This window comes from Roseobacter cerffii, from assembly GCF_054226325.1.
Window position 1 is genome coordinate 2,975,113 of the sequence record NZ_CM135757.1, and the last position, 57,671, is coordinate 3,032,783.

General features: G+C 58.7%; 44 protein-coding genes, 1 tRNA gene and 1 pseudogene (2 of these 46 only partly in view). 17 read left to right on the forward strand and 29 right to left on the reverse strand.

Annotated elements, in window-relative coordinates; all coding sequences use genetic code 11:
- Nucleotides 1–118, reverse strand: the 5' end (the start) of a protein-coding gene (locus ACVC7O_RS14470; protein ID WP_458322821.1) for a flavodoxin domain-containing protein. The gene continues 428 nt to the left of window position 1, outside the view; 118 of the gene's 546 nt are visible here — the first part of the coding sequence; it begins with the start codon at nucleotides 116–118; the stop codon falls past the left edge of the window.
- A gap of 377 nt (nucleotides 119–495) precedes the next feature.
- Between ACVC7O_RS14470 and ACVC7O_RS14475 the strand changes: the two genes are divergently transcribed.
- Both ACVC7O_RS14475 and ACVC7O_RS14480 read left to right on the forward strand, forming a co-directional pair.
- Nucleotides 496–699, forward strand: coding sequence for a hypothetical protein (locus ACVC7O_RS14475; protein ID WP_458322822.1), 204 nt, complete (start codon nucleotides 496–498; stop codon nucleotides 697–699).
- A 192-nt stretch (nucleotides 700–891) separates the two neighbouring features.
- Nucleotides 892–1,914, forward strand: a complete 1,023-nt coding sequence (locus tag ACVC7O_RS14480; RefSeq protein ID WP_458322823.1) for a tetratricopeptide repeat protein — start codon at nucleotides 892–894, stop codon at nucleotides 1,912–1,914.
- Nucleotides 1,915–1,925: 11 nt separating this feature from the next.
- Here ACVC7O_RS14480 and ACVC7O_RS14485 read toward each other — a convergent pair whose 3' ends face one another.
- The 3 genes from ACVC7O_RS14485 to ACVC7O_RS14495 form a co-directional block, all read right to left on the reverse strand.
- Nucleotides 1,926–2,882, reverse strand: coding sequence for a DUF2235 domain-containing protein (locus tag ACVC7O_RS14485; protein WP_458322824.1), 957 nt, complete (start codon nucleotides 2,880–2,882; stop codon nucleotides 1,926–1,928).
- A 103-nt stretch (nucleotides 2,883–2,985) separates the two neighbouring features.
- On the reverse strand, nucleotides 2,986–5,283 hold the full coding sequence (locus ACVC7O_RS14490; RefSeq protein WP_458322825.1) for a xanthine dehydrogenase family protein molybdopterin-binding subunit: 2,298 nt from the start codon (nucleotides 5,281–5,283) through the stop codon (nucleotides 2,986–2,988).
- A gap of 177 nt (nucleotides 5,284–5,460) precedes the next feature.
- Nucleotides 5,461–6,078 (reverse strand): VPLPA-CTERM sorting domain-containing protein, encoded by a 618-nt coding sequence (locus ACVC7O_RS14495; protein ID WP_458322826.1) that lies wholly within the window; start codon nucleotides 6,076–6,078, stop codon nucleotides 5,461–5,463.
- A 210-nt stretch (nucleotides 6,079–6,288) separates the two neighbouring features.
- Between ACVC7O_RS14495 and ACVC7O_RS14500 the strand changes: the two genes are divergently transcribed.
- Nucleotides 6,289–9,351, forward strand: a complete 3,063-nt coding sequence (locus ACVC7O_RS14500; protein WP_458322827.1) for a valine--tRNA ligase — start codon at nucleotides 6,289–6,291, stop codon at nucleotides 9,349–9,351.
- Between the two features lie 9 nt (nucleotides 9,352–9,360).
- Entirely contained in the window at nucleotides 9,361–9,690 is a 330-nt protein-coding gene (locus ACVC7O_RS14505; RefSeq protein ID WP_458322828.1) for a DnaJ family domain-containing protein, read from the forward strand.
- Between the two features lie 7 nt (nucleotides 9,691–9,697).
- Here the strand turns inward: ACVC7O_RS14505 and ACVC7O_RS14510 are convergent, their stop codons facing one another.
- On the reverse strand, nucleotides 9,698–10,486 hold the full coding sequence (locus ACVC7O_RS14510; RefSeq protein ID WP_458322829.1) for a crotonase/enoyl-CoA hydratase family protein: 789 nt from the start codon (nucleotides 10,484–10,486) through the stop codon (nucleotides 9,698–9,700).
- A 113-nt stretch (nucleotides 10,487–10,599) separates the two neighbouring features.
- Here ACVC7O_RS14510 and ACVC7O_RS14515 point away from each other — a divergent pair, with 113 nt between their 5' ends.
- Together ACVC7O_RS14515 and ACVC7O_RS14520 are read left to right on the forward strand one after the other, a co-directional pair.
- The gene (locus ACVC7O_RS14515; RefSeq protein WP_458322830.1) at nucleotides 10,600–11,706 is read left to right on the forward strand and encodes a pyridoxal phosphate-dependent aminotransferase; all 1,107 of its coding nucleotides are present in this window, start codon (nucleotides 10,600–10,602) and stop codon (nucleotides 11,704–11,706) included.
- Between the two features lie 55 nt (nucleotides 11,707–11,761).
- Complete coding sequence (locus ACVC7O_RS14520; RefSeq protein ID WP_458322831.1) at nucleotides 11,762–11,977, forward strand: hypothetical protein; 216 nt, start codon at nucleotides 11,762–11,764, stop codon at nucleotides 11,975–11,977.
- Here the strand turns inward: ACVC7O_RS14520 and ACVC7O_RS14525 are convergent.
- Together ACVC7O_RS14525 and ACVC7O_RS14530 are read right to left on the reverse strand one after the other, a co-directional pair.
- Nucleotides 11,967–13,181, reverse strand: coding sequence for a pyridoxal-phosphate-dependent aminotransferase family protein (locus ACVC7O_RS14525; RefSeq protein ID WP_458322832.1), 1,215 nt, complete (start codon nucleotides 13,179–13,181; stop codon nucleotides 11,967–11,969). The genes ACVC7O_RS14520 and ACVC7O_RS14525 overlap by 11 nt on opposite strands.
- An 87-nt stretch (nucleotides 13,182–13,268) precedes the next feature.
- Nucleotides 13,269–13,943 carry a TIGR04283 family arsenosugar biosynthesis glycosyltransferase gene (locus ACVC7O_RS14530; RefSeq protein ID WP_458322833.1) on the reverse strand — a complete coding sequence of 225 codons (675 nt, stop codon included), beginning with the start codon at nucleotides 13,941–13,943 and terminating at the stop codon, nucleotides 13,269–13,271.
- An 81-nt stretch (nucleotides 13,944–14,024) separates the two neighbouring features.
- Here ACVC7O_RS14530 and ygfZ point away from each other — a divergent pair, with 81 nt between their 5' ends.
- The gene (gene ygfZ / locus ACVC7O_RS14535) at nucleotides 14,025–14,765 is read left to right on the forward strand and encodes a CAF17-like 4Fe-4S cluster assembly/insertion protein YgfZ (protein ID WP_458322834.1); all 741 of its coding nucleotides are present in this window, start codon (nucleotides 14,025–14,027) and stop codon (nucleotides 14,763–14,765) included.
- A gap of 12 nt (nucleotides 14,766–14,777) precedes the next feature.
- Here ygfZ and efp read toward each other — a convergent pair whose 3' ends face one another.
- Nucleotides 14,778–15,341, reverse strand: coding sequence for an elongation factor P (gene efp, locus ACVC7O_RS14540; RefSeq protein ID WP_458322835.1), 564 nt, complete (start codon nucleotides 15,339–15,341; stop codon nucleotides 14,778–14,780).
- A 220-nt stretch (nucleotides 15,342–15,561) separates the two neighbouring features.
- On the opposite strand from efp, the gene ACVC7O_RS14545 reads away from it, so the two are divergent.
- A complete protein-coding gene (locus ACVC7O_RS14545) occupies nucleotides 15,562–15,882 on the forward strand; it encodes a DUF6280 family protein (protein ID WP_089420757.1) in 321 nt (106 codons plus the stop codon).
- A 54-nt stretch (nucleotides 15,883–15,936) separates the two neighbouring features.
- On the opposite strand, the gene ACVC7O_RS14550 is transcribed toward ACVC7O_RS14545, so the two are convergent.
- Nucleotides 15,937–16,515, reverse strand: a complete 579-nt coding sequence (locus ACVC7O_RS14550; RefSeq protein ID WP_458322836.1) for a cobalamin biosynthesis protein CobQ — start codon at nucleotides 16,513–16,515, stop codon at nucleotides 15,937–15,939.
- Between the two features lie 64 nt (nucleotides 16,516–16,579).
- Between ACVC7O_RS14550 and ACVC7O_RS14555 the strand changes: the two genes are divergently transcribed.
- Complete coding sequence (locus ACVC7O_RS14555) at nucleotides 16,580–18,049, forward strand: cobyric acid synthase (RefSeq protein WP_458322837.1); 1,470 nt, start codon at nucleotides 16,580–16,582, stop codon at nucleotides 18,047–18,049.
- A 33-nt stretch (nucleotides 18,050–18,082) separates the two neighbouring features.
- On the opposite strand, the gene ACVC7O_RS14560 is transcribed toward ACVC7O_RS14555, so the two are convergent.
- The 3 genes from ACVC7O_RS14560 to ACVC7O_RS14570 form a co-directional block, all read right to left on the reverse strand.
- Entirely contained in the window at nucleotides 18,083–18,709 is a 627-nt protein-coding gene (locus tag ACVC7O_RS14560; protein WP_458322838.1) for a hypothetical protein, read from the reverse strand.
- Nucleotides 18,710–18,778: 69 nt separating this feature from the next.
- Nucleotides 18,779–20,221, reverse strand: a complete 1,443-nt coding sequence (locus tag ACVC7O_RS14565; protein ID WP_458322839.1) for a TolC family outer membrane protein — start codon at nucleotides 20,219–20,221, stop codon at nucleotides 18,779–18,781.
- Nucleotides 20,222–20,267: 46 nt separating this feature from the next.
- On the reverse strand, nucleotides 20,268–20,921 hold the full coding sequence (locus tag ACVC7O_RS14570) for a protein-L-isoaspartate O-methyltransferase family protein (RefSeq protein WP_458322840.1): 654 nt from the start codon (nucleotides 20,919–20,921) through the stop codon (nucleotides 20,268–20,270).
- A gap of 146 nt (nucleotides 20,922–21,067) precedes the next feature.
- On the opposite strand from ACVC7O_RS14570, the gene ACVC7O_RS14575 reads away from it, so the two are divergent.
- Nucleotides 21,068–21,141: transfer RNA gene (locus tag ACVC7O_RS14575), tRNA-Cys, on the forward strand.
- A 15-nt stretch (nucleotides 21,142–21,156) separates the two neighbouring features.
- On the opposite strand, the gene ACVC7O_RS14580 is transcribed toward ACVC7O_RS14575, so the two are convergent.
- Nucleotides 21,157–22,167 carry a tyrosine-type recombinase/integrase gene (locus ACVC7O_RS14580; protein ID WP_458326100.1) on the reverse strand — a complete coding sequence of 337 codons (1,011 nt, stop codon included), beginning with the start codon at nucleotides 22,165–22,167 and terminating at the stop codon, nucleotides 21,157–21,159.
- A gap of 359 nt (nucleotides 22,168–22,526) precedes the next feature.
- A complete protein-coding gene (locus tag ACVC7O_RS14585) occupies nucleotides 22,527–22,823 on the reverse strand; it encodes a hypothetical protein (RefSeq protein WP_458322841.1) in 297 nt (98 codons plus the stop codon).
- A gap of 45 nt (nucleotides 22,824–22,868) precedes the next feature.
- Here ACVC7O_RS14585 and ACVC7O_RS14590 point away from each other — a divergent pair, with 45 nt between their 5' ends.
- The 5 genes from ACVC7O_RS14590 (at nucleotide 22,869) to ACVC7O_RS14610 (ending at nucleotide 36,003) form a co-directional block, all read left to right on the forward strand.
- Complete coding sequence (locus ACVC7O_RS14590; RefSeq protein ID WP_458322842.1) at nucleotides 22,869–23,462, forward strand: helix-turn-helix domain-containing protein; 594 nt, start codon at nucleotides 22,869–22,871, stop codon at nucleotides 23,460–23,462.
- A 148-nt stretch (nucleotides 23,463–23,610) separates the two neighbouring features.
- Nucleotides 23,611–25,413 (forward strand): DNA cytosine methyltransferase, encoded by a 1,803-nt coding sequence (locus ACVC7O_RS14595; RefSeq protein WP_458322843.1) that lies wholly within the window; start codon nucleotides 23,611–23,613, stop codon nucleotides 25,411–25,413.
- Nucleotides 25,414–25,584: 171 nt separating this feature from the next.
- The gene (locus tag ACVC7O_RS14600; protein ID WP_458322844.1) at nucleotides 25,585–27,975 is read left to right on the forward strand and encodes a hypothetical protein; all 2,391 of its coding nucleotides are present in this window, start codon (nucleotides 25,585–25,587) and stop codon (nucleotides 27,973–27,975) included.
- Between the two features lie 584 nt (nucleotides 27,976–28,559).
- Complete coding sequence (locus tag ACVC7O_RS14605) at nucleotides 28,560–30,056, forward strand: hypothetical protein (protein ID WP_458322845.1); 1,497 nt, start codon at nucleotides 28,560–28,562, stop codon at nucleotides 30,054–30,056.
- Nucleotides 30,049–36,003 (forward strand): DEAD/DEAH box helicase, encoded by a 5,955-nt coding sequence (locus tag ACVC7O_RS14610; protein WP_458322846.1) that lies wholly within the window; start codon nucleotides 30,049–30,051, stop codon nucleotides 36,001–36,003. The genes ACVC7O_RS14605 and ACVC7O_RS14610 overlap by 8 nt, the downstream gene beginning before the upstream one ends.
- 88 nt (nucleotides 36,004–36,091) lie before the next feature.
- On the opposite strand, the gene ACVC7O_RS14615 is transcribed toward ACVC7O_RS14610, so the two are convergent.
- Complete coding sequence (locus ACVC7O_RS14615; RefSeq protein ID WP_458322847.1) at nucleotides 36,092–36,322, reverse strand: hypothetical protein; 231 nt, start codon at nucleotides 36,320–36,322, stop codon at nucleotides 36,092–36,094.
- A 70-nt stretch (nucleotides 36,323–36,392) separates the two neighbouring features.
- On the opposite strand from ACVC7O_RS14615, the gene ACVC7O_RS14620 reads away from it, so the two are divergent.
- On the forward strand, nucleotides 36,393–36,956 hold the full coding sequence (locus tag ACVC7O_RS14620; protein WP_458322848.1) for a metallophosphoesterase: 564 nt from the start codon (nucleotides 36,393–36,395) through the stop codon (nucleotides 36,954–36,956).
- Between the two features lie 15 nt (nucleotides 36,957–36,971).
- Here the strand turns inward: ACVC7O_RS14620 and ACVC7O_RS14625 are convergent, their stop codons facing one another.
- The 6 genes from ACVC7O_RS14625 to ACVC7O_RS14650 form a co-directional block, all read right to left on the reverse strand.
- The gene (locus ACVC7O_RS14625) at nucleotides 36,972–38,417 is read right to left on the reverse strand and encodes a relaxase/mobilization nuclease domain-containing protein (RefSeq protein WP_458322849.1); all 1,446 of its coding nucleotides are present in this window, start codon (nucleotides 38,415–38,417) and stop codon (nucleotides 36,972–36,974) included.
- 47 nt (nucleotides 38,418–38,464) lie between these two features.
- Nucleotides 38,465–38,827 (reverse strand): plasmid mobilization protein, encoded by a 363-nt coding sequence (locus ACVC7O_RS14630; protein WP_458322850.1) that lies wholly within the window; start codon nucleotides 38,825–38,827, stop codon nucleotides 38,465–38,467.
- Nucleotides 38,828–38,915: 88 nt separating this feature from the next.
- Nucleotides 38,916–40,394 (reverse strand): type IV secretion system DNA-binding domain-containing protein, encoded by a 1,479-nt coding sequence (locus ACVC7O_RS14635; RefSeq protein WP_458322851.1) that lies wholly within the window; start codon nucleotides 40,392–40,394, stop codon nucleotides 38,916–38,918.
- A 13-nt stretch (nucleotides 40,395–40,407) separates the two neighbouring features.
- On the reverse strand, nucleotides 40,408–41,118 hold the full coding sequence (locus ACVC7O_RS14640) for a helix-turn-helix domain-containing protein (RefSeq protein ID WP_458322852.1): 711 nt from the start codon (nucleotides 41,116–41,118) through the stop codon (nucleotides 40,408–40,410).
- A 1,007-nt stretch (nucleotides 41,119–42,125) separates the two neighbouring features.
- Nucleotides 42,126–42,890 (reverse strand): thermonuclease family protein, encoded by a 765-nt coding sequence (locus tag ACVC7O_RS14645; RefSeq protein WP_458322853.1) that lies wholly within the window; start codon nucleotides 42,888–42,890, stop codon nucleotides 42,126–42,128.
- 515 nt (nucleotides 42,891–43,405) lie between these two features.
- Entirely contained in the window at nucleotides 43,406–44,959 is a 1,554-nt protein-coding gene (locus tag ACVC7O_RS14650; protein ID WP_458322854.1) for a winged helix-turn-helix domain-containing tetratricopeptide repeat protein, read from the reverse strand.
- Nucleotides 44,960–45,426: 467 nt separating this feature from the next.
- Here ACVC7O_RS14650 and ACVC7O_RS14655 point away from each other — a divergent pair, with 467 nt between their 5' ends.
- Nucleotides 45,427–46,041, forward strand: a complete 615-nt coding sequence (locus tag ACVC7O_RS14655) for a response regulator (RefSeq protein ID WP_458326101.1) — start codon at nucleotides 45,427–45,429, stop codon at nucleotides 46,039–46,041.
- A gap of 27 nt (nucleotides 46,042–46,068) precedes the next feature.
- On the opposite strand, the gene ACVC7O_RS14660 is transcribed toward ACVC7O_RS14655, so the two are convergent.
- From ACVC7O_RS14660 to ACVC7O_RS14695, 8 genes and pseudogenes are all read right to left on the reverse strand, one after another.
- Nucleotides 46,069–48,774, reverse strand: coding sequence for a calcium-binding protein (locus tag ACVC7O_RS14660; protein ID WP_458322855.1), 2,706 nt, complete (start codon nucleotides 48,772–48,774; stop codon nucleotides 46,069–46,071).
- A gap of 49 nt (nucleotides 48,775–48,823) precedes the next feature.
- Nucleotides 48,824–50,224 (reverse strand): nucleotide sugar dehydrogenase, encoded by a 1,401-nt coding sequence (locus ACVC7O_RS14665; RefSeq protein WP_458322856.1) that lies wholly within the window; start codon nucleotides 50,222–50,224, stop codon nucleotides 48,824–48,826.
- Between the two features lie 247 nt (nucleotides 50,225–50,471).
- Nucleotides 50,472–52,064 carry a glycosyltransferase gene (locus ACVC7O_RS14670; protein ID WP_458322857.1) on the reverse strand — a complete coding sequence of 531 codons (1,593 nt, stop codon included), beginning with the start codon at nucleotides 52,062–52,064 and terminating at the stop codon, nucleotides 50,472–50,474.
- On the reverse strand, nucleotides 52,057–53,475 hold the full coding sequence (locus ACVC7O_RS14675; protein ID WP_458322858.1) for an HlyD family secretion protein: 1,419 nt from the start codon (nucleotides 53,473–53,475) through the stop codon (nucleotides 52,057–52,059). The genes ACVC7O_RS14670 and ACVC7O_RS14675 overlap by 8 nt, the downstream gene beginning before the upstream one ends.
- Before the next feature lie 106 nt (nucleotides 53,476–53,581).
- A complete protein-coding gene (locus ACVC7O_RS14680; protein WP_458322859.1) occupies nucleotides 53,582–56,143 on the reverse strand; it encodes an ATP-binding protein in 2,562 nt (853 codons plus the stop codon).
- A gap of 54 nt (nucleotides 56,144–56,197) precedes the next feature.
- Nucleotides 56,198–56,710: a molybdopterin-dependent oxidoreductase gene (locus ACVC7O_RS14685; RefSeq protein WP_458322860.1), complete on the reverse strand. Its 513-nt coding sequence runs from the start codon at nucleotides 56,708–56,710 to the stop codon at nucleotides 56,198–56,200.
- A gap of 441 nt (nucleotides 56,711–57,151) precedes the next feature.
- Nucleotides 57,152–57,469 (reverse strand): DUF1653 domain-containing protein, encoded by a 318-nt coding sequence (locus tag ACVC7O_RS14690; protein WP_458322861.1) that lies wholly within the window; start codon nucleotides 57,467–57,469, stop codon nucleotides 57,152–57,154.
- Between the two features lie 2 nt (nucleotides 57,470–57,471).
- Nucleotides 57,472–57,671: pseudogene (locus ACVC7O_RS14695) on the reverse strand (adenosylcobalamin-dependent ribonucleoside-diphosphate reductase); its annotated part runs 1,519 nt beyond the window's last position; the annotation flags it as partial.

The following is a 57,671-nucleotide window of genomic DNA, read 5'->3' on the forward strand; positions in this document are numbered from 1 at the left end:
TGTCGGCGGTGTCGAACATCTGAACCTCGGCACCCGCCGTGCGCGCCGCCTCCGCGACGAAATCGGCGATCTTGCGGGTCTGCCCTTCGAGGCTTGCATAGGCAATCAGAACGGTCATGTCGTCCTCCTGGAGGTGCGTTTGCCGCAGACATACTATGGTTCGGCACCCGCCGCCTTGTTCCAGATCATATGCGCCGCGCCCGGACTGTGATCGCGCCACGCGCAGCCCCCTGGCCCACAGATCAGCGAAATTGCACCAATGTACCATTTCACTGTTGAGCGACTCTCATCGGCCTGCTAAAGCGACGTTACGGAAACCCTGAACCCAAAAGGTCAGCTATGATGAAATGTCAGATCCCAACACTGCGCCTGGTAGGCGCGTTTGCGCGTTAACGCGGTCTGACAGGTTTCTAATCCGAAGGCCGCCTCATGATGCGGCCTTTTTTTATGCGTTCTCCTCATGCGGCGGCTTTCCATCATCCATGGAGAGCAAACATGCCAAGCTTATCACTTTACATCCCTTTCGGCCGGTCCAACGGGCTTCTGTTGCGGCTGGTCGCGATCCTCATCCAGCGGCCCCGGCGCACACGGTCGAACCTGCGCGGTCGGGTCGATCTGCCGGAGTATCTCAGACGGGACGTCGGTCTCTTGCCCGAGATCGAACGCCCGCCGCCCACACAGCATCGCTTCCCGTTCTGAGGGGCCCGCAGGCCCGGGGGTCGTCAACGACCCGCGGGCCTGCGGGCGCTCCGCGCAGCGGCGCTGACGCACCCGCGGCAGCTGTCCGTGATCAGCACAGCTGTGGCAGCCCGCCGCCTCTTTCATAGACAGAGCACACGCCATGGTTTAATCTGACCGCATTTATTTTCGAAATTCATTTGGCGCAGAACGATGTTTGACGTGATCCTTGAGTGGATCCGCAACCCGGACAACCGAGACCTTGCGGATTGGAGTCTAAAATTTCTGGGCGGTCTGGGCGCCGCACTCGCTGCTGTGTGGCTCTTCTTTCGCGGCCCGTCGAAACCACCGAAGGCCCGCGCGCCGGGTGCATCCTCTCAGCAGATCGCCAGTGGCAACCGGCTGTCTTATGTCACCGTCCGCCTGGTGCGCAACTCCACCTGGATCTTTCTGATCTTCGCGGGGTTCGCCGCCTTTGCCCTCCTGCAGGTGCGCGGGGCCGAAACGCCGCGCACCAGCCAAAGGGCTTGCGCGCCCGAGCTGACCCTGCCCGCTCATCCGGTTGAAGCGTCCGTCCTGCTGCACAACCGGGGCATCGACCACGCGGAACGGGGCGACTACCCCAAGGCGAAGGCTTGTTTCGAGGCGGCGTTGAGCTATCACGCCAACAGTGAGGAGCATTTGCGCAGCCTCTTCCGGCTGCACCGGGTCTGGAGCGAGGGCGACCGGGAAGAAATGTACCGCATCTCGGACCGCCGCATCGCATTGGCCAAATCGAAGCTTGCCGACATCTCCATCTCGCCAGCGGTGGCGCATCTTCCCTGCGAGGAGCGCAACAGGTTCACCGGCGAGGTGGTCTCCACCTCACCTTGGCATTCGAAGGCGCTGCTCTTTCATCAGGATGGAGACATTGCCGCCGCGCGCGCCACGCTACAGGATCTGATGGACAGCTACCCGCGAAAGAGCTGTGTTTACAACGGTGTGATCGGCAATGCGCATGTCACCGCTGCGCTGATCTTCTGCAATAGCGGTCAGCCGGACGCTGCCGCCGAGGCCTACCGCAAATCGCTCGCCACGCGCAGCTGGAGCAAGGCCCACCTGCAGGAGTTTCAGCAGATCATGGCAGACGCTGGCGTCTATAAGGGGGCGATCGACGGCGTCATTGGCGACACATCCGATGCAGCCCTCTCTGCCTGGGCCGAACTCGGCTGCCCCGGGGTCGCGTTTGACCCCTGATCCACCGCGCCTCAGACCGGACGGCGAAACCCCATCCAACTTGCGCGGCTCACCGGGCGGGCCGCAGCGCGCAGGGTCACGCTGTCATGCATCCGTTCCGACGGGTCGACCATCGGCGCCCGCGCCCGGCGGGTGATGAACCACTTGCCATTGCCTCGGAAGGTGCCCAGCATCGGCGCTGTCGCGTCCTGAAGGAACCGCCCGCTCCATCCGTCCGGCAGCGGCAGCCCGTTCATCTGCGCCCGCTCCAGCATCCAGACCAGCGGGATATTGGCCAGCGGGCGCGCCAGTTCATAGCCGCCAAGCTGCCCGCCCACATCCCCATGGGTGCCTGCGAACCACACCTGTTCGACCCGGCCCTCATAGCCTTCAGGCGAGGTCCAGAGCACCGGTGAATAAGCTGCCCGCGTCTCATCGAGCGCCAGCGCCTGGAACCCGGCCTTCACGTTGTGGCTGAGCGCATGGTTGTGAAACGCATGCCGTTTCTCGCTGAAGCGCCAGAGCACCGGCGCGTTGAAACCGAGCGATTTGACCGTGTCCCAGACGCCGATCATCTCGATCTCGACGTCGCGCAGGCAATAGGCCTCCGCGAACTCCTGCGCGCAGGGGCTCGCCGGGTCGCTCTCGTAATGCCGGTAGGCGTCGCGGATGTTGCGTTCGGTCGCATGCTCCGCCGTCAAGAGCCCAACCTGGTCGATGATGCCCGCCAGGCTGCGCACCGCATAAGCCCCGCGGGAATAGCCCATCAGGAAGATCTTGTCGCCCGGGCGGTAGCGCGAGGCGAGATAGCCGTACGCGCGGCGAATCTGCCGGTTGATCCCCCGCCCCATCAGCACATCCATCGCCGACTTCCAGCCACGCCATTGCAACCCGGGCTCGTAGTAGATCGACAGCGGGCTGCCCACTTCGCGGCAAAGATGATAGGCGCGGCCCGCGTTGGTCTCGCACCCGGGTTCGAGCGAGGACATCGTGCCATCGAGGATCACAACATGAATGACAGGGCCGCGGCGGGGGCCGAAATCGCTATCGGGCCGGCGCCAGAACCTGCTGCGCAGCCAGCCGAGCCATCTGTTATTCCGCCGCGATGGGCTCACCGTTCAACAACTCCCAAACCTTGTGCGGGGTGAAAGGCATATCCGCCTGCCGGACCCCGCGCTCCCAGAGCGCATCCTGAACCGCGTTTGCCACAGCGGCCAGCGCGCCGACGGTGCCAGCCTCGCCACACCCCTTCATACCCATGATATTCGCGGTGGACGGAACCGGTTCCGATGTAAAAGAAATATTGGGGACGTCGTCGGCGCGCGGCAAGGCATAGTCCATGAACGATGCCGTGAGCAATTGGCCCTCGTCATCGAAGACAACATGCTCGGTCAGCGCCTGACCAATGCCCTGAACCACCCCGCCATGCACCTGACCTTCGGCCAGCATCGGGTTGATAAGGTTGCCAAAATCATCGACGACGGTATAGCGGTCGACGGTTACGACACCAGTGTCCGGATCGACCACCACCTCTGAAACATGACAGCCGTTGGGGAAACTGCGCGCCTCCAGCGTCGCGCGCCCTTCATGGGCCAGAAGATCGTCGCGGCCCTTGTCGCGGGCCATCTCGGCCACCTCCAGCATCGTCGGCGTGAGGTTCGACCCCTCAGCGCGGAAGCGCTCGTCATCAAAGGCGATCTCCGAGGCGGGCACGCCCATCTCGTCGGCCAGAAAGTCGGTGAAGGCTTCGGTCATCTGCGCCACGGTGGCCAGTGTCGCGTTGTTCTGCACAGTAACCGAGCGCGAGCCACCGGTGCCGCCGCCCTGCGCGATCTGGTCGCTGTCGCCCTGGACAACGCTGATCTTATCCGCGGGAATGCCGGTCTGATCCGCCAGGAAGGACGCGAAGACCGTCTCGTGGCCCTGGCCTGTGGATTGTGTGCCCACGTAAATCGTCACCGTACCGTCCTCGTTAAATGCGACCTTCGCGCTTTCCGAAGGATCGCCCAAAATACTTTCGATATAGTAACACAAACCCACGCCGCGCAGTAGCCCCCGGGCCGCATCAGTCTGTTTCCGCGCGGCAAATCCGCTGAAATCCGCCTCGGCCAGCGCCCGGTCGAGCACCTTGTCGAAGTCACCCACATCATAGGTTTCGCCCGTCGAGGTCGCGTATGGGAACTGATCGGGCTTGATGAAATTGCGCCGCCGCAGCTCCACGGGATCCACGCCCAGCTCGCGCGCGGCGCGGTCGATCAGCCGCTCCAGCACATAGATCGCCTCGGGCCGCCCGGCCCCGCGATAGGCGTCCACATAGGTCGTGTTGGTATAGATACCTTCCACATGCAGCCAGGTGGTCTGCACATCATAGACGCCTATCAGCACCCGGCTGAAAAGCTGGCTCTGGATGAATTGCCCATAATGGCTGTTGTAGGCCCCCATGTTGCAACGGGTGTGCACGCGGTAGGCGGTGATGCGGTTGGTTTCGTCAAAGGCGAACTCGGCCGTGGAGGTCAGATCGCGGCCCGCGTTGTCGGTCAGCATCGCCTCCGTGCGCTCCGACATCCAGCGCACCGGACGGCCCGTGATCTGGGCTGCATGGGCGGCCAGCGCGTACTCGGGATAGGGAAAGCCCTTCATGCCGAACCCGCCGCCCACATCGGGCGTGGTCACGCGCACCTGCTCTTCGTCGAGCCCCAGCGCGCGGGCGATGAAGCTCTTCTGCTCCCAGACCCCCTGCCCGCCCAGAGAAACATGCACGCGATCCCCGTCCCACTCCGCGTAACAGCCGCGCGGCTCCAGCGAGCTGACGATGATCCGGTTGTCGCCCACCTCGAGGCTCACGGTCTTGGCCGCCGCCTGGAAGGCCGCCTCGGTGGCGGCCTCATCGCCCATGCCCCAGTCAAACGCGAGATTGTCCGGCGTGTCTTCATGCACCGCCGGGCCGCCTGCCGCGAGGTCCATCTTCGCGGGCAAATCCTCATACTCGAGCATGATGAGCTCGGCCGCATCGCGCGCCTGATCCAACGTCTCGGCCACGATAAAGGCCACCGGCTCGCCCACGAAGCGCAGCTTGTCCTTGGCCAGAAGCGGGCGCTTCGGCGCCGCACCGGGTGAACCGTCGCGGTTCTTGATCGTGGCGGCAAACATGTTGATCTGCAGGCCCGCAGCCTCCAGATCCGCGACGGTCAGCACCGCCTGCACGCCTTCGGCTTCGCGCGCGTCGCTGACATCCAGCCCGGTGAGGGTCGCATGGGCCACAGGCGCGCGGAACACGAAAGCCCGCAAGGCGTCCGCAGGTGCCACATCATCCACATACTGCCCATGCCCGGTCAGAAAGCGGACATCTTCCACACGTTTCACAGATTGCGATCGGCCGAACTTTTCCATGGGGAGACTCCTTTGGCAGCAATGCGTTAGGGCGGACACTAGCGGTGGAGGCGCGCTTGTCCAGTCACGCGTGACTGGACAAGCGCGCCCGCCCGGCCCCGCCCGCAGGCGCGGGGCCCATACGGAAAAACCCCGGTGCAGCGCACCGGGGTTTTACTTGAATAGCTTAAAGCGGGATCAGCTCTTGCGGCGACGCCGTGCCACGACCATCAGGCCAAGGCCACCGAGCAGCAGTGCACCACTTGCGGGGATCGGCACAACGCCCAGATTGCCCTCGGTGATGATCCGGATGTAGTCACCCGGCGAGGCTGCGAACCAGTCCACCAGGATGCGCTGATCGTTGTCCTCATCGATGCCAACCACATCGCCGTTCTCAAGGCCGCGCAGCGCGGGGCTCAGATAGTCGACCGTGCCAAGGCCGAGGTAGTCGCTCAGCGTCAGCGTACCCAGCGAGGTGATCACGCCGAGGATCTTGCCGTCGAAATCCACGTAACCGGTTTGCGACGCGCGCACCGGGTCGAAGAAGACGTAGTGGCTCGACACGGTTGTCCCGGCCGAAATCGTGCCACCGATATCTGTCTCCAGATCGCTGTCCAGCGTAAAGTTCTGAACCTCGTTGAAGGCAAACAGGTTGTCGGATTGCTGGTTGTTCTCGCCAATGGTCAGCCCTGACGGGTCAGCAATCTCTTCGAACACGCCTGCGCCCGAGGTCACCAAACCATCTACGACGGCTGCGGAAACACTCTGCGCAGCAGCAAATGCTGCAAAAGCACCTATCGCTAAAATCTTCCTCATTCGTCTCTTCCTTTTGTGCATGGCCGACGTCCGGCACGTCTGAACATGGACACCTTTGGTCACAGTTTCATAACGATTAACATAGTGAAATTCGTGTTAAGCGAGTATTTGCTAGAGGGTGCCCGGATATTAGGCGATTTCGCGCTCTTTCCCTTGCCGGTGACTTTGTTTAGAGCACTTCGTGTTCGAAGCCTTGACGGATGATCGCCCATGCCCATGGAAAAAACATTCGATGCCAGCGTTGCCGAGACGCGTCTCTACGAGGCGTGGGAAGAGGCAGGCGCGTTTGCTGCCGGGGCTAATGCCTCGCGCGCCGAGACCTTCTCGATCATGATCCCCCCGCCCAATGTGACGGGGGCGCTGCACATGGGCCATGCGTTCAACAATACGCTGCAGGATATCCTGATTCGCTGGCACCGGATGCGCGGGTTCGACACGCTCTGGCAGCCGGGCACGGACCACGCCGGCATTGCCACGCAGATGGTGGTCGAGCGCGAGCTGGCCAAGACCAACCGCCGCCGCACGGATTTCTCCCGCGATGAGTTTCTCGATCTGGTCTGGGATCAGAAGAAAAAGTCCCGCGGCAACATCCGGGGCCAGCTGGAACGGCTCGGCGCCTCCTGCGACTGGTCGCGCGAGGCCTTCACCATGTCGGGCGCGCCGGGCGATCCGGGCGACACACCGGGCGGGCAGAATTTCCATGATGCGGTGATCAAGGTTTTCGTCGACATGTACGAGAAGGGCCTGATCTATCGTGGCAAACGCCTGGTCAACTGGGACCCGCATTTCGAAACCGCGATCTCGGACCTCGAGGTTGAGAATATCGAGGTCGACGGGCACATGTGGCATTTCAAGTACCCATTGGCTGGCGGTGAGACCTATGAGTATTTGGAGAAGGGTGAAGATGGGGAGGTGATCCTGCGGGAGGAGCGCGACTATATCTCCATCGCCACGACGCGGCCCGAAACGATGCTGGGCGATGGCGCGGTTGCGGTGCACCCCTCCGACGCGCGCTATGCGCCGATTGTCGGTAAGCTCTGTGAAATCCCGGTGGGGCCGAAAGAGCATCGGCGTCTCATTCCGATCATCACAGATGAATATCCGGACCCGGACTTCGGCTCGGGTGCGGTCAAGATTACCGGGGCGCATGATTTCAACGACTATGCGGTCGCCAAGCGCGGTGGCATTCCTTTGTACCGCCTGATGGACACCAAGGGTGCCATGCGTGACGATGGCGCACCCTATGCCGAGGCCGCCGCGATTGCGATGGCCGTGGCGCAAGGCGCGCGCGAGCTGAGCGAGGCGGAGGCCGATGCGGTCAACCTCGTCCCGGACGATCTGCGCGGGCTCGACCGCTTCGAGGCGCGTAAGAAAGTGGTCGACCAGATCACCCGCGAAGGGCTCGCCGTCATGGTGCCGGTCGCCAACCCGGACCCGGAGGACGCCTTCCTGCCGGTCGAGGAGCCCTTCCTTGAGCCGCTGGTCGAGGCCAAGAAGATCATGCAGCCCTTCGGTGACCGCTCAAAGGTGGTCATCGAGCCGATGCTGACCGACCAATGGTTTGTCGAGACCTCCAAGATCGTGCAGCCCGCAATTGACGCGGTGCGCAATGGCGATGTTGCGATCCACCCGGAGCAGGACAAGAAGGTCTATTTTAACTGGCTGGAGAACATCGAGCCCTGGTGCATCTCGCGCCAGCTCTGGTGGGGGCACCAGATTCCGGTTTGGTATGGGCCTCGTTTGGCCAACGGCTTGCCGACGGACTTTGACGAGCCCAAGGCATTTTGCGGCGCGTCCTTCGAGGATATCGCTGCACAACTGCAGGACTACTACGGCGACTTTAAGTTCAGCGAAACCTTATCTCAGGCCACCGCCTTGGACGATATGCTTGAGTATCCATCAGGCAAAGGCAAGTTAGTGTGCCTCTGGCGCGACCCCGACGTCCTCGACACCTGGTTTTCATCCGGGCTTTGGCCGATTGGAACGCTGGGCTGGCCGGAGGACACGGAGGCGCTGCAGAAGTACTTCCCGACCTCCACGCTGATCACCGGATTTGACATCATCTTCTTCTGGGTCGCGCGGATGATGATGATGCAATACGCGGTGGTCGGCCAAAAGCCCTTCGACACCGTCTATGTCCACGCCCTCGTCCGCGACGAGAAGGGCAAGAAGATGTCGAAGTCGCTCGGCAACGTGCTCGACCCGCTGGACCTCGTGGATGAGTACGGCGCCGATGCCGTGCGCTTCACGCTCACGGCGATGGCCGCCATGGGGCGCGACCTGAAGCTCTCGACTCAACGCATCGCCGGCTACCGCAATTTCGGCACGAAACTGTGGAACGCCTGCCGCTTTGCGGAGATGAATGAAGTCTTTGCCCAGCGCGCGGCGCGCACCGACGTGATACCGACGCAAAACCGACCCGATACCGACGTGACACAGACGGTGAACAAATGGATCATCGGCGAGACCGGACGGGTGCGGGAAGAGATCGACGCGGCCCTTGCCGACTACCGGTTCAATGACGCCGCGAACGCCGCCTACAGCTTTGTCTGGGGCAAGGTCTGCGACTGGTATCTGGAGCTCTCCAAACCGCTCCTGCAAGACGAGGCGAACGCCCATCTGGCCGACGAGACCCGAACGACGATGGCCTGGGTGCTCGACCAATGCATGATCCTGTTGCATCCCATCATGCCCTTCATCACCGAAGAGCTCTGGGGCGAAACAGGCAAGCGTGCCAAGATGCTGGTGCACGCCGACTGGCCCACCTACACGGCCGCCGAACTGGTCGATGAGGCCGCCGATCAGGAGCTCAACTGGGTGATCTCGCTGATCGAATCCATCCGGTCGGCGCGCGCGCAGATGCATGTGCCTGCGGGTCTCTATGTGCCCCTGCTGGTCACCGATCTCGACGCCGCCGGGCAGTCCGCCTGGGACCGCAACGAGACCATGATCAAGCGGCTTGCCAGGGTGGAGGCTCTGGACAAGGTGGAGAGCTTCCCAAAAGGCACCGTTACCCTCGCCGTGCCAGGCGCCACCTTTGGTCTGCCGCTTGCTGACGTCATTGATATCAATGAAGAAAAGGCGCGTCTGCAAAAGACGCTAGACAAGCTGGGTAAGGAGCTCGGCGGGTTGCGCGGGCGGCTCAATAACCCGAAATTCGCGGCCTCAGCGCCAGCGGAAGTGGTGGAGGAAACCCGTGCCAATCTCGCCCTGCGCGAGGAGGAAGAGGGCAAGCTCAAGGAGGCCTTCGCGCGGCTTGCCGAATTGGGGTAGTATGTGCCTATGCGCAGCTTTCGTTCCCTCATCGAACAGCAGATCGCCAAGGCCCGGGCCGCCGGTCAACTGTCCGGGCTGGAAGGCGAAGGCGCGCCCCTGCGCGACCGCCCCATTGAGACCTCTGAAGAGGCGGCCGTCTCGACCGGCATGCGGAGAATGGCCGAGGCGGGCGTGCTGCCCGAGGAATTCGCCTTGAAAAAGCAGCTAGACGCGGCGCGAGAAGCCTACGCCAAGGCGTCGGATGAGAAGTCGCGGAAGGCGGCCATGGGCGTGCTCGCCGATCTGGAATTGCGCTATGAGATCGCCCGAGAGGCGCGCCGCAAGTTCATGTCCTGAGCACAGATCATTCGAAGACCGGCGCTCGTTTTGCGAGCTGGGCTGCGATCACTTCCATCTGTTCCTTCGTCCCGATCAGCCCTGCCTGCAGCTTCGATTCCGCCAGCAGAACCGCCTCTGCATCCTCTTGTTCTGCAATGGAAATCAAGGCTTTTGCCGCGCAGATGGCCTTGGGGCTCTTACCGGCGATATCCTCGGCGAGCGCAAAGGCCGCCGCCAGCGCATCCTCGGCAATCTCGGTCACCAGCCCCCAGCGCTCCGCCTGCGCCGCATCGATCGGCGCGGCGGTGTAGACGAGCTTGCGCAGCACATCCGAGCGCACCAGTCGCGGCAACAAAACCATGCCACCCATATCCGGGACGATCCCCCATTTCATCTCCATGACCGCGAGCCTGGTGTCCGGAGCCGCGATCCGAACATCGGCGCCCAAGGCGATCTGCAGGCCAGCTCCGAAACAGACGCCGTGCAGAGCCGCGATCACCGGCACCTCGAGACGGTGCCAGATCATCGCCACCTCCTGCCACTGGTTCGTGGTGCCATCGCCATGGGTGCGCGGCATGATCATCGCCTCCATGTCCTTGCCGATCATCCCGCCCAGGCTGCCAATATCGATCCCGGCACAAAACCCCTCGCCCGCGCCTGACAGAACCACCGCCCGTGCCTGTGAGGCAGCAACCTCCTGCCCTGTCGCGATCAAGGCCTCGAACATCTCCGGATCGACCGCATTGCGCTTCTCCGGACGGTTGAGCTGCACATGGGCAATATGGTCTGTCACCTCGAGGGTCACGCGCGGCATGGCTTTCTCCTTTTGTCTACCCGCATCAGACCGTGGCAGCGCTGCAATAGCCAGACAAACGTTGGGGAATGCACACTCTTGCCGAATGCGGCAAAGCCGTTTTAAGAGACGCCATGACTGACTTTCGCCTAACCTCGCTTGCCCAATCCCTGCCCGACACAGTGCCTTTCGTCGGCCCGGAAACACAGGAGCGCGCGCGGTCGCGGATTTTTGACGCACGGCTCGGCGCGAATGAAAGTGTCTTTGGCCCCTCCCCCATCGCCATCCGCGCCATGGCAGAGACCCAGCACTGGATGTACGGCGACCCGGAAAGCTTCGAGCTGCGCGAGGCGCTGGCCGATCATCATGGTATCACGCCGGACATGATCGTGGTGGGGGAAGGCATTGATGGGCTGCTAGGATACCTCGTGCGCATCATGATCGGACCGGGTGATGCTGTCGTGACCTCGGATGGCGCCTATCCGACCTTCAACTATCATGTGGCCGGGTATGGCGGTGTGCTGCACAAGGTGCCTTACCGGCACGACGACCATGAGGACATCAAGGCGCTGTTTCGGAAGGCGGCAGAGGTGGATGCCAAGCTGGTCTATGTGGCCAACCCGGACAACCCGATGGGCACGGCGCATGACGGCACCGACATCGTCGCCGCGATGCAGTATCTGCCCAAGGGCACGCTTCTGGTGCTGGACGAAGCCTATCTGGAGTGCGCGCCACGGGGCGTCGCCCTGCCCTTGCCGATGGATGACCCGCGGGTGATCCGGATGCGCACCTTTTCAAAGGCCTATGGTCTCGCTGGCGCGCGCGTCGGTTACGCCGTGGGCGCGCCGGATCTGATCCGCGCCTTCGACAAGGTGCGCAACCACTTCGGCATGAATCGCGCATCGCAGGCCGGGGCGCTGGCCGCACTCGACGATCAGACCTGGCTGCGCTCGGTCAAGGCGCGCATCGTCGCCTCGCGAAACCGCATCGGTGACATCGCCCGCAAGAACGGCCTCACGCCGATCTCATCGGCAACCAATTTCGTCGCGATCGACTGTGGTGGTGGGCCGGAGTACGCAAAGACGGTGCTCTACGAGATGGTCGCGCGCGGCGTCTTCATCCGCATGCCGCTCGCCGAGCCACAGAACCGCTGTATCCGGATCAGCTGTGGCACACCGGCACAGCTCGATATCCTGGCCGAGGTCCTGCCCGTGGCCATCCGGGCTGCAGAAATGGGCTGACGCGGGCGTTGCCTGCCCTATACTGTCGTCAGAGTTTGAACGAACGAGACGCGGTATGGACAGAGACAAGCTCGGCCGGGCGCCAAACTACACGAATGCCTGCATTGTGATGTTCGGGGTCAACCTGACCTGGGTCCTGCTGTTTCTCTTTGCGATCTGGGGCTTGGTCGCCGCGGTCTTCCTAGGCCTCGCGGTGAACCGCTGGGTCGACTGGCTGGCGCATCGCCGACGGCTCGAAGACGAACGGTGGGCGCTGCCGCCTAAGAGCTGACACCCCCGATCACCTCGGCCGCTGCCGCCAGCGCATCCGGTCCATGGGGGATCTGCAGCGCCTTCATGCCTACGTCGATGCCGCCCAGAAGCCCCATGATCATCTGCCCGTTCACATGCCCCATATGGCCGAGACGGAAGTAGCCGTGCCAGGCCGGATCCGTGCGATCCGTCATGCCAAGGCCAATCCCCAAGGTCAGCCCCAGGTGGGCCTCTGTCCATGCCCGTAGCTCCGTGGCCTGTGGCGGATCGAGCCGCAGGGAGGTCACCGCACAGCTGCGATCCTTCGGATCTGCCATATTCATCCTCAGCGCGCCTTCGGTGCTCCAAGCGTCGCAGGCCGCCCAGATCGCCCGCGCCAACAGGGTATGCCGCGCCCAGACCGCCTCGATCCCCTCGGCATGGATCATGTCGAGGGCCGCGCGCAGACCGTAGACGTGATGTGTGGGAGCCGTGCCGTTCCAGTATTGCCAGAAGTCATCGGGATGCGCGCGCGGGGTCCAGTCCCAATAGTTGCTGACGCGCGGCATCTTCGCCCGGACCCCCGCCGCCTTGTCGTTGAAGAAGACGAATCCCATTCCGGGCGGGACCATCAGGCCCTTCTGGCAGCCCGTCACCATGACATCGACACCCCAGGCATCCATTTCGAACACGTCACAGCCCAGCGAGGCGATGCAATCGGCCATGAGCAAGGCCGGGTGCCCGGCGGCATCCATCATGGCGCGGAGCGCTGCGATATCGTTGCGGGCCGAGCTGGAGGTGTCCACATGCACGGCCAGCACCGCCTTGATTTCATGCGCGGTGTCAGCGGCCAACACCTCGGCGATGTGGCCCATGTCCATGGGAGCCGACTTGCCAAAGTCGATCACCTCCACCTCGGCACCCAGCGCTTCGGCCATCCCTGCCCAACCCATGCCGAAATGCCCCGTCGCGGGGACCAATACCTTGTCGCCCGGCGCAATGACATTGGCGAGTGCGGCTTCCCAGACCCCGTGCCCATTGGCGATGTAGATCGCCACATGCCCCTCCGTGCGGGCCACGCGCTTCAGGTCTGCCACGATCCCCGGCATCATCTCAGGCAGCTCGCCCGCATAGATGTTGGGAGCCGGGCGGTGCATCGCGTTCAGCACCGCCTCCGGCATCACCGAGGGGCCGGGAATGGCGAGATACCCACGTCCGGCGGGGGTTTTTGGCAATTGGGGCATAAAGGCTGTCCTTTTTGACGTGCCGCAACTCTAGCCGTCAATGCGACGTGGTCAATCGCAGAAGCGCAGGCCAGACAGCGCCGGTGTTCAGCGCCGGTAGCTCTCGGCCAGACGGTCAGGTGAGGTGCCCGAAAAGTACCGCATCAAGGTCCAGAGATTGCGCGCGCCACGTCGGACCCAGCCTTGTGCGTGATAGCGCGCGGGGCTGGTCTCCGCCACCGCATCGATGCCGATGAGCTTGCCCTTCAGCGCGCGCGCAAGGGCCACGTCCTCCATCAGCGGCTGATCGGGATAGCCCCCCACATCCGCATAGAGCGCGCGTGGCAGCAAGAGGCCCTGATCGCCATAGGGCAGCCCCATCCGGCTGCGCAGATTGGCCCAGCAGGCGACGATCTGCCCTGCCAACCCGCCGCGCGCAAAGGCGAGCCGGAACCACCCGGCCTGCCGTGTATCAAGGTGCAGGATCGCAGGCCCGACCCAGCCATCGCGCAGCTGGGTGTCCGCATGCAGCACGAGAAGCCAGACACCTTGCGCCTCGGCGCAGCCGCGCGCCAATTGCCCTCCGCGCGACGCAGGGCCGGTCACAACCTCTGCCCCCCAGGCCTTCGCCACGGCCACGGTTGCATCGTCAGAGCCCCCATCGCTCACGATCAACTCGCGGATCAACCCTGCCTCTAGCCCTGGCACAAGCGCCGCCAGACAGGCGCCAAGCTGCGCTTCGGCGTTCAACGTCGGTATCACCACCGAAATCGGTGCGCGCATCTGTCTTCCCCTCTCCCCCGCCCCCTTCTCCTTGGCGGCGGGGTTTCTATATGACATTCATCGCCCAAAGAGGAGGCCCACATGACCAAACGTCGCATCCTGCAGATATCTGGCCCGGACGCGCGGGAATTCCTGCAAGGGTTGATCACCAATGACATCGATCGCCTGGAAGATGGCCTCGTCTATGCGGCTCTCCTAACGCCACAAGGTAAATATATTGCCGATTTCTTCCTGGCCCATGCGCCGGGCGGCATCTTGCTGGATGTGGCCGAAAGCCTCGGCGACACGCTCACGCAACGGCTGGGCATGTACAAGCTGCGGGCAGATGTGGCGATTGAACCTGCGGCTTTGCACCTGCACCGCGGGCTGGGCGCCCCCCCCGAGGACGGGTTTGCCGACCCGCGCCACGCGGCGCTCGGCTGGCGCGCCTATCGCGACAATCCCCAGACCGATGACAGCACCGACTGGACGGCAATCCGTGTGGAGCATCTGATCCCGGAAACGGGCGTCGAGCTGACCCCCGACACTTTCATTCTCGAAGCAGGGTTCGAGCGGCTGTCCGGCGTGGATTTCAAGAAAGGCTGTTACGTGGGCCAGGAGGTCACTGCGCGGATGAAGCACAAGACCGAGTTGCGCAAGGGGCTGGCGCAGGTGCGCATCTCGGGAGAGGCGGAGACAGGCACCGAGATCACCGCCAACGGAAAGGTCGCGGGCACGCTGCTCAGCCGAACCGATGATGCCGGCATCGCCTACTTGCGCTATGATCGCGCGGTGGGAGAGATGACGGCGGGCGCGGCCACCGTCACACGCAGCGACGGCTGAGCGCCCACAAGGTCAGGCGCGTTCCGAATACTCCATCGTCTCGGTGTTCACGATGATGTCCTCGTCCTGCGCGATGAAGGGCGGGACCATGACTTTCACACCATTGTCCAGCACCGCGGGCTTGAAGGAGTTCGCCGCCGTTTGGCCTTTGACGACAGGCTCCGTCTCGACAACCTTGCAGGTCACCTTCTGCGGCAGCGTGGCGTTGAGGGCCTCGTCATCGTAGAACTCGACCACGATGGTCATGCCGTCTTGCAGGAACGGGCGGCGCTCGCCCAGCAGCTCGGCAGGCAGCTGCACCTGCTCGTAGGTTTCAGTGTCCATCACGACCAGCTGACCGGCATCTTCATAGAGAAATTGCTGGTCTTTCTGCTCCAGACGCACCCGCTCGACCTTGTCCGCACTGCGAAACCGCTCATTCAATTTGGAATCATTCCGCAGGTTGCGCAGTTCTACCTGAGCAAATGCCCCGCCCTTTCCGGGCTTCACATGATCCACTTTGACAGCGGCCCAAAGACCATCGTTATGCTCCAGGACGTTCCCAGGACGGATTTCATTTCCATTGATTTTAGGCATTTGACCGGACCGTGGCGAAAGGTTGATGAATTGTTGACGCTCCCTATATCTAGCCGGATGGGTGGTGACAAGACAGCGATATCTCGTGGTGCGGCACAGGGACGCTATGCGCAATCTGCATACATGCCATGCATTTACAGGGTATCCGAATCGCCTCAACTCCGCCATAAGGAGCGTCACGCCGGAAAGACAAGAGCAAGAATAATGGAAAGGACGACGAATGAAGGATTTCGTTGACGGCACGGCCTTTAACAACGAGCAAGGCAACCGTGCACGTAAACTTTTTGCAGCTGTGGTACTGGCTGCATTGGACGACGCCATCGCGGACGACAAGAAGTATGGCAATGGTCCAGAACAGATCGCCCGCTGGGCGCGTTCGCGCGACGGGCGCGAAGTGCTCAGCTGTGCCGGGATCGACCCCAACGAGCGGGTTGTGTCCGGCCTGATGGAATTCGTGGGCAAAGGGGTGCGCACCTCGGTCGCGCTCTCGCGCGAGGAATCCGAGCGTCGCAACGCCGCCCAGCAAGCCGAAGCTGCCTGATCTCATCTTTGAGAATAGACAAAAGCGCGTCCCTCCGGGCGCGCTTTTGTCGTGTCAGCTGTCGGTGAAAAAGAACAGCCACTGCCGGACAATCCAGATCTCGGCCATGAGCAAGAGCACCACGAGGGCCAGCATCCCCCAGCCAAAGCGCCTCTGCCACAGGGCAATTGCGGCAAGCGTGGCAGCAAAGGCCTCGACAGGCGCCAGCCACATGGCCCCATGATCCCTGTCCCAATAGCTCAGCGGGCTTTCGAACACCCAGCCTGAGAGCGGCCAGAAATGCGCGCGACCATCGTCGTGGTGCAGGGGAAAGTCGAGGCAGAGGTGCAGCAACGCGGCGCCGGTCAAAGCAGTCGCCCAGGGCACGCCGTACCAGAGCGCCAGCGCAAAAAGTGCGCCCCAGACGACAAACGAGTTGTCGATGGCAAAGATCGTCTGCCATGTGTCGGAGAAGTAAAGCTCGTCAAAGACGATCTGAGGTGGGATTTCAAAGAGATACAGCGCGCCGCCCGCCAACAGGTAGAGCGACAGATCCGGGAGGAGCGCCCCGAGCAAGGCCGCCCAGACAACGGCGAGGCTGCCCTTGCGCCCCATCACGGCCGCGCCAATCAGCAAATGGGCCGGCGTGTTCATCTTTGCTCCTTTTCCTTTGCCTGATCATGCGTCAGGTTGCCCGAAACGGAAAGAGGGGCAGCGGATGGCGCGCGCGATCATGATCCAGGGCACCGGCAGCAATGTCGGCAAGTCGGTGATCGTCGCAGGCCTTGCGCGCGCCTACACGCGGCGCGGTCTGTCCGTGCGGCCCTTCAAACCACAGAACATGTCGAACAACGCGGCCGTGACGTTGGACGGGGGCGAGATCGGACGCGCGCAGGCACTTCAGGCCAAGGCGGCGAGCGTGCCGCCGCACACTGATATGAATCCGGTTTTGCTCAAGCCGCAGTCCAACACGGGCGCGCAGATCATCGTGCAGGGCCAGGTTTTTGGGCACCAGGAGGCGCGGACCTTTGGTCAGGCCAAAGACAGGCTGCTGCCCTTCGTGCTCGAGAGCTTTCACCGCCTTGCTCAGGATTGTGATCTGGTACTGGTGGAAGGCGCGGGCAGCCCGGCCGAAACCAACCTGCGCGCGCGAGACATAGCCAACATGGGCTTTGCCTCTGCGGCGCATGTACCCGTGGTGCTGATGGGCGATATCGATCGCGGCGGCGTGATCGCACAGGTGGTTGGCACGCAGGCCGTGCTGGACGATGATGACCAACACCTGATCAAGGCCTTTGTGATCAACAAGTTCCGGGGGGACGTGCGGCTTTTTGACGAGGGCCGAGATGATATCTGCGCCCGCACCGGCTGGCCCTGTCTCGGCGTGATCCCCTGGTTTGCGACCGCCGGGCACCTGCCCGCCGAGGACGTGGCCGACCTGCCCGCACGGGCTGTTTCATCCGGCAGTGGCCTGACCATCGCGGTTCCGCAACTGCCGCGGATTTCGAACTTCGATGACCTCGACCCCTTGGCCGCTGAACCCAATGTGCGCCTTGTCATCGTGCCACCCGGAGAGCCCCTGCCCGTCGAGGCCGATGTCATCCTGCTTGGCGGCAGCAAGGCTACCTTGACCGATCTGGAGGCTCTGCGCCGGGAAGGCTGGGACATTGACATTGCGGCGCACGTTCGGCGCGGGGGACATGTGCTGGGCCTCTGCGGTGGGTACCAGATACTTGGCAAGTCCATCGCGGATCCTGAAGGCATCGAAGGCCCTGCGGGCCAGGCCGAGGGTCTGGGCTATATCGACGTCGACACGGTGCTGCACCCGCGCAAGACCCTGAAACTCAGCACGGCGTTGCATCTCAGCAGCGGTGCCCCGGTGGATGGGTACGAGATCCATATGGGCGATACCGAGGGGCCGGACCGCGCGCACCCCTGGCTTGAGGTGAATGGGCGACCTGAAGGCGCCAGCGCTTTGGATGGCCGTATCCAGGGCTGTTACCTGCACGGCATCTTCACGTCAGACGCCTTTCGAAAGGCGTGGCTGGCGCAGTTCGGTCTGACATCCCAAGTGGCCTATGACGCGCAGGTCGAGCAGACACTGGATGATCTGGCCGATCATCTTGAAAAGCACATGGATCTGGACCTGCTTCTCAGCCTCGCGCAAACGCCGTCGGATAAGCCTTAGCCTCGGCTTTAGGCCAGCGCGCGGGCCGCTGGATCAATCGAGATCGCGGGCCGCCAAGGCGCGGTGGATCTCACGGCGCACCAATTTGCGCACATTGCGTGTGATCCGTTCACCGAGCGCCCCTTGCAGTTCCGAGCGCACGATATCAGCGACCAGATCGCGCAAGGCGGCCTCATCCAACAGCTGGTCGTCGCTGGGCTGTTCATGCGCTGGCTCATTTGTCTGAACATCCGTGCCCTGGGGCGCGCCCGTACCATCCAGATCAGCGGCCTCGGGCCAGTCCATGCCAGGCGATTGGGTCCCTGCATAATCGTCGCTGCCAGTCCCGTCGGGCTCCCACTGATCCGCCGTCTTGGCGATTTCGGTCTCCAGCGCGGCGATCTTCTCCGAAAGCTCATCAAGCCCGAGTGCAGCGGGACCTTTGCGACCTTGCGCGGATGCGTCTGCAGCCGGTGGCTCCGCGACAGGCACATGCACGGCATCCGCAGGCCGCAGTTTCAGGACATCCATGTCAGAGACACGCTGTTGCGGAGACAGGACCAAACGGTCCGACAGATCTGGCGCGGTACGGGGCGCTGGGGATGACTTGTTATCACTCACCAGACGACGGATCGACGATAACACGTCTTCCATGTCCGAGTTTGTAACCGGTTTTGACATAATACCCCAAATCTACGCATCACTATCTTACCCCCGGTATAGAAAGCGTACAATGGTCCATCGCTACCGTTACTCCTTTTGCAAGGCGCGCAGCACACGATCGAGCCGCTGGCCCTGGGCCGAGGACGGCACCGGCGCATCCTTGACCAGATTGTAATAGGCATTCGGGTCATACTGTTGCACGCCCAGCGACAGGTCCCGCGCGGTCAAGCGCCCGGTGGCCTGCAAAACCGCGTAGGCTGCGACATAGAGGTTGGCCTGGTCGGAAATGCGCGAGGTTTCGGCGTCCAGCAGCTCCTGCTCGGCATCCAGAACGTCGAGCGTGGTCCGCGCGCCCAATGTTGCCTCTTCCCGCACCCCTTCAAAGGCGATGCGCGCCGCCCGAATACGCTCTTCACTGGCCTGCAAGCTCGCACGCTGCGCAGCCAGCGCGGCATAGGCGGACCCCACATCCTGCGAGACCTGCTTGCGGACTTCGATCAGATTGCCCCGCTGCGCGTCTCTATTCGCGATCGCAGAGCGGATACCGGCGGACAGCCCGCCCCCGCGATAGATCGGGCCGCTCAGCTCAATGCCGATATCGCCCGACCGGGTGTAGTTGCTGTTGCCAAAGTTCTCGGTCAGCCCGAGCGAGCCTACCGCCGAGACCGTGGGCTTCAGCGCCGCCTTCGCCCGCATGATGTTGAGCTCGGACACGGCAACGAAGTGCTGGGCGGCCAGCAGATCAGGATGGCTCTGCACCGCGCGCGCACGGGCCGTCTCCACATTGGTCTCGAGCCGCGGCAGCGACGGCGGCGCCGAAAGGTTGCCGGGCGCATTGCCAACGACATTGCGGTATTCTTCTTCAGCCTGCAGCAGATCACCCTGCGCGGTGGCCAAACCGCTGCGCGCCTCGGCCAAGCTGGCCTCCGCCTGCGCCACGTCGGTTCGCGTGACCTCACCCACCTCGAAGCGGTCCTGCGCGGCCCGCAATTCCTGGGTCAGAAGCCGCAGGTTGTTCTGACGCAGAGACACGAACTCGCGCGCGGCGATCACATTCAGATACGCCGAAACCGCGCGCAGCAGCACGCTCTGCTCCAGGCTGATCAGCTGCTGACGAGTCCCCAGGACCGTTTCCTTTGCCGCATCCACGCCCAGCGAGGTGGCGCCCCCATCATACAGCAGCAAGGAGGCCGCGAGACCAATGGTGCCGGTGGTGGATTCCAAATTGCTGACGGTCTGGCCACCCGTGGTCGTAAAGGACCGGCGGTCGCCGAAATCACGACTCAGGCTCGCGCTGTAGTTCAGAATGGGCCGCAGCGCGGACACGGCTGTTGCCACATCCTCATCCGCCGCCCGCAAGAGCGCGCGGTTCTGATCGAGCAGACCACTGGTTTTATAGGCCGCGACCAGCGCGTCCGCGAGGGTTTCTGCCTTGGCCATCGGTGCGGCGAGCACAGCCACAAAGCCCGCCGACATGGCGAGGCCACGGCACCAGAACGCCAGCCGCTTGGTTGTCTTTGCTTGGGACATTGTAATGCCTCTTTCTGTATCCGCCCTGCCCGGGCCTCTGAGTGAATTAGAATTCGAAAACGTCTTCCTTGGCAAACCCCGGCAGCACGGGCGCTCCTGCGTTGAACGACATGCGCCACGAGAGCGTGCCGGCCGTCTTGTGTCCGACTCGCACCTCACCAAGCGCACCGTCCATGAACAGGCAAGCAACGCGCCCGCCCTCTTTGATCTGCTCCTGCAGGCCAGCTGGCAGTTCGGCGATGGCACCCTGCACGATCACGACATCATAGGGCCCGTGTTGGGCCGCACCTTCGGCCAATGGCCCCACGTGCAAGACGACATTATCGACACCCGCCTCGGCGAGCGCGTCTTGCGCTTCGCGCGCCATATCCTCGTCCTGCTCGACGGCAACAACGGCCTCAGCCATATGAGCGATCACAGCGGAGGAATAGCCAAGTGCTGCCCCCACATCGAGGACGAGTTCATCGTTCGCGACATCTAACGCGTCGAGCATCTTCGCAAGCGTGCGCGGCTCCAGGATCACCCGGCCGCCGCCCAGATCGAGGTTCTCCCCCATGTAAGCCGCCTCGCGCTGTGCGGCGGGTACAAAGGTCTCGCGGGGCACGCTGAGCATCGCATCGATGATCGGAAACTTCGTCACGTCAGAGGGTCTGACCTGCGTGTCTACCATCATCGTGCGGCGGGCGGCGAAATCGGTCATGTGGCTAAACTCGTCCGTTCAGTTACTTACCTCGCAGATGTGCCACATTCACCGGCATCCGGCAACGCTCATACGTGGGATTTTGCTGGTTTGTGACACTTGCGGCACCCTTGCGAATGGGATAGCACTGCGCGCACACCATGCGAGGCGAGTTGGCGGAGTGGTGACGCAGCGGATTGCAAATCCGTGTACACCGGTTCGATTCCGGTACTCGCCTCCATTTAATTTCAAGCACTTAACTGTCTCCTCTTTTTGCCCCTTCTAGGGCGTTTACAATAGCGTTTACAGTTTTGCCCTCGCGGCGCTGCTTTTCGCGCTCCAGTAAGTCGAGGACTTCCGCGCTCTCAGCAGGCGAAACGGCGGCATAATGCTCGATGACAGCGGCCGCGTATCGAAGTGACCACCCCATGTGATTTGCGATTTGGTTGAGGCCCAGACCCGCGCGCAGGAGCCTCGTTGCTGCCGTGCCGCGTGTATCTTGTAGGCGCAGCGTTGTATCGCTCAGCTTGTCGGCAATACGGTCACGGTAGCGCGTGATAGCTCGGCTGGCTGACGTTGGTCGGAGCGGCTTGCCTCGGTCATTGACCAACAAAACAAGCTGATCCACAGGTGTTTCATCAATCAACTGCCGAAGTTCTGGTGTGACAGGGATGTGTGCAACACGACCGCGCTTCTGCGTTCGGACCCTGAAGCGGTCCATCCCATCAAAGCTTTCGACATTTCCACGCGTAAGGCGAACTAGATCGGCGGGCCGAAGGCCTGTTTCACAGGCCAAAGTCAGTACGCGCCTAACCCACTGCGGTGCAATATCTTTGAAAGCCCTCTGATCCGAGTCTGTCCAAACAATTTCAGCTCGATCTACGGTGTATATGCGGTGAAGGCGGTCGCAGTAGTGTGCAGCAATCTTACCCTCGTCCCGAGCCCAGTTGAGTATGCGCACCGCTACCGTGCCCGCATAGTCATGCTGCTTTGGCGAATTCTTCCATTTAGCCCGCCACTCGTTGAGTTCGCCACGTGACTTGGGATTCTCCCAAAGCTTCGCAGGATCGTCCGCAAACTCCTGCGCAAATCGTAAGGCCCACTTCCTGTAGTCGGCCCGTGTTCGCTCACCCTGAGGCATTGCGGTGCTGTCTAGAAAATCATCCACCAATTCCGACGTCATGTATTCAGTGCTCGACCGCGCTTTGGCCACATCGGCGAAAGCGATAAGAAACTCAGGGTCGCGCGGTTCTTTCACTGTTCCCATCCAAAACTTTGGCCCGCCTCTCCAGGCGTAGAAATGGAACCGATTGCCTTCGGTAGTTACGCGGCGAACGCGATGAACTCCTTTCGGCAGGCTACTGCGCGGCACGTCTCGCCCTCCTCGCAGCTACAAGGTCATTCTCGCCGTTGCTGTGGTCAAGGATGGTTTGAAGGCCTTGTGCTTCATCGAGGCGCAGACGGACCAGTTTTGGGTCAAAATAATTTGGATTCCGGCGTATCGGCGTTATGCCTAACGTCCGGCAGAAACCTCGAAAAGCATCGTTGGGCGCGGCGAAGCCTAGGGCAGACGCCAAGTCATCCGATGAGACTAGCTGAATGCTATGTGCACCAACTCCCACAGGATTAGCCTCGCTGCCTCGTCTGCTGTGTTCCCGCAGCATCCAACTTCATGATAGTCTCGACATGTCCTGCGCTCAGAAGCATCGCGCGACCTAAAGAGTAGAACTGGCCATGCTCTCGAGCCTTGGATCGAAGAGCCCTTGGCGAAACTGAAGCACCCAGCTTGCTTAGCTTTCGACACCATTCTTCAGGTGTCAGCATTTCATCGAGCGTATTCACTTGATTGGCCTCCTTGTGCCAGCTTTCTTCAGGTTTCTCCACCCAATCGCATAGTTCCAGCCAGAACTGCTTCTCATCCAAACCTAACTGCACTATGAGAACAAACGTGCACATTATGGAAATCGTATGGCAGACAAACCAGCCTCTCCCGTGTTTAAATTTGCTTCAACGAAACGGCGCAGGCGAGCCACCTGGGCGGCAAAGCGTCAAACCAGGGCTTTGGAAGACTCGGTGGAACAAAAGCAAGTTTCCAACAGGCAAAGAGCGCTAGTCAGCTCTAGGCGCAACCTATCAATTGCCAGAGGCTTAAGAGCTTACCGAAAGTTTCTGGGCTTGTCTCAGGCCGACTTTGCGGTCCAATTCGGCATTACTCGACGAGCTCTGTACAACTATGAAAAGGGGCTGCGTTCCGTTAGCGGCGATCTGTTAGAGCGCATAGTGGCCCGAGGAGACATCGAATTATCTGACGTCTTTGGGCTGTCGCCCGAACCTGCAACAGTTGCAGTTCGGCTCGATGACGCGCGTACAGCGATAGACTTATACCGTGCTTGCAGTGCAGAGTATCCGAGTGCATCACATGAAGACATCCGTGCATATGTCGCCTCGGAAACTGCCAACTGGCCGGTTACACTAAAGAAAACAAAGAAAAATTTGTGCAATGTCGCAAAACGCTTAATGGAGGAATTATCAGAACAGCACCTTCTGGAGAAAGAACTGTGATAGCAGTCGTAGAGACATAAGCAATGGTAGTTGAGGTGCCGCATTTCTGCCTTGACGGAAGCACGCCAAACAATTCAGTGAACGGCGAGGCACTGAGGCTGGTAATTTCGGGAAGACGTTTGAAAGAAGTGACCTATTGGATTCGGGAATGAAAACCGCAATTGACTTGTTTTGTGGATCGGGTGGTATGTCGGTCGGCGCAAAAATGGCATTGCCCGACCTTAGCGTGCGGTATGCACTGGACATCGACAAACACGCAACACGCACCTTCAAGGCAGCGCACCCCGAGGCCTACGTTGAATGTGCAGATGTCGCCACCGTAAGTGCCGAGGACATAGTCAAATACGGGTCATTAACAAAAATTGATTATCTATTTGCCGGACCAACTTGCCAAGCAGTCAGCACAATGGGCTCATTCAATGTTTTGGACAAGCGAAACCACTTGTTCTTTCATTTTGCCCGACTGCTGCGTGGGCTGATCACCCTGAATCGCCCGCCAGAGACAGTAATAATGGAAAATGTTCCTGGTATTCTCTATGGCTCGCATAACAAAAGAATTGTCCGCGATATCTTTGGGCTACTTGAAAGTGAAGGCTACGGAGTTTTTGCTGACGTTTTAAACCTTGCAGAGTTAGGACTTCCGCAGCTACGCCATCGTTTTTTTCTTGTGGCTCGTTGGAAATCCAACGGTGGGAGAAAATCGTTCCCAAAAGCAAAATTCATAGATGCTGATGAGGGCAAACTTCCACGCTATCTGACTGTGGAGGCCGCGATTAGTGACCTTCGCGACCTTCCGACGCAACATGACGGCGAAGCTACTGCCGTTAGTTGTGGTGCATCTACCGAGTATCAAAAGGTCCTTCGAAGTAAGTCCACTATTATTCACAATCATTGGTCGGCCGAGACCTCGGAGCTAAACATCCAGCGTATCGCTAGTATCCCAGAAGGTGGCAATTGGAAGGACATCCCGTGCGGTCTGTTGCCCGAGAGACTTCGCAGGGTGAGGATGACTGACTACGCCACGGTGTATGGGCGGCTTCATTGGGATAACCCAGCCTACACTGTCTCAGCAAGTTTTTCGAATCCCACTTCGGGCTGCTTCATTCACCCAACACATGATAGAGTTCTTACTGTACGAGAAGGTGCAAGGCTTCAGGGATTCCCTGACGACGTTCAGTTTCTCGGGCCCAGGCTCTCGCAGTATCGTCAGGTGGGCAACGCTGTACCTCCTTACGCAATGGCACAACTTATCAACTATTTAGTTGATGAAAACAGTTCGGAGGGAACCCCTGCCCGGCTTGATCCAGAAGTCCTTGGAAGTGACAAAAAGCTGCCTCCGATGACAAGCCGTTTTCGCACGCGCCGCAGTGCATCAAAGTCGGGACGCCAGGGATACGGGGGCTCGACCTTCTGGCCTGTTGGTTGGGGGCCAGCGCCCGAGTCACTGCCAGATCACACTACACAGTACCATCGCGAACCAGCTGAGATTGAGCGACAGCGTCGCTATCGAAGGCGTGATGAGATGAGACCATTGGCCGATTTGGCTTTGTTCGATGAAGTTTTGGAAGATTGGATATCTGTCGAACCAAAGTCAAGGAGCCGCCCAGAGGAGACCGTCTTTGTTTTGGATACCGCCGCTGAAACAGACGGAACAACAGTGCTATTGCATCTGCTTCGAGCGGTTGAGTCATTGAGCGGCGCGTGTTGGATTCAGACTCCACTAGCTGTTCTTGGTCAGCAACTCGTCGAATTAGCCAGGCTTGCCTCTGATCGTGGAATAGAAAACTTTGCGTCGATAGAGTGGTGCGAGAGTACCGAACGGATCAGATGGGGCGCAGCAGACAATTCTTCCCCCGTTGTTCCTATCATTTTGGACCGAATTGACGCAGTGGCTACACCCATATCTGGACCAATTGCACGGACAGACCAGGCCAAAACTGAATTCATATGAGCAGAAAGTGGACCCTGTTGAGTTGCGGTCGATCAATCCACGATTACCTCCAAGAGGTGGGCTTTTGTTCCTCGATTTGGACGCAAGTTTGGTCAACCTTGAGTTTATGTAGACGCGTTCAGGAACAAAGCTGGAGACACGCTAGGTACAGTTTCTTGATTTGATCTTAAAATGAATGAAAAGAGCGATATTTACAGCGGCGTTTACAGTTTCTTCTTAGAACAAGCTGTGGATCATCGGATTACGTCCATCAGGTTTAGTGAGGGAACAAATGCAGCCTTTGCTCGCCAGTATGGTGCCGAGGACTTGGTCAAATTGATAAATGAAAGACTGGACCAAGGCGACGGACCAAAAAGATACCACATTAAGTGGTATCTCGATGGGCCCAACTATGGGACAGACGTAAAAACAGTATGTTTTTCCATCTTAATGGTCTGCCTGGCGCAATGGCATTTGGATGAAAGTGACCACTCGCACAACATACGAGACAAATTACTTGCATTGTTTGATGTAACTTCGAGCCTTATTGGTCTTCCAGCGCTCTGGTCAAAACTAGGCGAAAAACTCAAGACTGATGGGGTAGAGTTGGTACTCCCGACCGTGCCGCGCTCTCGACGGTTAGTTGGCACACATCAAGCACTGGTGTTCCCTCTCTATGTCCACCGAAGATCAATCCGAGCGGCTATCCAAAGGATACCTGAAGAGCACCGATCAGACACTCGGCTGTCGATTAGCTTGCAGAACATTGATGTGGTTTCAGGTGCAATGCGCAAACACTTCATCGACTGGAAAAACCTTGCATCAGAGATGGACCCAGACGCTTATCAAACTCCGTTTTGGCGGACCGTAGAAGAAGAAAGGCTACATCTCGCGACGAGATCACGATTGGCGGTTCGGACTACAGATGACTTCCCGCCCAGCCTTGCCTTGTTTGAGGAATTTCCATCCGGTGAACATAAGCAAAGGGATGATCCAACTGAATTCAAGTCACCGAGTAAGGCCGTTTCGAAAGCTTGGCGAACCGGAATCATCGGGCTCACTGATCAAGGTTTCGGCAATTGGGTGGAGTGCACCGCAGATCAGCATCCAGATAAATGGCTGAAGCAGGAAACCACTGACGTAAGTCAAGGGGAGCTTAGTTCGCCTGAAGCCATACTACCGGTAGGAAGTGGATCGTGGCATTTGGCAGAATCGGTCGAAAAGAGGAAAGCTGCTAATCTGTATCCAGTGAGGATCGGCGCAGTCGAGAGAAAAGAGGGTATTCGCGTTGGGCGGCGAGTATTACACCGCTACCCTTTCGTGCCATGGTATCGCTCTAGGCATTCAAACGAGATAATTTTTTTCCTCGATGGAGGAGAGTTGGAGAAAGAGACTGATACCGATGGCTATCAGCGTCCAATTGTTTCGAGGTTAGATGGAGCAATCGATCTAAAGATCGTTGCAGGAGGTAAGACATCGTGCCTAAAAGTGGCAGCGGCTGGACGGGCACAACGACATCCACTTCGGAGATTCCGCGAGTTTAGGGTTGGTGAAGCTCAACACGACGACGGCGCGCTGAGAGAAACTTTGCCCATCGTTAAAGGACCATTGCCAAGCGCGCCCGAACCGACAGCTAGAACGACCGATGAGTTGATAGTTTCACTTGGCGAGGCGCTGTACGCGCGCTCGGTCCGAGGCATTGGAGTGGGCGAAGCATTCGAACTGATCAAACGCGTTTCTCCGAACCGCCCTGAAGTTTGCTGGGCGCTTCTAAGGTCGTTTGTTAACTCTGGTTGGTTTGAACCGGTTTGGCGCCATGGAACTTGCGCGCAGGCCCTCCTACCTCGTTCCACTCGATTTGTCGAAAGAGGGGACCAGCTGCTCTTAGACGGTATGCTTTGCGAGGACTTGCTTAAAGGGATTGGCGCAACAGCGGAAAGACTTGGCGGAAGGTTGCTGATTTTTGATTGCAAGAAAATTCTCGCGCCGCCTTGCTATGTTGTTGATTCGATGCAGCAAGAGCATCGCGATAGCCTGTTTAAGGAAACCGGTGTTCCCCTCTACACAGAGACGTACGTTGAGCCGCCATCGATCTCATCGCTAGCTGATGATCCCGACTTGTCGCTCTACAAACCGATGTTCACGCAATTTGGCGTAGGACGGCTGGAACGAAAGGATTCTAAGGGTCCTCCTCGATGGAGCGCTCAATTGGATGGTTATTCAGATATCCACGTCTCAAAGACAACTGCGCAACTGCACTCCGCGGCTGCCACTGGTTCGAAGGTTTTTAGTTGGAAAGACGGATTGCTATGGACTGCCGGACCAGGCCGCTTTCTTCCTGCGGCGTGGTCTCGCTGGTTAAGACTGCGCACCCTGCAATGTGGAGGTATGTATACTGAAGCTAATGGCAGTATGGAACGCTATGTATATCCATGTGACAAAGCAGCTGCAGAAGCAATCGCTGCTGTATGCCCAGTTGTCGGAGGTCTCGAGCCAAGAGAGCCTGCTTGGGTGTCCGTGAGCAAAAAGGCCGGAAGAACACGCCCAATAGGTGTCGACGGTCAAATTTGGTGGGTAAGGTGAAAAGTAGTCAGCGCTTTCTTGTATTTCGATTATCCAAATCTGATGGGGTGGTTGAGACGTTGGCGCTTCTCGACAGCAAGGGGAACCCCTGCAGACTGCCCAAATCTCAAAAGCCAGACTTGGTTTTGGGAGAACGGCCCAACTTGGAAGTTGGCCGACTGTACGCGGTTGACTGTTACGATACGCCTTTACCATCAACCAGCTTAGCACACGGGGGCCTAGAGGGCCTCGTCCCTTCAATACATGGTCTTTCAACGCAGAGCGCTCTTCTAACAAGTAGTGCCCCAACAAAACCTCAAAACTCGATGTCTACACGGGCGAGGTTTGACCCGTTCGTCAAGGATAGCGCGTCACAAAATGATCCTATCCATTTGAGAAAAAAGAGAAGTTTTACTGGTGAGGAATTGCACGGAGTTCCCCAAAACAACTGCTTATACATTGGGGGTGCACCCAATCGGTGGGTGGTTGGCTTAGATTTAGGAACATCACCAGACCCGCAAACGATTCAAGATGCAGCGGCAGACTTGCACCTCGGAGTTCGGGCTGACCTAATACGGTTTGCTGATGATCTGTGGGTGGATGTGATGGAACCACCTTCTGGGCTTGTCCCGTTAGTTAGAGTGGAGAGCACGCGGCCCCCTTTGCGGGTCGGGAAACTGCACATACTTGCACCTCTTGAAAAAGTGAGCGCCGCCGAAGATTTTCTGGATTTGCGTAGCAAAGATGAGATTCTAGGCGACCTGGGCCCACTTAGCCGCACCTTGCGAGAGCTGGAAGCACCTGATGGAGAGGCCATAGCGAAACTGATCGACCAATTAGCCCTCAACAAAAAAATCGACCCAGAGGTCGTACGCCGACTTCGGAGCTTGGCTCAGGTCACCGAAGACGGGGGCCTGGAGGGATCAATACTCGAGCTAACCCTGAGACGTGCTGGCTGGTTCGACGTTGAACGTCGAGAGATTAGCCGATTACGCTCCGAGAAACTGAGTTCACTAGACGCAGAGCTGGCTCAGAAACGCGCCTCCGCAGAAGCTGAAGCGGCCCTAGCGCTTCGAGCATCAGAAGAAGTCGCTGAACAGTTGAAATTGCGCTTGAACGAAGTGTCAGAGGAAATCAGCAATTTTGAAAGCAGGACAACTGATGCGCAGGCGATAGCTGCTGCGGCGATGCTCGATTTGGATAGCTTTAGGCGTTCAGTTGCTGAGATCGTGCGTCAAGACATGGAGACCAATGGTCTAAATCTCGGCGCTCAAAGACACGGTACTCCCTCGGTTTCTTGGCCAGTCGGTAGAAACCTGAAAACACAACAGGAAATGCAAGACGCTCTACGCGAGGCGGCTGCAACTAAAGGTCTCAGCTTTGAAGACTTAAGCAGAACGTTTTGCGCTACAAAAGCCGGGTTTGTAGCTCTTGTTAATGACAAGATCGCTCGCGGTGTTGCAGAAGCGATTTCAGCGACAATTGGTGCGATTCACATAGAGGTTCATTGCGATCCAAGCCTATTGAGCATCAATGATTTGCTTGCCAACAAGCAGCTGAATGAAGCTATGGAGGCGCTTTCAGCCTCGAGAAATCGCTTCATTGTGCTTGAACTTGTTAATTTGTTAGCAGCGCCGTCCACTTTCTGGATTGAGGCCATCGGCGGTCGAAGACGAAGTACACGTACCCTCCCTGAAAATGTACTTGTTATTGCTTCGCCTGGATCAACCTCGCACCCAAACTACTTGGTTTCAAATCAGATTTCGTCCATTATCCAAACTGTTGATGATGCTGCGCACCAGGTTCCAATCGATCTGCCTGTTGAAACTTGCGTGCTCGAATACGATCCGCTTACAGAGGAAAGTGTCAACGCTGCTAGGATGGCCTTTTTAAAGAAGTCCCCTGCGGACGTTCCGCCAGAAATGAACGCGGGATTAGTGCGATTTCGTGCAGTTGCCGATCAGTCATTGGGATTGGATGAAGCGGAGGTCGAGAAGATGGTTAACGAGATCGTCGCTTGTCATTCGAGTGTCTTGTCAGGCGAACGAGAACTCCCTGCGACTATCGCAGCAGTCTTAGGAAAGAAACTCTCTGATGTTTGATCCGATTGCAGGTTTAGAACAGGTTCGGCGTTACTTTTTGGCATATGCAGAAACCGCGTTCAGAATTGATGACAAATCATTAGCAACCCAACGTCGACGCCTTATGCAGGAAGATGAACCATTTGCTCGCGAAGCAATAATTGAAATGGTTCCACGATACAAACAAAGTAGTTTAGCGTTGGAGGACCTGGTTGGAGTCGAAGGCGAACACTGGTTGCCGGGTCTGGAACCTAAAGCGCGCGAAGCTTTCATCGAACTGGCACTGAGCGGACTATTTGACGGAACGGCCGACCCGGGCTCACCCGCCGGGCGCACAAGTTTTTACAAGCCATATGAACATCAGTTGGAGATGACACGTCGCGGTTTGACCGACGGCACACCTGGCATTGTGACATCAGGAACAGGCTCAGGAAAAACGGAGAGCTTTATGCTCCCGATTTTGGCAACGATAGTGCGCGAGGCCATGTCATGGCCTGCTTGTCCGCCTGAGCCCCATCCTGACCAGTGGCTAGAGGATGGCGGGAGGTATTCTCCGAGGCGAAAGCACGAACCGGCCGAACGTCCCAAAGCCGTCCGAGCGCTTGTTCTATACCCGATGAATGCTCTGGTAGAAGATCAAGTGGCGCGCCTTAGAAAAACTCTGGATTCACCTGACGCACGAGCCGCCATGGACCGCCGTCTCAGCGGCAATCGCATCTATTTTGGGCGCTACAACGGCAAAACGCCGGTTGCAAACTTTGAGAAACATCCAAGAGACCGCAGCGATTTTCGCAAAAGGGCGGAAAGCAAGCGACGTAGGCGACTAAAGGAAGAGCTTCGTGTATTCAGAGACGCTCAGAGCGCTGTGCGAGAGCATCTCGAGGAAGAAAGACTTGAAGGTCACGAACCCGACTTTTCGGACAGATATGCATTTCCTGCGACGGACGGCAACGAGCTTATTTCTCGGTGGGACATGCAGTTCGCCCCGCCCGATATCCTTGTGACAAACCATGCAATGCTGAACGCCATGCTTGTGCGTGAGGTGGACTCGCCAATATTGGACGCAACCAAAAAGTGGATTGCCGAGAACGATGATGCAAGATTTCACCTTGTATTGGATGAACTCCATCTTCTTAGAGGATCAGCAGGAGCTGAAATCGCGGGGAGCCTTCGGGTTTTGTTTGAACGCCTCGGGTTCAACGAACCCGCCAACAAGCATAAGCTTCGCATATTGGCATCCAGCGCCTCCCTTCCGATGGAGAACGGGAAAGAGGCAAGTCTAGAATACCTTGATGGCATGTTTGGTTCCTTCGGTACGTTTTGTACCCCAGGCGCAGATGCAGGTGGTCGCACGGCTTGGTCAGAGAGCATTGTCGAAGGCAAAAAGCTAATACCCGCAGGGCTATCTGGTCATCTCGACTGCACGCCCTTTAGAGCGCTTTCTGAGCTACAACTGACCAATGGCGTAGATAGTGACGAGCTAGTCAAAACTGTCGAAAGAGCGAGCCGTGAACTGGACGCAGGTGGTGATCTTGATCTTGCGGTCGCACAAGCAGGAGCGGCCCTGGCAGCTCATTGCGCAGATCGACCAAAAACAGTCAGTGAGCTGGCCAATGCGGTTTTTGCCACGCCTGACGTCGAAGCTTTGCGTGGTTTAATGCGCCTGCGGTCGTTACCGGACTGGCCCGATACAGCAAAGAACCTTTTGAGCTACGCGCCAGGTTCCGCGGTTGCGGCGTCACCATCGTTTCGAATTCATCAATTCATCCGAAATCTGGATGGCTTGTATTGCACAGTCCAAGACAACCCAGCTGAAGGTATCGCGTTTTCAGATGCAAGCTTCGAAAAGGGCCAAGGGTTCGCGCAAGATGGTCAGAAGCGGATGTTTGAAGCTCTATATTGCGAGGCCTGTGGTGAACTCTTTCTCGGAGGACGCAGGGGAGAAGCAGGCCATAATCAAAACATTCAATGGTTGCTACCTTCGCCCGAAGATTTGGAAGGGCTTCCAGAACGGGGCGCGGCAGGTCGCTTTGAGGACATGTCATATACAGACCAAATCCTTTTTTGGCCAACGACCAGGCAGCCTGCTACACTACGAATAGACTACGATTGGGTCTCTGGAGTCCTCGATGCTCGTACGGGTTCCGTACACGTGAATGGTTCACGAGCAACGGGGAACGAAGATGACATAAACCTCGTGCCCGGCTACCTACTGGTTCGAAGGCCGGGCTTGGACAGTGGCCGCGACCGGGCAGGTTCGCTGGATGCAAGGCAACCTGATACTCATGGTCGGAATGGGAATGTAGACGGCACCTCCGTACCATACGTTTGCCCTAGATGCGAAACTGACTACCATCCACGCAGGATCAAAGGCAGCGCTCGTCGAGAAAGTCGGCTGTCTCCTGTCCGTAGCTTTCGAACGGGCTTCGAAAAGGCTTCGCAGGTTCTTGCTAGCGAATTTGTCTCAGCGCTGCGTTCTCAAGGTGGTGACGGGCGACTTGTTGCATTCTCAGATGCGCGCAGAGATGCTGCACGTCTTGCCGTCTCTCTTGAGCGCGAACATCATGCCGACGTCAAACGTGAACTCATGGTAGATCAAGCCAAAAGAGCGCTGCCAGAACCGGTTGATGAGAGTGTAATCGAAAGGGTCGAAGCAGAGATTCAGACTGCGCTGGATGAAAAAAACTATAGCCTTATCAGATCACTATCAGAAAAACTGCAGGCACTGCAAAGTGCGCAAAGCATTGCAGAAGGCAGCGAAAAACTCGCGGTGCGTTTACGAGACATCCTTGAAATTGAAAAAGAGGACTTTGGCGATAACCCAACGCTGCGCCCCGTAACTAAGCAAATGATCAGCCTTGGCATTCATCCTCTACGCGGAAACGGTCGTGGCAAACTTGGTAATCTGGATTGGTTCGAATGGTTCGAAACTGCCGAGGAAGAAATGAGGTGGAAGGAGGCTCAGGGCGAGTATCTAACGGCGGAGAGACGTCGCGAAGCTCAAGGGCAAGTCTGGGATGATCATACAAGGGCCGCAACAGATCTCTTGTTTAGCCGAACCTACTTCGCTGTAGAAGAAACCGGCCTTGGCTGGCCGAGCCTTTTTCCCACCGGGAGCTATGGCGAACGAGAAAAGAAATTCGATGCCTGGCTTCGGATTTTTGCTGATTGCTATAGGGTCAGACCCGATCAATGGAATGACAACGACCGAAGTCGGGCGTGGAGCGACGTCGATGCTGCTCTCAGTCATCCAAGGATAAGAGACTTCTGTGTACGCGATCCATCTTCAAAACAGACGCTAACTGAGTTTATGGGTTGGCTTAAGGAAAACGGTCACCAGAACGGTTACATTGAAGTGGCGCGCCTTCATTTTAGGCCAGTTGCTGAAGCTGCGTCGTACTGGCGTTGCACCAAATGCAGCCGCAATCACTTACATACTGGCGATGGACGCTGCACCCGATGTCGAGAAGTGTTGCCGAACGAAGCATCTGGCAAAGCCCTTGATCTTTCAGAAGACAACCATCTTGGCCGACGCGCCGCTCGTGGAGTTGTGGAAGGCGTCGAACCTTTCCGCCTTAGATCAGAGGAGTTGACTGCTCAAATATCGGACACCGTGGGAAGATTGCGGGACTTTAAGGGCATCTTTGTTCGGGATGTTGCAGCTGAGTCCCAAGAGGCATTCGCAATACGCCGTGCCGCACAGCAAATTGATGTTCTCAACGTGACTACCACGATGGAGGTCGGTGTCGACATCGGTTCTCTTCAGGCGGTTATGCAGGCAAACATGCCGCCGCGCCGTTTCAACTATCAGCAGCGTGTCGGCCGGGCAGGACGGCGCGGTCAGGCCTTCGCAACAGTGCTGACGGTTTGTCGGTCAAATTCACATGACCTTCACTACTACCGAAACCCCGAAGCTATGACAGCTGACCCGCCGCCGCCTCCGTTCCTAACGCGGGGGTTAGTCGATATTCCAGTGCGAGTTCTTCGCAAAGCTTGGCTGTGTCGCGCTTTTCAGAAGCTGCGCGAGAAGTATGGTACGATCGCCAAGGAGTGGCCTGGTGACAGTGTTTTCCCTCCTGACATCCACGGTGAAATGGTCTCGTGTGAGAGATGGTTTAGCGATGGCCAACTAAGAGCTGAGCTTGGAACTGAGCTCACGAATACTCTCAGTTACCGGAACCGAATTGGGCAGGAATTGGCCACGGCTTGCAAAATCGAGCTCGAAACTCTGCTGTCTCAACTTAGCGAGGAAAGAATTCTTGATGACATTCAGACCTTGGAAAAAAGCCATGTAGATGATCCCAAGGGCCTTGCTAGCGCACTAGCAGAGGCGGGGTTGTTGCCACTTTATGGTATGCCAACTCGAGCACGACTTCTGTATCTCGGTACGCGCAAGAATAGTTATGATGAGCAGGCGGTTGAGTGGAAAACGCTTGATCGCGATCAAGACGTTGCTGTGCAAGAGTTTGCCCCCGGCTCCATACTCACTGTCGACAAGACTGACTATCGGTGCATTGGTTTTACTCCAACACTTGGCGACCCTCGCCTAGATCACACGCGTGGCTCCAGCAACTTCCAAACGATGAAAACCTTCAGTGATTGGACGGAAGAGACATATCGGATTGCGGGTTGTTCTCATTGCGGCAATTGGACAACGAGCGGGGAGAAGGACTGCCCCGTATGCAGCGAAAAACTTACAGGCAAGCGTGCCCTTTGTGTGTCTCCAGCAGCGTATCGAACAGAACTTCGTGCTACTGCATCAGATTTGTCCTCCATCGTCCATCCGCTCGAAGTTGTTTCCGAAGCCAGTAAAGACTCAGATCGTCGGTTTGAAGGCAACGTGGAATTGCGTTTCGATGGTCAGTGTCGAGTTCATCGGCTGAATAAGGGCCCACGCAGCACTGACGAAAATGGCAATCCTATCAATGAGGGTTTTGACACCACTCTTGTCGAGGACCGTGGCGTGGCGCAGGTTCGCTCGAACGGGAGGTCGATAGGTTTTGACCTTGCGGAGCAGGTGATCGAAAAATCAATTCTTGAGGACCTAGCGAGAGAAACGCCAATTTCGAGAAAGAATGTTGCGTTTCCACGATGGAAGCACCCCGACGAGGAGCAGTCTTTAGAACGGTTCTGGCTTGCGTCATCAAAAGTAACGAACGCGTTGGCGCTCTCACCAATTGAGTTAAACGATGCGCTAAGGCTGAATGAAATGGACGTCGGCGGCGTGGATGAGCGTCGACAAGACGCGACTCCAATAAGGGCAGCTGCCATCTCTGCTACGGAAATTCTTGTTCTTCGTGCAACACTGGATCTGGATACAGACCCCGGTGAGTTTGAAGCTCTAGCCCCGAAGGTACTGATAAGTGGAGAAAAAAGACGACCGAGCCTACAAATTGCAGACGAACTAGTAAACGGTTCTGGCTTCGTTAGACAGCTCTTCGAAGATGGAGTCTCCAACGTCATTCCGACGATCCGCTCAATTGTCGATGATCAAGGTGCTTGGCCTTTGTCTGCAGCCCTTGACGAGGAGCATTTGATGGTTTGCGACGGGGCCTGCTACAGGTGCATTCAGCGCTACGGAAACCGAAGGTTACATGGGCTACTGGACTGGAGGTCCGGAATCTCGCTATTGCGCGCGTTCATTGATCCGAACTACTCAGCCGGAGCTGACGGAGTTTTTGAAACACCGGAGCTCCGTTACTGGACGGACCTCCAAGAACGTGCACTACGCCGTCTCTCTCGTTACTTTGGTAGCCGCTATCATGGGGTTAGACGCTCCAGCCACGGTCTTCCATGGTTGGCCCTGGACGAAAACGATGTAGCTGTTGTGCCCTTTCACTCGCTTTGGAGAAGAGAGGTATCTTTCGACATCCCGGCCCGAAAGGTCATCACAGTAGATGCTTTTGATCTGGCCAGACGCCCGACATTAGTTTTGGGGCTGATTCAGCGTGAACTATCTGGACGCTGAATTCATTCACACGGCGTAGGTTCAAAGGCTAAGGTTGCTTCTTCGTTAAGTATTTGAACAAAGCATAGGCTGGCCCGCAACTACGTTTTCAATTGGTAGACTGGCTTAACACCAATCGAAAACTGTACGTTAGACGCGATACAATGGCTTGCTGAAAGGCTTGCTGAAAGGCTTGCTGAAAGGCTTGCTGAAAGGCTTGCTGAAAGGCTTGCTGAAAGGCTTGCTGAAAGGCTTGCTGAAAGGCTTGCTGAAAGGCTTGCTGAAAGGCTTGCTGAAAGGCTTGCTGAAAGGCTTGCTGAAAGGCTTGCAGGTTGGACAACGCGGGTCAACCGAGCGCTTGTGTTCTTGCGTTTGGGTTGCGAAGCTTCGCCGAGGCAAAGAGAAGTCTAATGACGAATTGGTACACAGCCGACACCCATTTCGGCCATGAAAACATAATCAAGCACTGCGACCGTCCGTTCAAATCAGCCAACCACATGGATGCCGTTTTACTTGAAAACCTCTCGTCTCGCGTCGGCCCAGAAGATGCGCTCTGGGTCGTTGGCGACTTTGCTTTTGGACCGAAAGCGAAGGACAAGAAGTGGCTCACTAACCTCTTCATGCGCCTGCCGGGAGCTGAGAAACACCTAGTTGTCGGCAATCATGACGGCGAAGCGACGCAAGAGCTGCCTTGGACTTCGATCAGTCACTTGACAGAGGTAGCAGATAGCAAAGGACCTCCTCCAGTGCTTTGCCACTATCCCATGATTACCTGGCATCGCGCTCGCAAGGGCGCGCTACACCTGTTTGGACATGTCCACGAACAGTGGAGAGGAAGCCGAAACGCGGTGAACGTCGGCGTTGACGTCTGGGGATATGTGCCCGTAACCCTCCGTGATATTGAACAGAGAGCCCGAACGTTGCCGGTAAACGCACACTGGTCGGACGTTGAGCGCAACGCAGAGCTAACATGATTTTTGGGCTCTGACTCAACGCTCGCGCTCCTCCGATCTTCTTTCATGAGTCCTGTGAGATCGCGTACGCATTGCTGAGAGCGAGTCTTTAGCCTTTGATTGGACACTTGACCCACCATGTAGGGTCTCAGAGGATCGTTCGGTTCGCGCCGACGCTCCCTTAGTAAATTCAGCGACATGCGCTTGGTTCGTCATTGGATTTCCTTGCATTCCTGCTCGAAGCGCAACCAAAGCTCGAGTGTCTTCCCGGTCAGCTGGCCCCTTAATTCTTCGAGCTGGTCCGCCGTTCTCGTTGCGGTTGCCCCGCCACATTGATTGAAGCTCACTGCGCTCAGTTTGCTGCCGCGCAAATAGATCGCTGCGATCTGCCTGAAAGCGAGAGTAGGCATCGCGGTAGTCCTGCGAGCGCGCCTGCTGAAGCTTCTTCAGCTTTGGTTGGAATGGCCTATCATGCCATCGCTTGAACGCTTCTAGGTCCTGCTTCTCCAAAGCCCCAATTGTCGCGTTCCGCAGTTCGGGGTTCCGAAGATTGATCCATGTGAGCCGCGCCAGACCTGTCTTCTTGAAATCCCTTTCGCCCGACGCGCGCTGCATCTGAGCCGCCTGGATGGAAAGAGAAAACCTCCCATAGAACGTTCTGTCGAGCTTCTCGAACTCTCTTCTTCGACGCCACTTGTCACGACCGTACTGCTTCCAAAGGCCCCTATGCTGTTTGTTGAACTCCCTGCGCGCGTCGCGGAACTTTGCACGCCAAGCATCACGCAGGTTGCGCTTCTCTGACTGATAGCGCGCGCTGAGGTCCGCCCACTCCTGTTTGTGCCTCGCCCGTTGCTCTGTGGAACGCTGCCGCAGGTTTTTCGTCCGGCTGCCGTCTTCCCGCTGCACATGCATTCGTCGGACATAGTCGCGTCGTTCGTCAGTGCTGTGGCGCTGCCTAAGCCGATCCTGACGCTCATGCTTGGCTGCCCGGTTTGGGCTCACGATGTTTCCGCGATCTCGCTCGTACTCGTAAGCCCAACGATCCAGGGCGCGGTTCTCGTTGGGCCCGCATTTGGCTAGCTTGCCGTTCTCAGGGTTCACCCGATTTACCACAACGTGGACATGCGGATGGCGCGTGTCGTTGTGGCAGACGATGATCGCCTGGTGTTTCTCCATGCCAATGGTTTTGAGCGCTTGATTGGCCGCGCGCTCCATCTCGGCCCGGTCGAGCGATGCGGCCTCGTCGGGATGCCACGACAGAGCGAAGGTCTTCACCGGCGTTTTGGCCTTGCGACCGGCCGCCTTCACGCCTGCCTGTTGCTTCAGGCGGTTGGCATCCTTGGCGGTCGAAATCATGATCGCTGTCGCAACGTCGGTGCGGCCCGTCGCGAGGTTGCGCATCGAGGTCCATTCAACCCGATCTGAGCTTGTTCGATGCTCCGTTTCACCAGGCTCCTTCCGGTCATGCAGGTAGTAGTCCATAGCTCCCTTGAAGCTGAGGCCGGGGGCGTGATCGGCAAAGCTGCAATTCATGGATCATTCCCCACTGCCAGGCGCTCCACGGCCGCCAGCACTGCGCTAAGTGTCTCCGGGAATAAGCGTGGCAGCGGCTCGCCTCGATTGGCGACACGGGCGATCTGGTTGAGGTTCACGCCGACGCGGTTCAACTCGACCAAGGCTTCGGTGTTGATCTGCTGCGGTTCGGTCGATGCAGTGACCCGATGACCAAGGATTGCCCGGCGGCAATAGTCGGACAGCGATAGCCCCGACCGCGCCGCGTTCGCCTCGACGCCAGCTCGCTCGAAGGTGGTCAGCCGAGCGCTGACCACCACCACACGTGCCTCACCAGGCGCGGCCTTTGGGCGTCCGATTGGCTGACGCAGATCACTCATAACAGGCCTCGACACGCGGCCAGCGTCGCGCAGCGACAAGCGTTTTTGTTTACAAAAACTATGCTTGCTACTCTAACCCTGCGGCCGGTCATGACTGATATACCGGTATGGGTGTGAGGTACGTCGTTTCCTGCCCGGCCAGTTTGACGAACCCTTGCAGCGTGGGAAGTGAGGTGATCTCGGACGCAAGTACTACGCGTGCCACTTCCTCGCTGACGGATCGGTTCGTGGAACGTTTGCCGTCACCGGCGGATGATTGTCCCAGCTTCATCACCTGAAAGCGGGCGTCGCCGATCAGTTTCGATTGGCGCTCGGCAGACATGGCGTCTGTCGCGCGCAGGATGACTTTGTTCGACAGGCTGTTCGTGATGGTGATTGCGCCGTTGCGACCGTAGAGATGCTCGACCTGCTCATAGTTCTGGATGCCGACGACGACCCGGAAGCCGGTCTTCCGAAGCTCGGTGACGGCTGTCTTGAGTGACGGAATTTCACCCAGCCCGGACAGCTCATCAACTATGATCCACACGCGGTTGTCGCGGTTCTCCCCCAGATCGCAGACGGTCGTGATGATCTGATCAAGCCAGCTCGAGATGAGGTTCTTGGACTCTGGCAACTCGCGTTTTCGGTAGGGAATGAAGATCGAAGGGCGATCCTGGCCCTGCTCGACCCATTCGCGAACCGAGAAGCTGCCTGGTTTCAGGTGCTCCCAGAACTTCAAGGTCTCGTAGAAGGTCATCCTTACATTCCCGAGTGCCTTGTCGTTCACGCCAAGCGAAGACGCTGAGGTCCCATGGATAAACGGCGCAAGCGCCTCCGCGTCCGCACCCGTCAACAGATGGAAGAGTTCTTGATGATCGAACGGTTCGCCCGCGTCCTTTACGATGCGCTCGTAACCGCGAGCCGTTGCCGCGAACATCGCTTTGGCCATCGCGTGCCACTGCTGCGCTTCGCCAGCGCCGTCGCCGATGAACGATTGCGCCAGAGCCGACCAATCGGCAGGAGAGCGCACCTCGTTTTGCGGCAACCAGCCCGGTGAGGCGGGGTCGAACGGCGACAGAATGATGTCGTCCGGTCGTCCGAACGACGTCCACATGTCGTAGCCGGTATCGACAACAACGACCGTGTCTCCTCGGTCTCTCAGATAGGCGACCATGCTCTTTAGCAACTGCGTCTTTCCGGTGCCCGTGGCTCCCTCGATGAGCGTATGGAGCGGCTCAAGCTCCTTGGGCATGGCGACATTGCCCAGAGGAACGCCTTCGGTCTCCATCGGCCGCTCTTGGCGGCTGACTTGCGCGCCGCCCTTGTGCACCCTCTGAACGCTCGGTGTAGCTGGCGAGACCATCAAGTAGACGACGCCGAAGATGACTGAAAACAGGCCTCCCAGAAACATCAGAAAGACGCCTGGCCAGCCGCTTGGATCATTCTGACCCAGGGGTTCCATCAGAAAACCGATGGTCAGCAGCGCGCCGCACGGGAGCAAAAGAAATCGAAGGATGAAATGACGATACTGCCGCTGATAGGCGACGCCTTCAATGTGCGCGATTTCGGCTTCTTCTTTGGTGATCATGGTTTGCCCTCTTTCAAGCCGCGACGGCGAGTTCGGGCGCGCTGCGGTGCGCCTCGATCAACTGCCGAACGAGTTCGATTTGCTGGTCCCTAAGCTGGGTCCCGCGCCTTGCAGGACAAAGGTCGGGAAGCTGATAGCATCGCCGCCCCTCATGGATTACTTGCGGCAACGATCGATGCAGTGATGGCAGCCCATACGCTCTCAGAGCATCGTCCCACTCCCGCTCGAAGTATCCACCTCCGCCAGGGACGAACCTGAGTGCCTCGCCGGACTGCCTGCCATTAGGCAGGTCCGGCGACGGCACGAGCCGTGCCTTTTGTTCTTTGGATTGTTCCTTATAGGAAAGCCCATGGGTGACCCCTTTATGAGGCACGGATGAACCCTTTTCTTGATCCGAAAGGCCCACGTGCGCACCCTTTCTCTTCGGGCGGAAAGGCACAATTCTGTAGGGTGAGCGCAGGGTGTAGCGCGTGCGATTGCCTGCGCCACGACCCTCTGTGCGGGACAGCCAGCCAGCAGCGACCAGTTCTTTGATGGCGCGCTTGACCGTTGAAAGCGCCATCTTGAGATACTCGGCCAGCGTCTTCATCGCTGGATTGATTTGGCCAGTCTCGTCATTGGCGAACTGAACCGACAATGCAGCGGCGACGACTTGAGAGGATGAGTTGAGGGCTTTGGCCTGGAGGACCGCCTTCAACCATTCAAAGCGATTGAGCTTAGACATGGGCACCTCCCGCGATTGCGTTGAGGGCCGCGAACGGGTAAAAAGGAGTTGTAGAATGAAGATCAAAGCCGTTGAGGTGGGTGGCCGCCCCCTCGACGGTTTTTGCTTTCTTGGGCCTTGCATACGCCCTGAAACCGTTTACCGTTTCCTTGTAAGTCGTTGATTTCCCGTCGTGAACAAACGGGGTCCGTTTACAGAAAAACTGTTGAGAAACAGGCTCCACTTGCGGATTGCAAATCCGTGTACACCGGTTCGATTCCGGTACTCGCCTCCATTTAAAATCAATGGCTTAGATGATTTTGAGAAGGCGCGGCAACGCGCGTCTAAACATTTGTCTAAACATTCTGTTTTTGTTCTGTTCGCTTCTGAGGCCGTGACCGAGAGCCATCGCGACCGCACACTTCGCGGTTTGATACACTTTGAGAAGACGCGTTTTCAGTCGCGTACTGTTGTCCGCATCCGATGGCGACGCTTCACCGCCGCAGGCCCGACCCTGCTCCGTTGTGTGGGGACTACGCCGCGCCGACCCTGCTCATCGCCAAATACCACCGGTTCGCAAGATCGCTACGTGCGGTGACTTCGGGTGCTAACCAACCTCTAGCTAGCGGGTGTTCTTTGAACCCCGCCTAGGAGGATCAAGACCGGTTCTGTTCCGTGCGCATCTGCTGCGCTTGAACGGCTCTGATACGCTGACGGACCTTGCGCGTGTAGTGTTGGACCATGGCAGGGCTCTGACCAGTCACGGCGGCGATAAGATCATCACCGCAACCCGCTTCCAGAAGCTCACAAGCGGCGTTGTAGCGCCAGCTATGGATATCGTAGGCTAGCGCCCCTTCTGGCTCCAGTGTATCGACCTATTGTGCACACTCCAGAACAAACGACAACTTTGTCCGCTGAGCTATCAGCATGATCTAAGAACCAATGTCCGGTTTGGGGCTGAGTGGTCGTCAGACATGTTTTATGGTTTTGACCGCTCAGCGCTTTTCCTGCCAGCTCAGCCCACGGAGTCAGTGTTTCTTAGCGTGAAGCTGATCGTATTCGTACTGCTCCCAAAGATACATCTTGCCGTTCTGACGCGCATTGGCCAGCCAAAGCTTCTTTCGAACACCGGGGGGCTCTAGAGCCGCGTACTTTCCGCCGGAGAACTTTGGCCAGTCGATAGCCAGGCCCATCTTTACCAGCTCTGCCGACAGGTCTCGCCCATCGGGCAACGTGCAATGCGCAACGGTACGCCCGTAATCATCCACATCGGTTATCTCTGCGCGCACTACGTGACCTTTGCAGAGCTTGACCATCGCCCATTTGGCTTTTTGCCCATATGGGTGATTTAGCTCAGGTGCATCGATCCCGAATAAACGTATCTGCGTTCTCTTGATGACGATGGTATCGCCGTCTGTGACCCATGCCGTCCCGCTAACGACTTCCGGTTTAGAAAGGTGCTCGCTGGTATGCTCATCAAACGGCGTTGGCTGGTTTTTCGAAATCGTTCGGGTGGTCTCTGAGGTAACGGGCCGCCTCTTCTGCGGTAGGTTTAATGGAGGAAGCTTGGCTTCATCGATAACCTGCGGTGGGTGATCGGGGTATTTCGGTCTTCGAGCGCGGAACACCAGAAACACCAGTGCGATTCCGACTATAGCCAAGCCAACTATGCTGACTTCACTGATGGGCAGTTCGAATTTGCCACTCTCGGCAGCATAGGCTGCTTCCTCGCCGCGCATCTTGGGCCGGAAAGAGCTTGTCGGAATCAGCGAATGATCATCCCTATTTGCCAACTTGGCACCTCACTATCGACCACCATGTCACGCATCATTTGGAGTCCTACCGGGACAGAAAAACACACTGTTCTTAGTAAATTCTTGCGTCTAAACATTCGCGATATGTTCCGCCGAAAATCACCCAGTTTCTAAACATAAATCACTGGTTTTTCAGGGGCATTCCAAGTCTTGCAAATCCGTGTACACCTGTTCGATTCCGGTACTCGCCTCCAATCTCTATAGACAAATTTACTTGTGTTCACTGCCACTTCAAAGACCGCTGGCCATACTAGTTCTGGGATAGACTTGCCTCGCAGGACGGCACGCAACGGTAACTGGGGCATTTAACATGATCGGGTCATGGGTCTCTAGATCTCTGGAACCAGACCTTTCCGATGGCTACGATCGAGGTGTAGAGCGCGTCTAGTTACGTGTAAGCCAATCGCAGAAAACGTATGGAGCTAACTCCGTTCGACTAGGTGATCAAACGACTGCTTTTTAAGGCTGCCAGATCGACTGCGCGCGACAACGGCTTAAGCAAGCCCCAAGCGCTCGAATGCGTTGATCATTGCGCGGTGTTTCGTCGGGTCTTTGAGCGTAAAGAGATGCTCCACGATCGGCAGGCTGGACCTCTTACTCCGATCATCAATCTTTGAGATCGCGGCTTCGGCGCGGTCAGTGTCGCCGTTCACATAGTAGATCGCCGCGGCCAGGGCGCAGACGAACATGTGGCGGTTGGGGGCGTGCATCGACTCTGTGGCGAACTGAACGGCCTTCTGGCCGTCATCCCGCACATAGGCGGCCAGCGCCCGCGCGCTCAGCATGCCGGAGACATGCGGGTCAAGCGGAGACAGCGACAGAGCTGTCGACGCAAATCTGTCTGCTTCGACGCCCGAGCATGCAATCGCATGAAATTTGCCGAGCTCATAATGGCCGAGCGCATAGTTGTGATTGAGCTGTACCGACCTGCCCGCCCAGCTGACCGCTGCGTCGATATCTTTCGACGTCCAATGCGCCCTGCTGAGGACAAGGTTGCAGAACGGATCGAACGGATCCAGGTCCACCGCCTTCTCGGCCAGCGCCATACCCTTGGACTTGCTGGCCGCGCCATCCGCGCTGAGCAGAAAGTTGTGATCTTCCAACTCCGCATAAGCTAGGGCGCTGTGCGCACGTGCAAATGCCGGATCGAGCGCTATGGCTTGCTTCATATGCTCCTTGGAAATGTCATTGTGGGCCCCGCGATACCAAAGCAGATGGTGGAGCCCGAGATGGTAATGCCCCCAGGCACTCAGGTTCTCGGTCGGGATGCCAGACAGGCGGTCGGCCTCATTCCGTGGGATATGTGCGTCGACCGCGTTGCACATCTCGCGCACGATGGCCTGGCGCACATTGAACACATCGTCGAGCGGTCCGGTATAGGTCTCGGACCACAGGATCTGTTCGGTCCGCGTATCCGTCAGCTCTGCCACCAAGATGAGGTGCCGATTTTTCAACGCAACGGATCCCGAAAGCACATAGCCCGCACCAAGAGCCGCACGGATCGCTGCATAGTCCGGCGACACCGCGCCAAATTTGAAGCTCGAGCCGCGGGCGATGACTTTAAAGGCGCGCAACTTTGAAAGCGCGGAGATCAGCTCGGCCGGTATACCCTCGGCAATTGCCCCATGATGCTCATCTGTCTCAACCAGGACAAAGGGGAGCACCGCGATGACGGGAGGGCCGGCAGCAGCGGCAGGATGAGGGTCTGGCGCGGCGGCATTGGCAAACACCGCCTCCCGCTTTTCTGCAAGCACGCCCACGAAGCGAAACCCCGTCCCACGCACGGTCCGAATGAACTGCTGCGCATCGCCGTCGTCGCCCAGGGCCTTACGGATGTTCTTGATGGCCCCGCTCAAGGACGCCTCCGTCACGAAGACATCGGGCCAGATCTGATCGAAAATCTCATCTTTCGTGACCACCCGGTCAGCATTGGTCACGAGGTACCTTAGAAGCTCAAAATTCTTAGGCTCGAGATGAACGGCCTCGTCGCCCCGGCGCAGTTCCATCCGGGGTTCGTCCAATTCGAAAACGTCGAAAACGTAGACCATGCCCGTATTTATCATGGGCCTGCGCGGACGAATAGCGTCTTGCGGCGCCGACGGGTCACAGAACGGGTCGAGCTGCCATCGGATTTTCTGAATGACTCTGTTCTGCCAAGCTCTCGCTGCGATTGGGCGACATCATTCGGACCTAAATGACAAAGTTTTTGCCGTAGCTGCAACAGCCGACTCCGGTCTCACCTACCGTGTTCCGCAATGAATACGCAGGATCTCATAGTCTTGCTCAGGCGGTTACTGCCACCCCGAATTCGTGGTGCTTGATAACTGATGCGAACTCAATCACACCTGCGCCGCGTCCGATCGGTTGTGCATTCTCCAGCTACTCTGCGCACCCATTCCAGCGCTCAGTTCCGCTGAGCGAACGCGAGGACACAAACAGATCGATTAGGAAAAAATCCACACATCTTGAACATGCTAGTGCTAAGAACGACCCATGCAGGTCAAATGAGGTCACCTTGAGAATACTGTTGGCAGACGATCATGAGCTGGTTCGGGAGACGATCGCGGCCTTCATCGCGAATGAGGATGGATTTGTCGTCGTGCAATCCGGCGATCTTGCTGGCGTCGAAAAGGCGATTGCTGCGCATGATCCGTTCGACCTTGTCCTGCTTGACTACGAGATGCCGGGTATGAACGGGCTGAGCGGGTTGCAAACGATCATCGATGCGGTCAGCCCGCGTCCGGTTGCACTGATCTCGGGGTCGGCAAGCAAATCGGTGGCAGAACAGGCTCTCGAGATGGGTGCTGCAGGCTTCTTACCCAAAACCGTCGCGGCCAAGTCGCTGGTCAACGCCATCCGTTTCATGGCCATGGGCGAGATTTATGCGCCCGTTGACTTTATGACGCAGGAGGAAGAGCAATCTGCGCACCCGCTGAAGGAGCTTCTCACACAACGCGAACTGCAAGTGCTTGAATGCCTGACGCGCGGCCTTGCCAACAAGGAGATCGCGCGCGAGATCGACCTTCAGGAAGTAACGATCAAGCTGCACGTCAAGACATTGTGCCGAAAGCTCGATGCCAAGAACCGCACACATGCGGCCATGATCGCAAAAGAAGCGGGCCTGTTCTGACCCGCCTCTTATCTTATGCGTCCAATATCAGAGCTCTAGGCCATCGCAGACCTGCAGGTAAAACCCTTCCATCAGATCATTGTGGTCCAACAGATTGACGGTCAGCCGGTCGGTGTCGATAGTCACACTGTAATCGGCGTTCTGCACCACATGTTGGCCAATCCAGTCTGATTTGGATTGCCCGTCGAGCAGCAGATCCTGCAGACGGAAGTCCAGCCGGTCGTTTTCTGACCCATCGCATGTGAAGTCGGCAATTGTATCAATTCCACCGTCCTGATCCTCGGCCCGGAAGACGAACCAATCCGTGTCCGCACCGCCGTAGGCAAGGTCGTCCCCGGCCCCCAGCAGAATCTTATCGCGCCCTGCCCCGGCATCAACCACATCATCACCGGATGAGGCGTTGATATAGTCGGAACTTCCGCCGCCGGTGATCTCATCGGCACCGCTGCCCCCATAGAGCTTGTCCTTACCGTCGCCGCCATCGAGCGTGTCGTTGCCCGTGCCGCCCTTCAGCACATCGCGACCTGCACCACCAGAGAGTTGGTCATTGCCGGAGCCCCCATCGAGGATGTCAGCGCCACCTCCACCGGTAAGCTGGTCATGCCCCGACCCGCCTGACAAGTGGTTGTCACCATGGCTGTCCGTCAGGACATCATTGCCGGTACTGCCCTCCAGAACATCGTTACCCTGGCCGCCATCGAGCGTGTCATCCCCAAGGCCGCCGTTCAGCAGGTCATCCCCCGCGCCGCCGTCCATCAGGTCGTCACCCTCGCCGCCGCGCAGCGTGTCGGCACCCGCATCACCGTGAAGCACATCCGCACCAGTGCCGCCGGACAGCACATCATTGCCAGCGCCGCCACTCAGAATATCGCGTTCCGAGCCGCCGGAGAGCAGATCATTGCCCGCACCCCCGTCCAGCGTGTCGAATCCCGAGCCCCCGTACAGATCATCGTTCTCGGTTCCGCCATGCAGCTGATCATGACCTGATCCGCCATGGATCTTGTCCGCGCCAGCCCCACCAAAGAGTACGTCGTCCTCCTCAGGCAGCAGGGTGCCGTAGGCGTCATAACGGTTGCCCAGATCGTCATAGGTGACGGCCATGCCGGGCGTTTTGGGATCGGACCGCCCGCCAAAGAGCTCGTCATCCCCCATACCCCCTGTCAGCACGTCATTGCCCGCCTCACCCGCGATGACATCATCCCCAATGCCACCGTGTGCCTCGTCCGCTCCGGCCCCGTTTTGAATGATGTCATCGTAGGTCGTATCTCCGCCGGTCGTGACCGCGACGCTGAGGTCTCGGATCAGTACGGCCGCGGATCGGTCCACCTCCGTGAAGGGGTTCATGGCACGCGGGTCCGCGGTGCCGTCGTTCGAGTAAGACTTCGGCGCGCTCGCCATCAGTTCCAGATGCGCAGTCCCGCTGTCCGGGTTGCGCACAACGCGGTAGATGCCCCCCGCCGATCCGGTGTCATCATTCATATCGTGATCGCCACCGTTGCCGCCGATGTAGAGGTTGCCATCGGCATCATGGATCGCGGCCCCAAAGGTCATGAGCGGAACGCCCGCCTGAAAGACCCCATCAATCATCGTGCCGGTCACTTCCGTGGTCGTGATGGAGGGCACCCCGCCATCAGAAACCGTGGAGATGTCGATCTGGTACAGCAGGCTTGGCGCACCTTCGCTTGAGGGGCGCGTGACGCCAAAGAACGAGCCGCTGCTGGCATCGAAGGCCACATCCCAGAGCTGGTCGGTGATCATCGACTTAGGAAATGTGAAGGTCTGGGTGGCGACCGCCCCATCGACGCCAACATTGTCCACATCGATCATGCTGATGCGATCCATGCTGGACTGGAAGGCCCAGAGATTGCCATCGGCGTCGAAATCACCGGTCCAGGACCGGTAAGGGGTCGTGCCGATCCGGAAGCTGGCGCCGGACGCGTCGAGCATCACCAGATCGGATTTCGCGACCTCGTTGCCCAGACTGTCCCGACCGTCAGAGACCGCAACGCCATAGATCATGTCATCCTCGACATTGAAGCCGATGGCATTCACCGTGACGGTCGCCTTTTCCCCCGCCAGGCTATAGCTGCCGGCCTGCGGGTCATAAACCTGCAGGGTTCCATTGATGACCTGGTAGATGTTGGGCTGGCCTTCAGCAAAGGCACGAGCGCTGATCGTTTCACCGCCGATCTGCATCTCCTTGTCATAGTAGAATATCGGTGCATCGGTGTGGATCACGGAGCCGCTGTCGATGCTGCTTTCGACCGAGCGGAAGGTCAGCGCGCCTACACCATCGATTCCTTCGAAGGTGATGTCATGCGTCGAGAAGCTCGCACTGTTGGTGTCGAAGCGGTCGATCACCGTGCCGTTCCACACCACCTCGACGGCACCGCTGACGGAACCCGCGCCATGGTTGGCGGCAAGATCGAAGCTGATGGCGTAGAGTTCGCCCGCACGGGTATCGACCAGCTGGGTCATGCTGGTCTGGCCCGCCTCGTCCGAAGAGACGGACCACGCGCCAGTTTCAGCATATTGCGCAAAGCTGGTCGCGGTTTCGGTCCCGCTCAGAAGATTGGTCTGCATGAAGTCGCCAAAGACGATATCGTCGCCCTTGGTGGTCTCGATCAGATCATCGCCCGATAGGCCGACAACAAGATCGGTCTCGACGCTGCCTAGCAACACATCGGACAGATGGGTGCCAAGCTGGAGGGTTTGGGTGGGTGATTGTGACATGGTTCAACTCTTTTCACGGGTTACAGGAACAGGGTGGTGATCGGCTGGGTTACCAGCCGATCCCTCGGTATGCAGGCGTGCTGGGAGGGATCGCCGCCACACGCACCAGATCGATCACCGGCGTTGTTTCGGCGGCCAGGACCGCCGCGCGATAGTCCGGATGCGAATGGGTGACGATCATGGCGTCCACCTCATCGGTGGCGGCACTGAGATCATCACACAGCATATCGGGCAGATCACTTGCCAGTGCTTTCAGACCGGGGCTGCCGTGACGCACATAGGCAAGCTGGCCGTGCAACGGCGTCTCACGCGTGATTGCCGGATCGTGGATCACCACCTCGACCCCATCGGCATTCAGCGCGGCGATCACCTCCAGGATCGGGCTTTCGCGCAGATCGTCTGTGCCCGGCTTGAAGGCGAGCCCCAGAACGCCGACCTTACGCGCGCCCGTCTCCCGCACCATGCGCAGCGCCGCGTCGATGTGGGTTTCATTAGACGCGCCAAGGCTCTGGATCATCGGCAGCTCAACGCCCTGCTCTTTTGCGATATGTGCCACCGCGCGAACCTCTTTCGGCAGACAGGAGCCGCCATAGGCGAAGCCGGGCCTTAGGTAGTAGGGCGAAAGGTTGAGCTTGGTGTCCTTTACGAACACATCCATGACGGCGTGGCTGTCGACACCGAGAGGCTTGCAGAGCCGCCCCACCTCATTGGCAAAGCATACCTTCGTGGCATGCCAGACGTTATCGACGTATTTGACCATCTCTGCCGTCTCAACGGTGGTGATGATGGGGGCCTCGTCCACCGCATCGTAGATGCGGCTCAAAATACGCGCGCTGCGTGGGTCGTTCGCGCCAATCACGGTCTTCGGCGGGGCATAGAAGTCGTCCACCGCCACACCCTCGCGCAGGAATTCCGGGTTGAAGCAGACGCCAAAGTCTTCGCCCGCTGTGAGGCCGGACACCTCTTCGATGATGGGCGCCATGACCCCCATGGTCACACCCGGCGGGATGGAGCAGCGCATGACGACCACGTGAAAGGCCTGCTTGCGCTTCAGCCCCGCGCCGATTGCACGCGCCGCCGCCTCGATATAGCTGTGATCACAGCCGCCATCTGCAGCGGTGGGCGTTCCGACGGAGACAAAGGTCACATCGGTCTCGATTACGGCCTGCTCCAGATCATCTGTTGCGAAAACCAGGCCCGCCTCAACCCCCTCGGTCAGAAGGCGTTCGAGGTCTTTTTCGTGGATGGGTGCGCGACCTTCAGCGATGCTCTCGACCTTGGTGGCATCAATGTCCACGCCGATGACGCGGTGCCCGAGGCTCGAGAGGCAGGCTGTGGAAACAGCCCCCACATATCCAAGGCCGACCACGCTGATCGCCGGTTTTTCCGTGATGACTTCAAGCGGGCACGCTGTGGCAGCCTGGGAGAATGTGGGATGACTATCGAACATTTTACCAATCCTTTACTAGTGACTGGCACGGTTCTAGCTCGCTGTTTTCAAACAGTCTTTTTGGCGTCCGTATAGTTTGATCAAACTTTGTATGGCGCGACTATCCTTTCGTATGGTGGCTAGACTGTCTTGGTATAGGCCGCGCCAATAGGGTTCGATCAGCTCAAAAAGTACCCCGACGACGGCACAAACAGAGGCAAACACCGGCTGCAAGCCTCCGCACCTTCCACATGCACAAAGGGCTCACTCAGGGGCGGAAGACAACAGGCGGATCGATCAAGCCCACGAACATCGCCAGCACCGAGACGAATGCCGCCACCGTGGTGATCAGTTGCAGCTTGGCCACCGTGTTCTGCACTCGGTCGAGCAGCGCCCCACCGTTGCCAGCGGTCTGGTTGCCTCGGTTCGCCCATCGCTGTTTGCTGAGGTGAAAGATCATGTAGACCTTCACGCTCGCGTTGATGATCTGATTGAAATAGAGAATGAACGGCCAGCTGATGTCCGCGCTGCGGGCATAGCGGAAGAGGAACAGGCACAGCACCGTGCGGCTGAGCAAAATCCAAATAAGACAATGCAGCAGGTAAGCGGGCTCGACAAACACGGTCAGCACCGCGAGCGTCGGGCTGACCAGCATCGTCCACATGGCGATGCGCTGGTCGACCAGGCACCACCAGATGAACGGCCCAACCTGACGGGGCCCAAGTGCGATGGCGCGCTGTCCATTGCGCAGCATGTTGCCGGACCAACGGCGGAAGTTCTGGACCATGCGCCCGGTGCCCGAGCCTTCGATCTGTTCGATCGTGTAGACACACGTGTCAGGCACGTAGGTCATCTTGGCGCCCTTGGTCAGCAGATGATACCACGTGCTCTTGTCGTCACCCGACAGAAAGCGGAACCGCCCCCAGAGCCAGTGATCAAGGTGATCCGCTTCGATGGTCCGGATGAAGGCCTCATCGGTTACATGCCGCGCGCGAAAGACGCTCATCCGCCCGGTAAGGGTGAGAACCTTGTCAGAGAGTGCATGACTTTGCATCGCCAAGCGGCGTTGCGCAAAGCGCATCGACAGCCAGCTTTGTATCCACCGCGGTCCATAACAGATCACCTCTTCGTTGGTGGTCAGTGCCTGTAACTCGGGGTCTGCTCCAAACATGGAGCAGGTCTTCTCCAGAACGTCGGAGCCATAAACCGCATCGCCATCCATGAAGATCACCAGGTCGTCTGGGCTGACACCGGCCCGGTTCATAGCACGCAATATCATCCCAATGGCCATGCGTTTGCCGGGCTGGTTCTGCCGCAGGAATACCAGCTCCGCTTCCACATCAGCGGCATGGGTGCGCACGAAATCCGTGATTATTTCTTCATCGAAGGACGCGCCGGTGCCGATCCAGAGCGTCGTGGGGATGCCTTCACGCCGGATTTGCCCGATGATCGAGCCGATCACCCGGCGCGTGATTGCCGGGTCTTCGTGGTAGGTGGTCATCTGGATGTGCAGACGCGGCGGGCGCCAGCCACTTTGCCAAACCGTCTCTGCGTGGCGGCGCATCCCCGGCCACCGAAAACGCGCGAAGATTTCGGCCCGCACGGCATGGGTGAACCACCAGCCGAACCGCCAGATGCCGAGCGTGCCCAGCACAACGGTCACTTGCAACAGGTCGGGATGAAAAAAATTGTTGGGCCAAAGCACCATGGCAGAGGCAAGCGTCACCAGCAAAATGGCGAACTGCAAGATCTGCGGGAGCGCCCATTTGGCGAGGCCCTTGGGCGCGGGTCCTGATAACTCACGCAACCAGGCGTCGAGGTGTTTCTCAAACGCATAGCGCGTTGGCGGCACCTTAGTCATCACCGGGGGCCTTCGCGCCAAAGACCGCCGCGCGCCGCAGCCTGACCTCGGCGGGCGCATTGTGGCGGAAGGCGGCGCGCGTCTCCGCGAGGTTCATGTCTTCTGCAGTGATCGTCAGCACCATGCCAAAACGATCTGGCTGCGCGATATCGACGCTCGCTTGAATGTCCGTGACACGACCCGGCAGACGTTTCGGCACCCCCCCGTCCGAATAGCGGATATCGGCTCTCATCCCGATGTGCACCCGGGCGGCAAAGCGATCATCGAGCCAAGCGACGGCGACACGGGGACTTGCGTCTTCGACGGCGATGACCGGTGCATCGCGCCCAACAAAACTGTTCTCAACCGCATGGATGGCGAAGACCGTGCCACCTGTCCGGGCGCGGATCACCAACTCGTCTGCGGCTGATTTTCGGTGGCGCAACTCGCGCTTCCAGCGGCGCAGGTCAAGCGCCCGCTCCTCAACGGCGGCGCGCAAGGTGTCCAGCATGTCGAAGTAGCCGCCTGCCTCTGTATCCCGACCGCGATCAAAGGCGTACAGCGCCTGCCATGCCGCGAGGATCGCCGGGGGGTACTCGGTCGCGCGCGGGTCATGCGCCCGCCATGGTTGCCAGACCCGGTCAAACCCTTGCATGAGGACTGCACGGCGCGCTTTACGCAGAGCCTCATGGCGCGTCAGCCGCGCGGTCGCGACAGACAGACGCCGCTCTGCAAGATGAACCTCGGCGCGAACATCCTCCACATCGCTTTCCCGATCCGGGTCTTCGATCCGCGCAAGGATGTCGCCTGCCTCGACCAGATCGCCGACGGCGACCTCCAGTCGCACGAGATAGCCTGCATCCGGCGCGTTGTAGGTCACCACAGGTGCCGCGAAACGTGCATGGTCCAACCCGATCTGCGACAGGCGTGTCCAGACCTGCCCGCCCAAACCAACGATCAGAACCGCCGCAAGCGTCAGATACACCACCGCGTTCCAGAAAATGCGCAGCGCTCGAGGGCGAGCCCGGGCGCGTCCTGCAGCTTCCTCTTCGGTCGTCTCCCCCATCGGAACAAGGTCGACGGGGGTGTCGAGGCTCGTGATCATATCACCGGTCGGCACCATTTGCCCCGACAACACACCGTGGTGGAAAGTCGCCAGCGTTTCTCGCTGCCGAACACTGAGGTTGGCAAAACAGTAGTGCCCCGGGGCCTCGCCATCGATCAGCGTGACCGGGAACGAGACATCGACCCCCTGGAAAGGCACCGTGAGGATCACTTCACCCGCGAGGTCAACCTCGGGCGGGTCCGTCCACAGCCCTTCCAAAGACCAGCGCGCAACCCCCAACCGGCGGCCGTTGGCCTTGTGCACCTGCAGAGGTGCGGCAACGGCAAAGGACAGGTCTGGTCTTGGACATTCGTGCCGAATGTTCATGCGATACTCCAGGCTTCGGACCGGCGAGCGGCGCCCCCATTGAGGTGACTATCAGACCTGTATCAGTACTTGGGTTGTGCAGCGGGACAGCTGGCGCGTCAAAAGCCTAGGACGCGCTATCCTTTTGGATAGCCCTTGCAGCCGCCGCCTGTAGCGCCGCCCGTGTATCGTGCCAGCGGGCGGGCAAATCGGCCGCCGCATCGCGGGCGCTGACCCCATCGCCCGCCTTCGCCGCCTGTTCGAGCTTGCGCAGGTCCCGCTGGAACGGCAGTGCACCGATCATCCCGGATGACCCGATCGAGCGGTGCACGCGTGCAGCCAGATCAGAGAGGTTTCCGGCCTCTATCTCACCGGAGATGATGTCGAGCAGCCCGTCGATCTCCACCTCGTAGTCGCGCACCAGCTTGCTCAGTTTTTTCGGCCCCAAAACACTGCTCAGTTCCTCTAGTGTTTCCCCGTCGACTAACAGGTCGGGGGTCTCCTCCGACTGATGCCCGTTCGATACGGGTTCTTGGCCCAAGGCAGTCAGCAGCGCACCAACAAGCTCCGCCTGCGACACCGGTTTGTTGAGACACATGTTCATGCCCGCATCAAGGAACTCGGCCTGCTGATGTTCCAGCGCGTGGGCCGTGAGGCCAAGGATCGGAACCTGTTGATTGGCGGTCGCGGCGGCCCGAATCGCACGCGTGGCGTCCACGCCGTTCATCACTGGCATGCTGACATCCATCAGGATCGCATCGAAACGTCGCTGATGCACGAAATCAACAGCCTCCTGCCCATTGTGCGCTTGGGAAACCTTCACGTCCCGGGCCTGAAGCATATGCCGAACGATCAACCGGTTGATCTCATTGTCTTCGACCAGAAGCACTTCGCGACCCGACAGCGCTGTGGCATCCGGCACGGGCGCGCGCGGCGCACGCTGCGGCTCGGGCGTCGTAGCAAGACGCAGCGGCACGCGTACCGTGAAGGTGCTGCCCTCGCCCACCGCGCTCTCGAGCGTGATCGTCCCCTGCATCATCTCAACCAGCTGCTTGCAGATGGTCAGCCCCAGCCCCGCGCCAGACGCAAGCCGGTCGTAGGATTTTTCCTGTGTGAAGAAACGATCAAACACGCGGTCCTGATCATCGGGGTGAATGCCCACACCGGTGTCAGCAACCGAAAACTCGAGCGAGGCCCCCTCATCAGTCTGCTCGGTGAGGCGCACTTTCAGGGCCACCTTGCCGTGATGGGTGAACTTCAGCGCGTTGCTCACCAGGTTGTAGGCGATCTGGCGCAACCGCTGCTCGTCTGCATGCACCATGCAGGGGGGCATATCGCCGAGGTCCAGCGTCAGCGTGTTGTTCTGCGCATAGGCCGTCGTTTCATTTGTGGTGACGATATCGCCGAAGAACCGGGTCAGCTCGAACGTGTCCTCGCTCAACTCCAGCTTGCCGACGTCCATCCGGGCGACGTCAAGCACGTTGTTCACGTGATAGAGCAGGATATCACCGGACTGTTTCGCAATGCCCAGATAGCGCGATTGGGTCTTGCTGAGCTTGGTGTTCTGCAACAGCTCGATGGTGCCAAAGATCCCGTTGAGCGGTGTGCGCATCTCGTGGCTCATAACCGCAAGGAAGTTCGATTTTGCCTGTTCGGCCTGTAGTGCCTCGTCTCTCGCACGCTTGAGGTTTTGCTCAGCGGCGAGACGCTCGGTGATATCGCGCAGGTAGGACACGAAGATCGTGCCCCGATGATCCGACGCCATGCCGATGGAAATCTCCACCGGGAACTCTTCACCGGATTTGCGCAATGCGGTGATCTCAATGCGTCCCTGCCCGACCAACCGCGCCTCGCCCGTACGATTGAAGCGCTCCATCCCCGCCAAATGCGCCGCACGATGCTGATGCGGAACGATCAGATCAGACATCTGCGCGCCGATCGCCTCCTCGGCGGTAAAGCCAAAAACGGTCTCTGCAGCGCCCCCGTACTCCAGGATCACCCCACGGTCATCTGCCACGATGATCGCATCAAGCGACACATCAAAGCTAGACTTAAGCCGCGAGCTTGCCCGCTCTGCCGCGGCAGAGATCTCGCGATGCACCTTGTACTGGCGCAGAAGCACGAAAAGCATGATCCCCAGAAACAGGATCAACGCGAGGCTGATCGCCGCCGCAGCAAAGAGCAGGCGCCCAAAGGCCGCGCGTTCTGCATCCGAGGCGGCGGATCGCAGCCGGATACCAGTGAGCGCGATGTCATGCGCATCCTCGCGGATCGCGTTCGATTGCTCCCAGATCTGCGGCAGGCTTTCGAGCAGGACATCATCCGGGCTGTCGATCAGCACGGCCAGCTTGTCGAGACATTGGCGGAGTTTGGCGAGTTGTTCGGCAAAGACCGCGTCAGTGCGCATGTCGGCGAAAACACGGCTCTCAGAGATGCTGCTGGTGCGGCTGTAGGCATTGTCGAACCGCCGCCGCAGGGTTGCTAGATCAGGCGCCTCCGCCTGAAGGGCAAGCAAAGCCTCGTCGGTCAGCAAGAGCACATCGACTTCGATCTGCGACAAGGTCCAGGTCAGGTTGTCGCCCGGCGCCTCGCGCAGGGCATTCATCCTCTGGGTGATCGACAGGAAAGTGACCGCCAGGAGGATCATACCGACGAAGATCACTGCGAAGGGCGCCAAACGCCGGATCATGCTGGCCTCTTTGAACACCTGCGGCATTGTCCCCGTCCAAGGCCCCGCATCGGGCTAGTCGTGCGAAACTATACGATCAAGTTGCCAAATAGAACGTGAATAGATCACCTCGCTGCGGTACTTGGCATCCTCGTCATAAGGATAAACGATCCAGAGCGGGCCCTTGCCGCGCGGTGACATCACTTCACCATCCATCAGATACGCCACGACCGGCACATCAGGATCGATCTCGCTGACCGGGATGTCGACCTTATAGTCATTCAGGGCAACAGCGCTCACTGTCTCACCTTCTGCACCGGCGTACTCCAGCAAAGCGCGCAAGGGCACGCCGGTGAACTCGACGGCATCATCCATCCAGATCGTGGATGTTGAGAAAACAACAGGCTCCAGCGCCTCCAGCGCCGCCATGTCGAGCTCAACCACACCTTTGGAGGTTTCATTGCTGACGTCCCCAGAGACGGTCAACAGAACGGGTCCGGTAGGCGCGGGCAACTGTTCCGCCAGCACGGGATGGCTCAGCCCGATGGCCAGCAGGGCGGCAAAAACGGAGGGTTTGGCACGGGTCATTTTTCCAGGCTCCTTTGAATGCGGGTATTGTTGGGGCTGTCTTACAACCGCACGGGATCACAGGCGACAAATCAACCGCATAGGAGACTATACGTTTGTATAGTTTACCAGTCTTCGCGGCGCGTTGGCTCAGCCGGCATCAGGGTGGCGCTCAGCCAGCGGGTTTGGGGCAGATCGGCGAAGGGTAGCGCCGACGGCACCCAGGATGCGCGCACTTCGTCTGGATCGCTGCATTCTGGCACCTCTTCAGAGCCGGGGTCTGCTACGCAAGGCATCATACCACACTGCCCGACGCGCCTTGTTACTCGTTACCACCAGACCCGGTCTCTCCCGCTGGCTAAGCTGCGACATGTGTACCCCAGCGGCACAGCCGCTGGCAGTCTGCCAAAAGCAGTACACTGCCATCATCCGCCTAGTGACCCTATGCTTTGGAGTAGCGCGTCAGGCGTCCTGGCCAGCTGGCGCCAGCCGCTCGAACCTGCCGTCCTCAAACTCCACCACGGGACGCACCCAGATGGTTCCACCCGCATCGTCATAGATCACTGCATCGCTGCGATCGGCCTCGAGGATGCCATGCGCCAAGACACGGTAAAGCCCGCCTTTGCGATGCCGATGCGTCGGGGACCACGCGCCCACTGGCCTCAGAGCATCGGCAGCCACTGGCGCATTTGCCAGAGGTTCGGGATGCTGCGAGGCGCCAGCATTATGACGCCCGCCAACGCGCCTCATCATCCGTAACAGACGCGCGATGAGGCTCATGCGGACAGCACAGAGCCGGTCACCGGATTGGGCCGGTAGGTCGTGCATCCCTTGCACCCAGATTCGAACGCTTGTCGATAAACATCTTCGAAGACCGAAAATGGGATATCTTCCGGGCAATTGACCGTCTTTGAGATGCCGCTGTCGATCCAGCGCTGCGCCACGGCCTGCATGCGAATGTGGTCCGCCGGACGCAGATCTT

Excerpts from the sequence above, each read along its gene's own strand:
- ygfZ (WP_458322834.1), top strand. The coding sequence starts at position 14,025 with ATGACCAAACGTCGCATCCTGCAGATATCTGGCCCGGACGCGCGGGAA.
- ACVC7O_RS14490 (WP_458322825.1), bottom strand. The coding sequence starts at position 5,283 with ATGGAAAAGTTCGGCCGATCGCAATCTGTGAAACGTGTGGAAGATGTC.
- ACVC7O_RS14690 (WP_458322861.1), bottom strand. The coding sequence starts at position 57,469 with ATGAGCCTCATCGCGCGTCTGTTACGGATGATGAGGCGCGTTGGCGGG.
- ACVC7O_RS14610 (WP_458322846.1), top strand. The coding sequence starts at position 30,049 with ATGTTTGATCCGATTGCAGGTTTAGAACAGGTTCGGCGTTACTTTTTG.
- ACVC7O_RS14555 (WP_458322837.1), top strand. The coding sequence starts at position 16,580 with ATGGCGCGCGCGATCATGATCCAGGGCACCGGCAGCAATGTCGGCAAG.
- ACVC7O_RS14625 (WP_458322849.1), bottom strand. The coding sequence starts at position 38,417 with ATGGACTACTACCTGCATGACCGGAAGGAGCCTGGTGAAACGGAGCAT.
- ACVC7O_RS14650 (WP_458322854.1), bottom strand. The coding sequence starts at position 44,959 with ATGGTCTACGTTTTCGACGTTTTCGAATTGGACGAACCCCGGATGGAA.
- ACVC7O_RS14680 (WP_458322859.1), bottom strand. The coding sequence starts at position 56,143 with ATGATCCGGCGTTTGGCGCCCTTCGCAGTGATCTTCGTCGGTATGATC.
- ACVC7O_RS14635 (WP_458322851.1), bottom strand. The coding sequence starts at position 40,394 with ATGATCACCAAAGAAGAAGCCGAAATCGCGCACATTGAAGGCGTCGCC.
- ACVC7O_RS14630 (WP_458322850.1), bottom strand. The coding sequence starts at position 38,827 with ATGAGTGATCTGCGTCAGCCAATCGGACGCCCAAAGGCCGCGCCTGGT.
- ACVC7O_RS14640 (WP_458322852.1), bottom strand. The coding sequence starts at position 41,118 with ATGTCTAAGCTCAATCGCTTTGAATGGTTGAAGGCGGTCCTCCAGGCC.
- ACVC7O_RS14580 (WP_458326100.1), bottom strand. The coding sequence starts at position 22,167 with ATGGGAACAGTGAAAGAACCGCGCGACCCTGAGTTTCTTATCGCTTTC.
- ACVC7O_RS14685 (WP_458322860.1), bottom strand. The coding sequence starts at position 56,710 with ATGACCCGTGCCAAACCCTCCGTTTTTGCCGCCCTGCTGGCCATCGGG.
- ACVC7O_RS14675 (WP_458322858.1), bottom strand. The coding sequence starts at position 53,475 with ATGAACATTCGGCACGAATGTCCAAGACCAGACCTGTCCTTTGCCGTT.
- efp (WP_458322835.1), bottom strand. The coding sequence starts at position 15,341 with ATGCCTAAAATCAATGGAAATGAAATCCGTCCTGGGAACGTCCTGGAG.
- ACVC7O_RS14475 (WP_458322822.1), top strand. The coding sequence starts at position 496 with ATGCCAAGCTTATCACTTTACATCCCTTTCGGCCGGTCCAACGGGCTT.
- ACVC7O_RS14500 (WP_458322827.1), top strand. The coding sequence starts at position 6,289 with ATGCCCATGGAAAAAACATTCGATGCCAGCGTTGCCGAGACGCGTCTC.
- ACVC7O_RS14525 (WP_458322832.1), bottom strand. The coding sequence starts at position 13,181 with ATGCCCCAATTGCCAAAAACCCCCGCCGGACGTGGGTATCTCGCCATT.
- ACVC7O_RS14565 (WP_458322839.1), bottom strand. The coding sequence starts at position 20,221 with ATGTCCCAAGCAAAGACAACCAAGCGGCTGGCGTTCTGGTGCCGTGGC.
- ACVC7O_RS14495 (WP_458322826.1), bottom strand. The coding sequence starts at position 6,078 with ATGAGGAAGATTTTAGCGATAGGTGCTTTTGCAGCATTTGCTGCTGCG.
- ACVC7O_RS14670 (WP_458322857.1), bottom strand. The coding sequence starts at position 52,064 with ATGACTAAGGTGCCGCCAACGCGCTATGCGTTTGAGAAACACCTCGAC.
- ACVC7O_RS14595 (WP_458322843.1), top strand. The coding sequence starts at position 23,611 with ATGAAAACCGCAATTGACTTGTTTTGTGGATCGGGTGGTATGTCGGTC.
- ACVC7O_RS14665 (WP_458322856.1), bottom strand. The coding sequence starts at position 50,224 with ATGTTCGATAGTCATCCCACATTCTCCCAGGCTGCCACAGCGTGCCCG.
- ACVC7O_RS14485 (WP_458322824.1), bottom strand. The coding sequence starts at position 2,882 with ATGTCCTCGCTCGAACCCGGGTGCGAGACCAACGCGGGCCGCGCCTAT.
- ACVC7O_RS14545 (WP_089420757.1), top strand. The coding sequence starts at position 15,562 with ATGAAGGATTTCGTTGACGGCACGGCCTTTAACAACGAGCAAGGCAAC.
- ACVC7O_RS14590 (WP_458322842.1), top strand. The coding sequence starts at position 22,869 with ATGGCAGACAAACCAGCCTCTCCCGTGTTTAAATTTGCTTCAACGAAA.
- ACVC7O_RS14515 (WP_458322830.1), top strand. The coding sequence starts at position 10,600 with ATGACTGACTTTCGCCTAACCTCGCTTGCCCAATCCCTGCCCGACACA.
- ACVC7O_RS14600 (WP_458322844.1), top strand. The coding sequence starts at position 25,585 with ATGAATGAAAAGAGCGATATTTACAGCGGCGTTTACAGTTTCTTCTTA.
- ACVC7O_RS14605 (WP_458322845.1), top strand. The coding sequence starts at position 28,560 with ATGGAACCACCTTCTGGGCTTGTCCCGTTAGTTAGAGTGGAGAGCACG.
- ACVC7O_RS14505 (WP_458322828.1), top strand. The coding sequence starts at position 9,361 with ATGCGCAGCTTTCGTTCCCTCATCGAACAGCAGATCGCCAAGGCCCGG.
- ACVC7O_RS14520 (WP_458322831.1), top strand. The coding sequence starts at position 11,762 with ATGGACAGAGACAAGCTCGGCCGGGCGCCAAACTACACGAATGCCTGC.
- ACVC7O_RS14530 (WP_458322833.1), bottom strand. The coding sequence starts at position 13,943 with ATGCGCGCACCGATTTCGGTGGTGATACCGACGTTGAACGCCGAAGCG.
- ACVC7O_RS14510 (WP_458322829.1), bottom strand. The coding sequence starts at position 10,486 with ATGCCGCGCGTGACCCTCGAGGTGACAGACCATATTGCCCATGTGCAG.
- ACVC7O_RS14620 (WP_458322848.1), top strand. The coding sequence starts at position 36,393 with ATGACGAATTGGTACACAGCCGACACCCATTTCGGCCATGAAAACATA.
- ACVC7O_RS14570 (WP_458322840.1), bottom strand. The coding sequence starts at position 20,921 with ATGACCGATTTCGCCGCCCGCCGCACGATGATGGTAGACACGCAGGTC.
- ACVC7O_RS14660 (WP_458322855.1), bottom strand. The coding sequence starts at position 48,774 with ATGTCACAATCACCCACCCAAACCCTCCAGCTTGGCACCCATCTGTCC.
- ACVC7O_RS14480 (WP_458322823.1), top strand. The coding sequence starts at position 892 with ATGTTTGACGTGATCCTTGAGTGGATCCGCAACCCGGACAACCGAGAC.
- ACVC7O_RS14560 (WP_458322838.1), bottom strand. The coding sequence starts at position 18,709 with ATGTCAAAACCGGTTACAAACTCGGACATGGAAGACGTGTTATCGTCG.
- ACVC7O_RS14550 (WP_458322836.1), bottom strand. The coding sequence starts at position 16,515 with ATGAACACGCCGGCCCATTTGCTGATTGGCGCGGCCGTGATGGGGCGC.